At 50.0% G+C, this 57671-nt stretch carries 56 protein-coding genes and 2 tRNA genes (1 of these 58 running past the window's edge); 21 read left to right on the top strand and 37 right to left on the bottom strand.

What is annotated here, in order from left to right:
- The 5 genes in view from HYT79_00930 to HYT79_00910 are tightly spaced (at most 52 nt apart) and all read left to right on the top strand, a layout consistent with a single transcriptional unit that may run on beyond the window.
- Positions 1-466, top strand: partial view of a diguanylate cyclase gene (locus tag HYT79_00930; protein ID MBI2069139.1) — the final stretch only. It extends 866 nt beyond the left edge of the window; only the last 466 of its 1332 coding nucleotides appear in the window; the start codon falls outside the window, past its left edge; it ends in the stop codon at positions 464-466.
- A gap of 28 nt (positions 467-494) precedes the next feature.
- Positions 495-1343 (top strand): SDR family oxidoreductase, encoded by an 849-nt coding sequence (locus tag HYT79_00925; protein MBI2069138.1) that lies wholly within the window; start codon positions 495-497, stop codon positions 1341-1343.
- A gap of 52 nt (positions 1344-1395) precedes the next feature.
- The gene (locus HYT79_00920) at positions 1396-1914 is read left to right on the top strand and encodes a Rieske 2Fe-2S domain-containing protein (GenBank protein MBI2069137.1); all 519 of its coding nucleotides are present in this window, start codon (positions 1396-1398) and stop codon (positions 1912-1914) included.
- On the top strand, positions 1914-3731 hold the full coding sequence (locus tag HYT79_00915) for a cytochrome bc complex cytochrome b subunit (GenBank protein MBI2069136.1): 1818 nt from the start codon (positions 1914-1916) through the stop codon (positions 3729-3731). Before HYT79_00920 ends, HYT79_00915 begins: the two co-directional genes overlap by 1 nt.
- 1 nt (position 3732) lies before the next feature.
- Positions 3733-5058: a c-type cytochrome gene (locus HYT79_00910; GenBank protein ID MBI2069135.1), complete on the top strand. Its 1326-nt coding sequence runs from the start codon at positions 3733-3735 to the stop codon at positions 5056-5058.
- Positions 5059-5072: 14 nt separating this feature from the next.
- On the opposite strand, the gene HYT79_00905 is transcribed toward HYT79_00910, so the two are convergent.
- The 3 genes from HYT79_00905 to HYT79_00895 form a co-directional block, all read right to left on the bottom strand.
- Complete coding sequence (locus tag HYT79_00905; protein ID MBI2069134.1) at positions 5073-5636, bottom strand: hypothetical protein; 564 nt, start codon at positions 5634-5636, stop codon at positions 5073-5075.
- Positions 5637-5718: 82 nt separating this feature from the next.
- Entirely contained in the window at positions 5719-6231 is a 513-nt protein-coding gene (locus tag HYT79_00900; protein MBI2069133.1) for a DoxX family membrane protein, read from the bottom strand.
- Positions 6200-6862, bottom strand: a complete 663-nt coding sequence (locus tag HYT79_00895; GenBank protein MBI2069132.1) for a thioredoxin domain-containing protein — start codon at positions 6860-6862, stop codon at positions 6200-6202. Before HYT79_00895 ends, HYT79_00900 begins: the two co-directional genes overlap by 32 nt.
- A 30-nt stretch (positions 6863-6892) precedes the next feature.
- Here HYT79_00895 and HYT79_00890 point away from each other — a divergent pair, with 30 nt between their 5' ends.
- The gene (locus tag HYT79_00890) at positions 6893-7363 is read left to right on the top strand and encodes an acyl-CoA thioesterase (GenBank protein ID MBI2069131.1); all 471 of its coding nucleotides are present in this window, start codon (positions 6893-6895) and stop codon (positions 7361-7363) included.
- A complete protein-coding gene (locus HYT79_00885; protein ID MBI2069130.1) occupies positions 7363-8259 on the top strand; it encodes an amidinotransferase in 897 nt (298 codons plus the stop codon). The genes HYT79_00890 and HYT79_00885 overlap by 1 nt, the downstream gene beginning before the upstream one ends.
- Here HYT79_00885 and HYT79_00880 read toward each other — a convergent pair.
- Genes HYT79_00880 through HYT79_00870 form a run of 3 tightly spaced genes read right to left on the bottom strand, consistent with a single transcriptional unit; the run spans position 8256 to position 10278 of the window.
- A complete protein-coding gene (locus HYT79_00880) occupies positions 8256-8750 on the bottom strand; it encodes a 23S rRNA (pseudouridine(1915)-N(3))-methyltransferase RlmH (GenBank protein MBI2069129.1) in 495 nt (164 codons plus the stop codon). The genes HYT79_00885 and HYT79_00880 overlap by 4 nt on opposite strands.
- Positions 8751-9374, bottom strand: coding sequence for an NAD(P)H-dependent oxidoreductase (locus HYT79_00875; GenBank protein ID MBI2069128.1), 624 nt, complete (start codon positions 9372-9374; stop codon positions 8751-8753).
- A 1-nt stretch (position 9375) separates the two neighbouring features.
- The gene (locus HYT79_00870; GenBank protein MBI2069127.1) at positions 9376-10278 is read right to left on the bottom strand and encodes a glycosyltransferase family 2 protein; all 903 of its coding nucleotides are present in this window, start codon (positions 10276-10278) and stop codon (positions 9376-9378) included.
- Between the two features lie 66 nt (positions 10279-10344).
- Between HYT79_00870 and HYT79_00865 the strand changes: the two genes are divergently transcribed.
- Positions 10345-10416, top strand: a tRNA-Met gene (locus HYT79_00865).
- Between the two features lie 38 nt (positions 10417-10454).
- Entirely contained in the window at positions 10455-12167 is a 1713-nt protein-coding gene (locus HYT79_00860; GenBank protein ID MBI2069126.1) for a tetratricopeptide repeat protein, read from the top strand.
- Here HYT79_00860 and HYT79_00855 read toward each other — a convergent pair.
- Complete coding sequence (locus tag HYT79_00855; protein MBI2069125.1) at positions 12139-13500, bottom strand: tryptophanase; 1362 nt, start codon at positions 13498-13500, stop codon at positions 12139-12141. The two genes, HYT79_00860 and HYT79_00855, sit on opposite strands and share 29 nt — an antisense overlap.
- Positions 13501-13528: 28 nt before the next feature.
- Here HYT79_00855 and HYT79_00850 point away from each other — a divergent pair, with 28 nt between their 5' ends.
- The gene (locus HYT79_00850) at positions 13529-14713 is read left to right on the top strand and encodes a DNA recombination protein RmuC (protein ID MBI2069124.1); all 1185 of its coding nucleotides are present in this window, start codon (positions 13529-13531) and stop codon (positions 14711-14713) included.
- 50 nt (positions 14714-14763) lie between these two features.
- On the opposite strand, the gene HYT79_00845 is transcribed toward HYT79_00850, so the two are convergent.
- The 4 genes from HYT79_00845 to HYT79_00830 form a co-directional block, all read right to left on the bottom strand.
- Positions 14764-15768 carry an AI-2E family transporter gene (locus HYT79_00845; protein MBI2069123.1) on the bottom strand — a complete coding sequence of 335 codons (1005 nt, stop codon included), beginning with the start codon at positions 15766-15768 and terminating at the stop codon, positions 14764-14766.
- A 6-nt stretch (positions 15769-15774) separates the two neighbouring features.
- Positions 15775-16278, bottom strand: a complete 504-nt coding sequence (locus HYT79_00840; GenBank protein ID MBI2069122.1) for a cyclic nucleotide-binding domain-containing protein — start codon at positions 16276-16278, stop codon at positions 15775-15777.
- Positions 16279-16336: 58 nt separating this feature from the next.
- Positions 16337-16582 carry a YtxH domain-containing protein gene (locus HYT79_00835; protein ID MBI2069121.1) on the bottom strand — a complete coding sequence of 82 codons (246 nt, stop codon included), beginning with the start codon at positions 16580-16582 and terminating at the stop codon, positions 16337-16339.
- 62 nt (positions 16583-16644) lie between these two features.
- A complete protein-coding gene (locus tag HYT79_00830) occupies positions 16645-16971 on the bottom strand; it encodes a hypothetical protein (protein ID MBI2069120.1) in 327 nt (108 codons plus the stop codon).
- A gap of 123 nt (positions 16972-17094) precedes the next feature.
- On the opposite strand from HYT79_00830, the gene HYT79_00825 reads away from it, so the two are divergent.
- A tRNA-Gln gene (locus HYT79_00825) sits at positions 17095-17166 on the top strand.
- Between the two features lie 161 nt (positions 17167-17327).
- Here HYT79_00825 and HYT79_00820 read toward each other — a convergent pair.
- A complete protein-coding gene (locus HYT79_00820) occupies positions 17328-17744 on the bottom strand; it encodes a recombinase family protein (protein MBI2069119.1) in 417 nt (138 codons plus the stop codon).
- A gap of 90 nt (positions 17745-17834) precedes the next feature.
- Here HYT79_00820 and HYT79_00815 point away from each other — a divergent pair, with 90 nt between their 5' ends.
- Positions 17835-19037: a hypothetical protein gene (locus tag HYT79_00815; protein ID MBI2069118.1), complete on the top strand. Its 1203-nt coding sequence runs from the start codon at positions 17835-17837 to the stop codon at positions 19035-19037.
- Positions 19038-19767: 730 nt separating this feature from the next.
- On the opposite strand, the gene HYT79_00810 is transcribed toward HYT79_00815, so the two are convergent.
- The 3 genes from HYT79_00810 to HYT79_00800 are packed head-to-tail and all read right to left on the bottom strand — an operon-like array spanning position 19768 to position 21058.
- The gene (locus tag HYT79_00810; protein MBI2069117.1) at positions 19768-20070 is read right to left on the bottom strand and encodes a helix-turn-helix domain-containing protein; all 303 of its coding nucleotides are present in this window, start codon (positions 20068-20070) and stop codon (positions 19768-19770) included.
- Entirely contained in the window at positions 20063-20443 is a 381-nt protein-coding gene (locus tag HYT79_00805; GenBank protein ID MBI2069116.1) for a type II toxin-antitoxin system RelE/ParE family toxin, read from the bottom strand. The genes HYT79_00810 and HYT79_00805 overlap by 8 nt, the downstream gene beginning before the upstream one ends.
- Positions 20444-20452: 9 nt before the next feature.
- Entirely contained in the window at positions 20453-21058 is a 606-nt protein-coding gene (locus tag HYT79_00800; protein MBI2069115.1) for a hypothetical protein, read from the bottom strand.
- A 9-nt stretch (positions 21059-21067) separates the two neighbouring features.
- Between HYT79_00800 and HYT79_00795 the strand changes: the two genes are divergently transcribed.
- A complete protein-coding gene (locus HYT79_00795; protein ID MBI2069114.1) occupies positions 21068-22522 on the top strand; it encodes a hypothetical protein in 1455 nt (484 codons plus the stop codon).
- Between the two features lie 27 nt (positions 22523-22549).
- Positions 22550-24553, top strand: coding sequence for a SpoIID/LytB domain-containing protein (locus tag HYT79_00790; GenBank protein MBI2069113.1), 2004 nt, complete (start codon positions 22550-22552; stop codon positions 24551-24553).
- Here HYT79_00790 and HYT79_00785 read toward each other — a convergent pair.
- Positions 24550-25266: a hypothetical protein gene (locus tag HYT79_00785; GenBank protein MBI2069112.1), complete on the bottom strand. Its 717-nt coding sequence runs from the start codon at positions 25264-25266 to the stop codon at positions 24550-24552. The two genes, HYT79_00790 and HYT79_00785, sit on opposite strands and share 4 nt — an antisense overlap.
- Positions 25267-25294: 28 nt before the next feature.
- On the bottom strand, positions 25295-26077 hold the full coding sequence (locus HYT79_00780) for a WecB/TagA/CpsF family glycosyltransferase (protein ID MBI2069111.1): 783 nt from the start codon (positions 26075-26077) through the stop codon (positions 25295-25297).
- A gap of 38 nt (positions 26078-26115) precedes the next feature.
- On the opposite strand from HYT79_00780, the gene mgtE reads away from it, so the two are divergent.
- The 7 genes from mgtE to HYT79_00745 all read left to right on the top strand — a co-directional run bounded on the left by mgtE (position 26116) and on the right by HYT79_00745 (position 33227).
- The gene (gene mgtE / locus HYT79_00775) at positions 26116-27486 is read left to right on the top strand and encodes a magnesium transporter (GenBank protein ID MBI2069110.1); all 1371 of its coding nucleotides are present in this window, start codon (positions 26116-26118) and stop codon (positions 27484-27486) included.
- A 32-nt stretch (positions 27487-27518) separates the two neighbouring features.
- Positions 27519-28643 carry a lipopolysaccharide heptosyltransferase II gene (gene waaF, locus HYT79_00770; GenBank protein MBI2069109.1) on the top strand — a complete coding sequence of 375 codons (1125 nt, stop codon included), beginning with the start codon at positions 27519-27521 and terminating at the stop codon, positions 28641-28643.
- A 4-nt stretch (positions 28644-28647) separates the two neighbouring features.
- Positions 28648-29112 carry a tRNA (adenosine(37)-N6)-threonylcarbamoyltransferase complex ATPase subunit type 1 TsaE gene (tsaE, locus tag HYT79_00765; protein MBI2069108.1) on the top strand — a complete coding sequence of 155 codons (465 nt, stop codon included), beginning with the start codon at positions 28648-28650 and terminating at the stop codon, positions 29110-29112.
- 172 nt (positions 29113-29284) lie between these two features.
- Positions 29285-29806 carry a hypothetical protein gene (locus tag HYT79_00760; GenBank protein ID MBI2069107.1) on the top strand — a complete coding sequence of 174 codons (522 nt, stop codon included), beginning with the start codon at positions 29285-29287 and terminating at the stop codon, positions 29804-29806.
- Positions 29807-29814: 8 nt separating this feature from the next.
- Positions 29815-30639, top strand: a complete 825-nt coding sequence (locus HYT79_00755) for a nucleotidyl transferase AbiEii/AbiGii toxin family protein (protein ID MBI2069106.1) — start codon at positions 29815-29817, stop codon at positions 30637-30639.
- A gap of 7 nt (positions 30640-30646) precedes the next feature.
- Complete coding sequence (locus HYT79_00750; protein MBI2069105.1) at positions 30647-31840, top strand: glycosyltransferase; 1194 nt, start codon at positions 30647-30649, stop codon at positions 31838-31840.
- Positions 31841-31847: 7 nt separating this feature from the next.
- Positions 31848-33227 carry a hypothetical protein gene (locus tag HYT79_00745; protein MBI2069104.1) on the top strand — a complete coding sequence of 460 codons (1380 nt, stop codon included), beginning with the start codon at positions 31848-31850 and terminating at the stop codon, positions 33225-33227.
- On the opposite strand, the gene HYT79_00740 is transcribed toward HYT79_00745, so the two are convergent.
- The 20 genes from HYT79_00740 to HYT79_00645 all read right to left on the bottom strand — a co-directional run bounded on the left by HYT79_00740 (position 33189) and on the right by HYT79_00645 (position 57553).
- A complete protein-coding gene (locus HYT79_00740) occupies positions 33189-35132 on the bottom strand; it encodes a polysaccharide biosynthesis protein (protein ID MBI2069103.1) in 1944 nt (647 codons plus the stop codon). The two genes, HYT79_00745 and HYT79_00740, sit on opposite strands and share 39 nt — an antisense overlap.
- Positions 35133-35194: 62 nt before the next feature.
- On the bottom strand, positions 35195-36370 hold the full coding sequence (locus HYT79_00735; protein MBI2069102.1) for a glycosyltransferase: 1176 nt from the start codon (positions 36368-36370) through the stop codon (positions 35195-35197).
- Positions 36367-37413: a glycosyltransferase family 4 protein gene (locus HYT79_00730; GenBank protein ID MBI2069101.1), complete on the bottom strand. Its 1047-nt coding sequence runs from the start codon at positions 37411-37413 to the stop codon at positions 36367-36369. The genes HYT79_00735 and HYT79_00730 overlap by 4 nt, the downstream gene beginning before the upstream one ends.
- Entirely contained in the window at positions 37388-38380 is a 993-nt protein-coding gene (locus HYT79_00725; protein ID MBI2069100.1) for an NAD-dependent epimerase/dehydratase family protein, read from the bottom strand. Before HYT79_00725 ends, HYT79_00730 begins: the two co-directional genes overlap by 26 nt.
- A 104-nt stretch (positions 38381-38484) precedes the next feature.
- Positions 38485-39414: a class I SAM-dependent methyltransferase gene (locus HYT79_00720; protein ID MBI2069099.1), complete on the bottom strand. Its 930-nt coding sequence runs from the start codon at positions 39412-39414 to the stop codon at positions 38485-38487.
- 29 nt (positions 39415-39443) lie between these two features.
- The gene (locus HYT79_00715; GenBank protein MBI2069098.1) at positions 39444-40331 is read right to left on the bottom strand and encodes a glycosyltransferase family 4 protein; all 888 of its coding nucleotides are present in this window, start codon (positions 40329-40331) and stop codon (positions 39444-39446) included.
- Between the two features lie 288 nt (positions 40332-40619).
- On the bottom strand, positions 40620-41471 hold the full coding sequence (locus HYT79_00710; GenBank protein MBI2069097.1) for a methyltransferase domain-containing protein: 852 nt from the start codon (positions 41469-41471) through the stop codon (positions 40620-40622).
- Positions 41472-41480: 9 nt separating this feature from the next.
- Positions 41481-43442: an asparagine synthase (glutamine-hydrolyzing) gene (gene asnB / locus HYT79_00705; GenBank protein ID MBI2069096.1), complete on the bottom strand. Its 1962-nt coding sequence runs from the start codon at positions 43440-43442 to the stop codon at positions 41481-41483.
- Positions 43430-44413, bottom strand: coding sequence for an O-antigen ligase family protein (locus HYT79_00700; GenBank protein ID MBI2069095.1), 984 nt, complete (start codon positions 44411-44413; stop codon positions 43430-43432). The genes asnB and HYT79_00700 overlap by 13 nt, the downstream gene beginning before the upstream one ends.
- A 256-nt stretch (positions 44414-44669) precedes the next feature.
- On the bottom strand, positions 44670-45842 hold the full coding sequence (locus HYT79_00695) for a glycosyltransferase (GenBank protein MBI2069094.1): 1173 nt from the start codon (positions 45840-45842) through the stop codon (positions 44670-44672).
- Positions 45820-46650: a class I SAM-dependent methyltransferase gene (locus HYT79_00690; GenBank protein MBI2069093.1), complete on the bottom strand. Its 831-nt coding sequence runs from the start codon at positions 46648-46650 to the stop codon at positions 45820-45822. Before HYT79_00690 ends, HYT79_00695 begins: the two co-directional genes overlap by 23 nt.
- Positions 46637-47773: a glycosyltransferase family 1 protein gene (locus HYT79_00685; GenBank protein ID MBI2069092.1), complete on the bottom strand. Its 1137-nt coding sequence runs from the start codon at positions 47771-47773 to the stop codon at positions 46637-46639. Before HYT79_00685 ends, HYT79_00690 begins: the two co-directional genes overlap by 14 nt.
- A complete protein-coding gene (locus HYT79_00680; protein ID MBI2069091.1) occupies positions 47767-48597 on the bottom strand; it encodes a methyltransferase domain-containing protein in 831 nt (276 codons plus the stop codon). Before HYT79_00680 ends, HYT79_00685 begins: the two co-directional genes overlap by 7 nt.
- 313 nt (positions 48598-48910) lie before the next feature.
- Positions 48911-50671, bottom strand: coding sequence for an ABC transporter ATP-binding protein (locus HYT79_00675; protein MBI2069090.1), 1761 nt, complete (start codon positions 50669-50671; stop codon positions 48911-48913).
- 142 nt (positions 50672-50813) lie between these two features.
- The gene (locus tag HYT79_00670; GenBank protein MBI2069089.1) at positions 50814-52082 is read right to left on the bottom strand and encodes a glycosyltransferase family 4 protein; all 1269 of its coding nucleotides are present in this window, start codon (positions 52080-52082) and stop codon (positions 50814-50816) included.
- A gap of 16 nt (positions 52083-52098) precedes the next feature.
- Positions 52099-52719, bottom strand: a complete 621-nt coding sequence (locus tag HYT79_00665; protein ID MBI2069088.1) for a hypothetical protein — start codon at positions 52717-52719, stop codon at positions 52099-52101.
- Between the two features lie 193 nt (positions 52720-52912).
- Positions 52913-53833 (bottom strand): UDP-3-O-(3-hydroxymyristoyl)glucosamine N-acyltransferase, encoded by a 921-nt coding sequence (locus HYT79_00660; GenBank protein MBI2069087.1) that lies wholly within the window; start codon positions 53831-53833, stop codon positions 52913-52915.
- Positions 53824-54990 (bottom strand): DegT/DnrJ/EryC1/StrS aminotransferase family protein, encoded by a 1167-nt coding sequence (locus HYT79_00655; protein ID MBI2069086.1) that lies wholly within the window; start codon positions 54988-54990, stop codon positions 53824-53826. Before HYT79_00655 ends, HYT79_00660 begins: the two co-directional genes overlap by 10 nt.
- Before the next feature lie 128 nt (positions 54991-55118).
- Positions 55119-55973, bottom strand: a complete 855-nt coding sequence (locus tag HYT79_00650; protein MBI2069085.1) for a phytanoyl-CoA dioxygenase family protein — start codon at positions 55971-55973, stop codon at positions 55119-55121.
- The gene (locus HYT79_00645) at positions 55970-57553 is read right to left on the bottom strand and encodes a Gfo/Idh/MocA family oxidoreductase (GenBank protein MBI2069084.1); all 1584 of its coding nucleotides are present in this window, start codon (positions 57551-57553) and stop codon (positions 55970-55972) included. The genes HYT79_00650 and HYT79_00645 overlap by 4 nt, the downstream gene beginning before the upstream one ends.
- Between the last annotated feature and the right edge of the window lie 118 nt (positions 57554-57671).

Below are 57671 nucleotides of genomic sequence, written 5' to 3'. Positions count from 1 at the left end.
TAACTTCCGCTATTTCCAGGAAGTGATCCGCAGGGAAGTGGAACGCGCCCGGCGCTATGCCCGGCCGCTGTCCATTCTCATCATTGATATCGATCATTTCAAACACTACAACGACAACCAAGGCCATGAAATGGGCAATGTCATTTTAAAAATGACCGCCCAGATGTTAAGGGAAACGTTACGCACCGAAGACACCCTGGCGCGTTACGGCGGCGAGGAATTCGTGGCTCTGTTGGCGGACACCGATAAAGAACAAGCCCTGGTGGTTGCCGAACGCCTAAGGCAGGCCGTAGAAACAGCTCCCTATCCGGGCGCGGACAAACAGCCCTTGGGCAAAGTGACCGTATCCATGGGCGGATCAGCCTATCCCGCGGACGCCCGCACCGCCCAATCCTTACTTGAGCGCGCCGACCGGGCGCTTTATCGCGCCAAAGCGGACGGCCGCAACCGCATCGCCTGGTCCTAAGCCGCAAATCATGCTTTAATGGCGCTTCATGAGCAAAAGCTATTTCGTCAAGGACTTGCTCAAGGACCAAGTCGCTCTGATCACAGGCGCGGGCACAGGCATCGGAAAAATCATCGGTCTTGAGTTGGCCCGCCATGGTGCCCATATTATCCTGGTCTCCAGAAACGCCGAACGCCTAGAAGCCGCGGCCCAAGAGATTCGGGCGCTGGGCCCAAAAGCCCTGGTTATCCCCACCGATATCTCGGATATCAAGCAGGTCAAAACCATGTCCGCCAAAGCCGTTGAGGAATTCGGGCATGTCGACTGCCTCATTAATAATGCCGCCGCGAATTTCGTGCGCCCGACCGAGGCCATTACCTCGGTGCGCTGGGAAAAGGTGGTGGACATCGTTTTAAACGGCACGTTTTTCTGCACAAATGAGATCGGCCGAAAAATGCTCCAGCGTGGGTCGGGAAAAATCATCAATATGGTGGCCACCTATGCCTGGACCGGAGGGCCGGGTTTCGCGCCTTCGGTGTCAGCCAAGGCCGGTGTCGTGGCCTTGACGCAAACGTTGGGAGCGGAATGGGCCGGCCGCGGGGTTTTGGTTAACGCCATTGCTCCGGGCGCGATCAATACGCCGCAAACTGAGGAAAAGCTGTGGCCGCTTCCGGAAATCCAACAAAAACTTTTAAAAAGTATTCCGCTCGGACGTTTCGGTACGGAACATGATGTCGCCAACTTGATTCTTTATTTAGCATCCCCCATGGGCAATTACATCGCGGGTGAAATCATCGTCGTGGACGGAGGCTGGTGGCTGGGCAAAGGCGCCATGGAAATGATGGGCGGCGCCATTCCCGAACGCATCGAAAAACAAGCGGCCAGAACCAACTCATGAATTTTGCGGATGTTGACTAGCGGCCACAGACTTAAATAAACTTCCTATCCTTATGACAGCGCCGACACCGCAGTCAACACCGCAAGCTGAATCCGAAATTTCACGGAGATCGTTCATGAAACTCGCCTGGGGCGGACTCATCGCTTTCCTGGGCGGCACTGCGGCCAGCACTTTGCGCTTTCTCTTCCCCAACGTGGTTTACGAGCCCTCTCAAAAATTCAACGCGGGCCCGGCGGCAGAGTACCCTTTGGGCGTTTCCTTGAAATGGATGCGCGAGCAACGGGTATGGATCATCAAAAAAGAAGAAGGCATGGTGGCTATCTGGGGCCGCTGCACGCATTTGGGCTGCACGCCCAATTGGTTTGAAGGAGAAAAACGATTCCGTTGTCCCTGCCATGGCTCCAATTTCAGCCCGGACGGCGACGTGATCGCCGGACCCGCGCCCAAGCCCCTGTGGCATTGCAAAATCGAAATGGCGTCCAATGGGGATTTAATCATCGATAAAGCGGTTCTGGAGAACCGTCCCGGATTCCGGGATAACGCTCCCTATTACGTGGAATTTAAAGCCTAATGGCCAACGATCAACCGACGCAAACGCCGCCCAAGCCGGAAAATCCGCTCAAAGGCCTCCTGGCCAAACTAACGGGCAACGGGGTCAATATCCCCACCAACCCCGAAGACATCAAAAAAGCGGTGATCAACAGCCAGATTTGGCGCAGCGTATTTCGCGGTGGGGTTTGGAAAAACACGCCCAGGGACCGGGCCGCGCATATTATCGGCAATGTTTGGCTTCATCTGCATCCGGTCAGAATTCGGCCGCGCGCCCTTAAATTTATCTATTCCTGGGGCATGGGCGGCATTTCCTTCTGGCTGTTTCTGCTGTTAACCCTCTCCGGCATTTTGCTCATGTTTTATTACCGTCCCTCCCCGGAGCTTGCGTACCGGGACATGAAAGATTTGGAATTCGCGGTTTCCTACGGTTGGTTCTGGCGCAATATGCACCGCTGGTGCGCCCATGCCATGGTCATTACCGTGATCGTTCATATGGTCCGCGTGTTTTTAACCGGCGCCTACAAGACGCCCAGAGAATTCAATTGGGTGCTGGGCGTGGTTCTCTTGACCCTAACCCTGTTTCTCTCCTTCACCGGTTATCTTTTGCCTTGGGATCAACTGGCCCTTTGGGCGGTGACCGTGGGCACGAATATGGCCGCGGCCACCCCGTTGCTGGGCAATGAAGGACCGTTCTCATCGCTGTTGGGCATGAAAATCAACAACGACATACGCTTCGGCCTTTTAGGCGGAACAGCGGTGGGTGAAGCGACCTTGATCCGCTTTTACGTTTTGCATTGCATTTTCGTTCCGTTCGTGGTCGGCGCCATGATCATGCTGCATTTCTGGAGAATCAGGAAAGACTCGTTCTCCGCCGCGCCATTGGCGCCCAATGAAGAAAAAGTCGAAGTCTGGCCGAATCTGGTGGCCAGGGAATATGTGGCCGCGGCCCTGACCACGGTGGCTATTTTGCTTTGGACATTGCTGATGAACGCCCCGCTGGAGGAGGCGGCCAACCCAACGGTCACGCCGAACCCCTCCAAAGCCCCCTGGTACTTCCTGGGCCTGCAGGAACTGCTGGTTTATTTCGATCCCTGGATCGCGGGCGTGCTGTTGCCCAATATGATTATCGTGGGCTTGTGCGCCATCCCCTATCTCGACACTAATCCCAAAGGCGTGGGCTATTACACCTGGAAAGAGCGGCCGTTCGCCAATTCCATGTTCATGCTGGGCCTTATCATGTGGTTCGTTCTGATTTTCATCGGGCAATATTGCCGGGGACCGAGTTGGGCCTGGTACTGGCCGTGGGAAGATTGGTCGGTGCATAAGCCCCTGCCGCCCAAAACCTGGGATGTGCCTAACATGATCGGCGGGCCGCTGATGCTTTTTTACTTCGGCCTGGGCATGGGTTTGCCGCGGCTCATTAAAAAAGACATCGACTGGAAAATAGCCGTACCGACAGCCGGTCTTCTGTCTTTGGTCACGGGAATCTCCATGAAAATTGCCCACGCTTTGCTCCTCGGCGCCGCCGGCAATGTGGTTGTCCTCGACGATCCTGCTCAATATTCGCTTCTCGATCGCCTCCTATTGTTTGTCCAAACGAATATCCCTCATTTCGGCATAGGCAGCTTTTTGTTGATCAGCATTTTTCTTTTCCTTTTCATTATCTTCGGATTTCTACTGCCCCAGCGCTATATACGCAATCTAGCCATCCCCAATTACGCGACAACCATGGTTTTCGTGCTGTTAACATTGGGCGTTTTGCTTAAAATGGGGGGGCGCCTGGGATTTAACATCAAATACGTTTTTTCCATACCGCATCTGAATTTCAACATCTAATATGCCCAAAATCGTCAGACAGCTCTTTATCTGGGGCAATCTGCTTCTCGTCCTGCTTCTGGCCGCTTCCGTCATGCGCGATGAGAGCAGGGAATGGAAAAAATACCAAAAGAAATTCTACGAACTGGAAGCTAAGGATCTGGAAGGCAAACTGGCTCAAACCCAGGAACCTGAAGCGCGCAGATCCATCGAAAAACAAATTCAGGCCAAACAACACGCCGGGCTTGAGGTCAAACAAATGATCCTCAACGATATCGACCGCATCGACCGCTGCATTACTTGCCATGTCGGCATGGACCCGCTTTATAACCCGTCGCTTCAAACGCCGTTTACGGAGAATCCCTACAAAGGCCACCCGGGGGATATCCTGAAGACTCATTCGCCCAATAAATACGGTTGCACGATTTGCCATCAAGGCCAAGGCTTGGCCACGACCGTGGAAGCCGCTCACGGCAAGGTCAAGCATTGGGAGGAACCGCTCCTTCAACCGCCCTTTATTCAGGCAGCCTGCGTCAAATGCCACGCGAATTTCGAAGATATCCCCTACGCCCAAACCGCAAAAACCGGCAAAGAGCTGTTCACAAAGCATGGTTGCTACGGCTGCCACGCCATCAAGGGCTCAGGCGGCGTGGTTTCCGAGGATTTAGGCGAAGTCGCCTCAAAACCTCTTTCCAGGATCGACTTTTACCCTTCCGGCCTTCCCCGGAAAGAATGGAATGCTCAAAATTGGATTCTCCTTCACTTGACCCAAGACCCAATGAAAAATGTACCGGGTGATCCTGAAGGACATTTGGGCTCGCCGATTTCACCGTCGGGCATGCCGCCGTTCTTCAAGGACATGAAGGAAGATGAGGCCAAGGCCATTGCGACTTATCTCATGTCCATGACCAGCGAAAAAATTCTCCATGATTACTACGTCTATGCCGCGCCCAAGCCCGAACCAAAATACGCGTCCGCGATCGAACGAGGCCGCTATGTCTACAATAAATTCGGCTGCGCAGGCTGCCATGGAATCGACGCCATGGGTGGACGCAGGAACTTCAATGCCCAGGGACCGGGACAGGATCCCGAAGCCGCGGATCAAGTGGCGGAAATGGCCAAAGGCAAAGAGCCTGATTTAAAAGAGACCATGGGCACGTTTACGCGCGAGGAGTTAAAACACAAAATTCAAAAGGGGGTCCCTTCAACGGACATCGTTCGGTTCAAAGCGGACGGCCCCACTCCCCCTCTTTACATGCCTGCCTGGAAAGAAAAGATCAAAGGGCAGGACTTGGAAGATTTGGTTACTTATCTGCTCTCCATCGCCAAGAAAGGCGAAGAGTGGTAATTTAGCCCGATTTCCTAAAGCCGCGACGCCAATCGAATAACAGGCAAAACAACTCTGGAAGAAAAACCGTTTCCCGGCGCGCGAAGTCCCCAAAACGTGCGCGCCAGGATTGTTGGTCCCAATTCGCCGACACTCACCCCCAATAACGACCGGTTAGCCGAAACCCCCCGGTAACGGATAAACGGGGTCGATTCCCATGACCCCAAAATATGATTGCTGGGCCTGATTAATTGATGCCCACGCGCCTCAAAAATCCGCATACGCACCGGGCCTTGAAGCTGGGGCGATCGAACCACCATGCGCGTGGGGATGATCTCCGACCGGTAAAGGCCCTTATTCCTCCAACGGCCGACAACATCGACTTCAACGACTTCGCGTCCCCCGAACGACTCATTAACTCGGCGCGCGACGCTCATCTCCTGGACATCAAAAATCAAATCATGGTTTTGCTCGATGACAACGCGGCCGTCCAGGCGCTCCAAGGGCACGCGGACAAGATCCCTGATATTCGGAGTCTCCGCCCCTGAAACAGCCAAAGGCAGCAGCGCCAATAAGCCGGCGCAAGTCAATTTCATCATGAAACTTCCTTGCCCATTGTGACCCCGGATCGAATTTTTGCCCAGGGTCTTTCGACCTAGCGAAAATTAGGCCGAAAGTTTTTTAGTAACTGCTGCCCCTGGCGATCCAACGATCCAGGCTGAAAGGATTGATTTGGCGGCGACGGGAAATAAGGACAGCGGACAAGGTAATCAACACGGCATCCAAAATCATGACCTGCCAAGGCTCCAGGTGCGGCCCGGCGCTGCCGAAGCACCCGCATTCGCCCACGGCAATGCCCCGGATTTTAAGCGAAGCCAGGGCCAGGAAAAAAGCCGAATTCAATGATCCCGCCGCAACGGCGCTCAACGTCGTCAGGTACCCGGCTGCAAGAAAACCGCCGATAAACAGCTCGGCCCAGGGGATCGTTTTAGCCGCCCATGGCACCAAGGCCAACGGCAGGACTTGGAACGCCTCGATGGCTGCGGCGAATTCCTCCACCGGGCTCAACAGCTTGAGATACCCGGAAATGAAAAGAACAAGGCCGACGATCAACCGGGCTGCGGGCGCCGCATAATCCAGGCCGGAGACAGCCGGCACGATATTAAGGCCTTCGTTTTCCCTTAGTTTTTTCACTTTTCATAACCTCGATCAATCTGGCCCCGTGCTGCTTCAACTGCCCGCCGCCCACCAAACGGACGCCTTCGAGAAAAAACGTGGGCGTTGACTCGACCTGCCGCGATTGAGCCTCGGCGGCGTCCGCGCTGACCGCAAGATTGATTTTGGCATCATCAAGGCAGCCGTTGAATTCTGCTTCGTTTAAGGCAAGTTCCTTGGCGTAAACCAAAAAATCGTCGCGGACATTCTGGGATTTCGACCAGACTTCCTGGCGCTCGAAGAGCGTGTCGTGGTATTCCCAAAACTTATTTTTTCGGCGCGCGCACTCCGTGGCTTTGGCCGCCAGCCGGGCCGAGGCGTGCATCATCTCCAAGGGAAAATGTTTGAACACCAATTTAACGTCATTGGGGTAAAGCGACATCAGCTCATGCAAAACAGGCTGGGCTCTTTTGCAGCTCGGGCACTGAAAATCGGAAAACTCTTCAATGGTGATGGGTGCGCCGATGGGTCCGCGGACGCGGCCTTCAGGCAACGCCATGGCTGCGGCCCATTCGGTCTTCCTGCCGAGCTTGACGCAGGCGATAAAAAAAACCGAAAGGACCAGCCCGGAGGCGATTAGGCGGACATTTTTCTTTTCCAACAAACGCATTCCCGTTTATTTTGCTAAAAAACGAAGGCGATGCAAAAACCACTGCCGGGGCGGCCGCCTAAAATATCAAAAACAACGCTGGCCAATCTGATGCTGCCCGAGGACGCCAACCCCAGGGGCAAGGTCTTCGGCGGCAGCGTCTTAAAATTAATCGACAACGCGGCCTATGTCGCGGCCTGCCGCCACGCAGGCACGGCCAATTGCGTCACGGTATCCATGGATAAAGTCGATTTTAAAGTGCCGATCGAGATCGGCGAATTGGTAATTTTGGAGTCCCAGGTTCATTATACCGGCCGCACCTCGATTCAAGTCGGGGTCAATGTCTTCGCCGAAAATTTAAATAGCGGCCGGCGCCGGCTGACCAATTCATGCCTGGTTACGTTCGTGGCCGTCGATGCCCAGGGCCGGCCGGCCCCGGTCCCTGCGGTCAAGCCGCAAACAGCCCAGGAGAAAAAACTCTATCACGAAGCTCATCAGCGCCGGCTGCAACAAAATCAATAATGCCCGAAACCCTCTGCCACGAAGACGCCGCTCAATTAGCGGGGCCTCTTGAGAACCTTCGTCCGATGCCTCAGCCCAGCGGCGTTCTGATGTGCCCGCCGGATTATTTTGACGTGCTGGAAGCCCAAAATCCTTTCATGGCCGGCCAACTCGGCAAAGTCGACAAAGACAAAGCCAAAAGCCAATGGCATGAGATGAAAACGATCTTAGAGAAACTGGGCAAATCCGTTCACGTCATGCCCGCAGCCCCAAATTTAGAAGATATGGTGTTTTGCGCCAATCAGGCCCTCCCAGGGCTTGGCGCCGACGGCCAAAAAATCGCCCTGATGGGGCGCATGAAATACCCCTCGCGCCGGCGGGAAACGCCGTTCGTCAAAAGCCGGCTTGATCAAGAAGGTTATCGGACCCTGACCCTGACCAAGGACATTTGCTTTGAAGGCACGGGAGACGCGCTCTGGCATAGCGGGAAACGGCTGATTTGGGGCGGCTGGGGTCAGCGCACCCGCAAAGAGGCTTACGCAGAGGTCGCCCAAGTCATGGGAGCATCGGTTTGCCTGCTGGAGATGCCCAACCCCCGGTTTTATCATCTGGATACCTGTTTAGCTGTTTTAAGCCGGGAGGCGGCCTTGATTCATCCCCCCGCCTTCACCGAACAAGGGCTCAAGCTTCTTAGCGCTGTTTTCCCGGCATTAATCGAAGTGGACGCGGGTGAAGCCGTCGGGCAAATGGCCTGCAATGCCCTGGCTATCGACGAACGCTGGGTGATTATTCAACGGGGAGCCGTGAAAACGGTCAGGGAATTGAAAAAACTCGGTTTTGAAATCATTGAAACCGAAACATCGGAATTCATGAAATCAGGCGGCAGCGTTTTCTGCATGAAACTGCTGCTCTTTTAGCCTTCGTTGTGGTATGGATGCCCTTTAAGAATGGCGGCGGCGCGGTAGATTTGCTCCATGAGCACCACCCGGGCCAACTCATGAGGCATGGTCTGAGGCCCCAGGCTTAAAACAGCCTTCGCTTTCTCCTTCAAGGAAGCGGAAAAACCCAAACTGCTGCCCAAACAAAGGCCGACGGCTTTCAACCCGGAGCGTTCCCAGTCGTCCATCAATTCCGACCACTGACGGGAATTCAAAGCCCGGCCGCGCTCGTCAATAAGAAAAAAAGGCGCCTTCTCCGGAAGCTTGTTCGTAATTTCGCTCAATAAGCGCCGGGCTTCCTCGTCTTGAATCAAACGCCTGGAGGCCGGCGACTTTTCCGCAACAGGGAGGGGCTTTATCTCAATTTCTTCGAGGGTCACCCAGGGCCGCGACAGCCTCAAATAATAATCCGCCGCATCCCGCAGCCCGGATGTTTTCAGGCGTCCGAAGGAAAGAATAAAAATTTTCAGCTATCGGCCCTCGCCGCCCGGATTGGCGACGCAGCCTTCCCAAAGGCGAAGGAAATCGTTGGATTTGCCCTGTTTATGCAAAAGCGCAAATTTGGCCACCTCAACGCCCAAATTTTTCAGGCGCCGGCCCAATTTAGGGTCAAGCAAACGGCCGTTTCGATCGAACGCATGGTGGGACCTGGCGATGGAAACTTGGCCCGGCACAACCCAGGCATGCACCTGACGAAAAATCGTCCTCAAATGACTAAGCGCGTTAAAGGCGCCCATCTCCCCGCCGGCCAAACCCACCAAGCCCGCCATCTTCCCCTCGAATTCCTCGAAACCCATCCAATCGAGGGCGTTTTTCAAAGCGCCGGAGCAACTGCCGTGGTATTCCGGCGTGGCCACGATAATACCGTCGGCTTTTTTACAAATATTCTTGAGCTTAGCCACATGCTGGGCGCCTTTGGCATGACGGAAAGGAGAATTCAACAACGGCAAATCGTAATCCCGCAATTCAACGGCTTGGATATCCGCGCCCGATAAGCGCGCGCCTTCCAAGGCCAGCCTTAACGCCTGCATGGTATTGCCCTTGGCTTCAAGGCTTCCGCAGATTCCGACGATGTTTAACCGTGATTGAGGCATATCAGCTTTTAACAAAATTTTGATCCGCCGTTTGCAGCGCATCGCTTCTTAATAATCTAGCCGCCGATAAAACGACTTCCAACGCATCCCATCGCGCCGACAAAAGCCGCTTGGCCAGCTTGCCCGTTAAAAAGGCCGTGCGTGTCCAAGGAAAAAACTGCCCGGCGTGCTTGTCGAAAAACAGCAACCCGCTCAAAGCATGATGATAGTCGGCCAATAAATTGCCCCGATTCACGGTGCGGCCGACTTTGTGCCGGACGCGCGCTTGGGGAACCCAGGCCAAGGCCCATCCGGCCTGCCTTGCCCGCAGCGACCAATCCGCATCCTCCCAATAAATAAAAAACCGCTCATCCAGCAAGCCGATTTGCCGGATCATGGATGCGCGGGCCAAAATCGAAGCGCCGTTGATGTAATCCAATTGCTTGCCGCCGGTTTTGGTTTCATGGCGGCTGGTTCCAAACCATGGATTGATAAAGCCCCCGCCCAAGGCCTGGGGTTTTTTGGGCTGATCGTGATGATAAAGCGCGGCCCCGGCCAAACCGATCGCAGGATTTTCTTGCGCCGCGGCGACCAGCGCGCTCAGCGTATTGCCTTCGACGACCGTATCATTGTTTAAAACCCACACATAATCCGCTCCGCGCTCAAGGGCCCGGCGAATCCCGATATTATTGCCCCCGGCATAGCCCTTGTTCGCGGTGGACTCAAGTAAAACAGCGGCCGGAGCGCCGAAGGGTTGGGCCGCCGCCCATGATGACAGGGTTGCCCGGGAATCATCAATCGAAGCATTATCCACGATCAGAATTTCGAAGTCCGGATAATCCGATTTTTTCAATGATTCCAGGCAATCGATGGTGTCCTGGGAGCCGTTGTAGTTTAAAACGATGACGGCGACTTTAGGCGGCATTGGGAAATTCTATCAATCGCCGAGCCTCTATAGGGGACCGGGGCAAACTGTTAAAATTACACGAGAGGCGACGTAGCTCAGTGGTAGAGCGAGCGTCTCATAAGCGCTATGTCGAAGGTTCGATTCCTTCCGTCGCCAAATGCGCTCGTCAATCGGGAAATGGGAAGGGAGAACAGTTGTCAAAAAAGAAACACCGGCATTTAGCTCCCGTTCAACCGACAGCCCCGCCCCCTCCTGCGTCCCCGATCTCCCCCGCTTTTCCCTTGCCCTATGCTCTGTGCATCATCCTGGCTGCCTTCATTCTTTACGCCAATACATTAGGCCATCAATTTATCTACGGCGATGACGAACACATGTTCGTCAAAAATGTTTATTTGAGCGATTGGCGTTTTTTCCCTAATCTGCTCACTGAAAACGTCAAAGCCGGGTTCGGGCAAATGACCAATCATTACCGCCCCGTGCAAATGGGCCTTTACGGGATCATCGCCCACACCGCCGGCATCACCCCCTGGCCGTTTCATTTCTTGAATATTCTCTGCCATGCGGCTTCGGGTTTGTTTCTCTTCCTTCTCCTCAAGGACCTTTTCCCGGAACTCAAGCTTTGGCAAATCGCGGGCATGGCGCTGTTGTGGGTTGCGCATCCCATCCAAGTGGAAGACATTGCCATGGCCAACGGCACGGCCACGCCCCTGCATGGAGCCTGGCTTTTGGCTTCGCTATGGGCGTTCGCCCGCTCCCTGGACCGGCAGCAGCAGCGCCCGCGGCTTTTTTGGTTCTGCGCCTTGGGGGCCTTTGCCGGGGCTTTGCTGTCGAAAGAAAGCGCCATTGTGTTGCCGGCTTTGATTTTGGGGCTGCACTGGACGTTGGCGCGGCTAAACCGAGCCGAAGCCTTGACGATTGCTAAAGCGCTTTCTTTTCACCTTCCCTTTTGGGCGTTAGCCGGCTTGTACATGCTGTTGCGCCTGACCGTGTTTAATTTCGCCGACACCCTAAATTTTTATCAGGGAACTTCCAATGTTTTTACGGAAAATTTGATTTATCGTTTCTATACGCTGATGACCGTTCTTGCCCACGGCCTGAAAATTCTAATTTTGCCGATAGGGCTTCACCCTGAGCGCAATTGGCCGGTGTTTGCGTCGTTGTTGTCCGCTCCGGTGCTGGCATCGGCCGCCGGCCTGGGCGCCCTCTTGATCCTGGCCGCATGGGCCGTCAACAAAGAACCCAGGATCAGCTTCGGCGTATTCTGGTTTTTCGCAGCCTACGCGCCCATGAGCAATCTGCTCGCCAAAATCAACGCGCTGTTTTGGGAACACTGGTTTTATTTCCCCTCCCTCGGCATGTTCATCGCCTTGGCGGCCGCAACCGTCGCTTGGCCGCGCGCCAAAACTACGTTGATGGCCTTAACCCTCAGCGCCATCCCGGTCCTGAGCGCGGCCACGATTTACCGAAACCGTTTTTGGCGGAACTCGGAAACTTATTTCAGCTATTGCCTGCGCTATGAACCCGAAACAGCCAAACTTTGGAACAATCTGGCCATGGCCGTCTCGGAGAAAGGCGATGAACGCAGGGCCATCGAGTACTATAAAGAAGCCGTTCGCTTAAATGACGCCCATCCGGAAACCCATCACAACCTGGCCAACGCCTACTCAAGCCTGGGAGAAATCGCCTTAGCCGAAGAAGAATTCAAAAAAGCCATTGCCATGGCCCCGCAGTTTTATCATTCCCATTTGTCCTTGGCCGGCATCGAAATTTATCGCAAGAACTACAAGAGAGCGATCGTTTATTTGGAAACGGCCGTCGGCATTAATCCTCATCTTGATCAGGCCAAACAGGTTCTAGAAGCGCTTAAAAGCGGACAATTTAAGCCGCGGGAGCCAACTGCGCGGTGAAATGCCTGAGTTCTTTGGGCTCGACAACGATCCGGTAGCCGCTGAATTGTTTGCGCTTGCTCCGAATCCGGTCGAAGACCTCGATCACCCAATCGACATGGCTTTGAGTATAGACGCGGCGCGGGATGGCCAAGCGCACCAGCTCCATTTTCGCGGCTTTGCCGAACATCAGCGAGCCTAATTCGCAGGAGCGTATGCCCGCCTCAAGGTAAAGCTGGACAACCAAAGATTGTCCGGGAAATTGATCCCTGGGGATATGCGGCAAAAACTTCCGGGCGTCAATATAAACCGCATGGCCGCCCACCGGACGCATGATGGGAATGCCCAGCTTCATCAGGCCCTCGCCCAAATAAGCGGTTGAACGCAGGCGGTACTTTAAATAATCTTCTTCCAAGACTTCCAGCAATCCCTGGGCCATGGCCTCCAAATCGCGTCCAGCCAAGCCCCCATAGGTCGGGAAGCCCTCGGTTAAAATCAGCAAATTCCTGGATTGCTGGGCCCAGGCCTCGTTGTTTAAGGCCAAAAATCCGCCGATATTGGCGAACGCGTCTTTTTTGGCGCTCATCAAGCAGCCGTCCGCCAACGCAAAAATCCCCCTGGCGATTTCCTCCACGGATGTGCCCTCCCAGCCGGATTCCCGCGTCTTGATGAAATAAGAATTCTCGGAAAAGCGCGCGGCATCAATAAACAAAGGGACGCCGTATTTTTTGGTTAATTCCCGGACTCTGCGCAAATTATCCATGGACACCGGCTGCCCGCCCAAAGCGTTATTGGTCAAGGTCATCAACACCAAGGGAATGCGCCGGCGCTTGGTTTTCAACAGTTTCTCCAACGCCTTCAAATCGATATTGCCTTTAAACGGATACTCGCTTTGCGCGTCCTTGGCCTGGGCGCAGGGCAAATCCACGGCCAGGGCTCCGGTGGCCTCGATATTGGCGCGGGTCGTGTCAAAATGAGTGTTGCCCGGAATGATTTTGCCCTTGCCGCCGGCGACGGAAAATAAAATGCGCTCAGCCGCGCGTCCCTGATGCGTAGGGATGATATGCTCAAATCCCGTAATCCGCTTGACCACCGCCTGGAAAACAAAAAAGCTTCTGGCCCCGGCATAGGATTCATCCCCCTTCATCAGGGCCGACCACTGAAGCGCGCTCATGGCGCTGGTTCCGGAATCCGTCAATAAATCAACGGTGACTTTATCCGCCGGGATGCGGAACAAATTGTAACCCGCGCCTTCAAGCAATTTTTGCCGCTCAGCCCGGTTGGTAAAGGCGATGGGCTCCACCATTTTGATTTTAAAGGGCTCGATAATAGTTCGGTAATTCCACTCGGACATCGGGCAAGAATTATCGCATAATTGTTTTATGGCCCTTGAAATCCTCATCCTCGTCGGAGTTTTACTGGCCTTGGGCGTTTCCATCGCGCTTTTTTTAAGAAAACAGGAACGCGCCGATATCGCCCCTCTTCAAGACGGGCTCGTCAAGCTTCAAAGCGATATGGCCGGACGCATCGTCCAGGCTTCCGGGGAAACCAAACAGCTTGTCGCCGAAAAATTCGCGGATGAATTTCAAAAAATATCGGAACGCTTAAATACTCAACTGGATCGCGGCCGCCAGGACCAGGAAGCCCGGCTCTTGAAAATGGCCGACGGCATGGAAAAACGCCTTGAAGAAATCCGAGAAAAAGTCGATCGCCGCCTGCTGGCCATCGGCGATCTGGTCCAGGAAAAACTCGATAAAACCATTCAGGACGGGCATCAGCAATCGGAAAAAGTCGTGGAGCATCTGCGCAAAGCCGAGCTGCAACTGCAAAATTTAAATACGGTCGGAACATCGATCAACGAACTGAATTCCCTCTTGAAACTGCCGCATTTGCGCGGGAGCTTCGGGGAAATGACCTTGGAGAGCCTGCTGGCTGATTTTCTGCCGGCCGGGACCTATGAAGTTCAAACAGGCGCCACCGGCGACCGGCGTCCCGATGCCATCGTCAAATTCCCCAAATCCTATCTGCCCATCGACAGCAAATTCCCCAGGGAGCAGGTTCTGCCGCTCTTCGAATCCAATGATCCGGCCCAAATCGAATCAGCGCGACAGGAATTGGCCCGTGTGGTCAAGGAACAAGCCAAACAGATTCACGACAAATACGTGCATCCTGAGGAAGGATCCATGGACATGGCCTTGATGTTCTTGCCGAGCGAGACCCTGTATTTTGAAGTAATCAGAAATATCAAACTTTGGGAACAGCTCTCCAAACTTAAAGTTTTCCCGGTTTCCCCCAACACCTTGGCCGTGACGCTCAAAAGCATCGCCATTGCCCACGATTACTATGAAATGGCCCAGGGGGTCCAGCAAACCATCGAAGATATCCGAAAGGCGCGGAACCATTTTGAACATTTCGAAAACCGATTCGATGAGGTGGGCGAACGCCTCAGAAAAGCTCAGGAAGCCTTTGATACGGCCCAGACCAATTTAAGCCGCTATACGAGCTCCGTTACGCGCCTGACCGGCGAGACCCCGGCCGCCCTACCGTTAAGCGACGGCAAAAACTAAGAACACCTCAAAAAAATCCGCAACGAAGCCCGCGCGCGTCGCGTCCCTTCTTAAACAATCACGATTTCTTCGTGAATAATGCTGGGCGATTTTTTTAAGCCTGATTCCGTCAAATACCACTCAACCAAGGCCCCGAACACCACCCTTAACACGCAGGCCGCCGGGGCCGCCAGAATCAACCCCAACAGCCCGAAAAAATGCCCTCCGAACATCAACGCGAAAATGAGCAGCGCAGGATGCAGATGAACGGCCCGGGCCATAATATAAGGCTGAATGAACCAGTCGTCAAAAAACCGCAACCCGGCGAACAGCAAAATCACGTTTAACGCCGGGCCCAAAGACTCAAACTGAATCGCGGTCAAAGCCGCGGCCAAGGCGCCCACAATAATAGGTCCGATGTAAGGAATCAACCCGCTGATGCCCGTCAATACCCCCAACGTCAACGCGTAATCCATGCCCAAGACATAAAGGCCGACGGTCGCCAAAGCCCCGATAATCGAGGCCTCGATGAAAATCGCCCTCAAATAATTGCCGATGGATTCGCTGATCGCGCAAAACACATGCAGCGCCTTCTCCACATGGCGGCCGGGGCAGGCGGCCAGGACTTTCTCAAGAATATGCGGCCCGTCTGAAAGAAAAAAGAACGCGATAAACGGCACGAGGAAAAGCAAAGAGAAAAACCCAAGAAGCCCGGAAGCCACGTTCGGCAAGGATTCGGCGGTATGCGCCGCGAAGGCCTGCGCCTTTTCTTCGATCATAGGAACCACTTCGCGGGCCGCCGGCCAGCGCTTAAGCGCATAATCAAGGGCATTGTCGCTCATTTTTTTCAAACCCGCGGCCTTCTCCGGCCAATGGGTTTGCAATTCCTCGATTTCAACGGCCGCCTGCGGAATCAGCGCCGCGGCCAAAATGCCCACCGCCAATCCGACGCACGCATAAAACGCCACGACCACCACGCGCCGCCGGACGCCCTTATGTTCAAACATGGCGATTAAAGGATTGACTAAATAAGCGGCCAAGAGCGCAAGCAGAAACGGCGTTAATACCGATTGCACTGTTCGTTATTTAAGATCAGCTTTGGCGATCTGCGATGAGATATTTCTCAACCGCGCGGAAAGCAGCTTGGCCAAAGCCGATAAAATCGAAGCGCCGATATCCGGGCGCTGCACGATGAAACCATCGAGGCTGCTTTTATAAAGAAAAAACAAACTTGAAGGCTCCACGGCCACGGCCCTGGCTGAACGCGGCATCTCTTCAAGTAAAGCCATCTCCCCGAAAAAATCTCCGGGCTCCAAGACAGCCAATTCTTGTTCATGGCCTTTTTTATCCTTTCGATAAAGACCCACCTTTCCCGAACCGATAATGAAAAGGGCGCGCCCGATATCCCCCTCTTTAAAAATCACTTCCCCCTCCTGGTAATTTCTATGGTAAAGCATGGTCAGCACGCGAGTCAGTTGATTGGATGTCAAACTGCGGAAAATCGGAATTTTCTCCAACGCCTCGCGGCGGCGGATCAATTCCGGATCCAGCAAATAACTTTTTAAAAAACCCTTAATTAACCGCACTCAACACCCGCTTAAGGCAACAACCGATCCATATTGCCCGCGATTTACCGATCTTATGCTATTCCTCGTAAGCCTTCTTAGGGGATTGCCCGGCAGGGCTCATTCTTCTTGCTTTTTCAAGAATGGTGTCCCGGCCGTCTTCATAAAGGTCCGCGCCTTCTTCCAGCCAACGCTTAATCCAACCGGCCAGATCTCGCCTCGTTTTTTTTCCGGCCGCCGGCGCCAGCATCACGCCCATGGCTCCGCCCACAATACCGCCCAACAAAAAGGCGAGAAACAGTTCTCCGCTGCTTCGCTCGCTCATAGCCCACCTCCCCTTGCTTACCCGTCATTTAATCCGCACGAACGCCAGGCGGATCACGGGCGTCAGTCGCCTTTGCCGCTTTTCGCCTTCGTCTCCCGCTCCTCGGTTCCGTTGCCCTCTTTCGAAAATTTCTTGAAGGCCCAGGCCAGTCCCGCGATAAAAGGAACCGCCTTGCCCAAGCCGCTATCTAACTGATGCACCCAATCGGCGAACGTTCTCGACGAGTCATTGACGCGAATAACCGTCTCATCCGCGTGCAGCAGGATTTGCTCCATGGCCCGCGCGGAGCGCTCCACCTGCCGCAAGGTCCGGATCAAATACACGACGCCCGCGACCACGGCCGCAGTCACAACGATTGCGCAAAAAACAAATACCCATATCGGCATCATTAGAGTGTATAGCTCTCCATCAATGATTGCAAGGGGTTCATGTCTTGATACAATCTTTTGACAAAATGGCCCAAGTCGCATGACCGGGCCAAACGGCAAGTTCTCAACAAACTTCCCAATCGTTGCGGGGTGGTGTAATGGTAGTCACAGGCGCCTTTGAAGCGTCTAGTGCAGGTTCGACTCCTGCCCCCGCAGATTTTTTCGAAAGATGCTGATTTGTAACGGATTTCGAATGAGCAAGTTTAACGGTAATAGAAACTCCCTCGAGAAATGGGAAAAAAGGAGCGCGTTAGAACATTGAAGCCAAAAGCAAGAATGTCATTTGGGCAAGGCCAAAAAGGGCGGACGTTACAAAACTATTCTGCAACGCCTTTTTGTTTAAGTTTTTTCAAAATCCGCCAAACTGCCGTCCTGGACCACCTGCCAGCGCGATTACTCTCATGATCCTCTTTGTTCAACTGTTTGGCAATTTTTTCAGACGACCAACCTTGCGCGGCCAGTTCCTGGATTCGTTTAATCCAAACAAGCTCAGCCTGATTGAACACCCGGCCCATCTTACCCATCTCTTGCCCAAAAGGAACGCGCCCTTTTGCGGACGGCGCATTGGCAATCTCAGGTTGAGAGGGAGAGATTAAAGTGGGCGGTTTCGTTTCCTCTTTTCCCTCGCCCCTTATCATCCTCGCGACTGCCGTTGCCAACAGCTCGATAACGCGTTCCAGTCTCTCTTCGGGTGTCATGTCTTCAGGATCAAGATACTTTCTCCAATTTTCCATAGGTACCTCCATTGCCCGGCCTAAGGCCGAGCCAGAGGTGGTACCTTCTTTCCCTGGAGCCATGCAAGGTTCCTGTTACTGGGTGTAGCCGTGGCACTGCTTATTCTTCTGATCGTGGTCGCTCTCTTTGTGATAGCAGTTGCTGTTGCCGCCTCGGACAATGCCAAGCGTCGTCCTAAGCCGTCACTTGAAATTCGAGTGGAATCGGGAGGCTCGGACGGGGGCAAGGTAAATACAGGTCCAGTTACCCAGACATCCGATGGTGGCTGGATCATCAATCCCCAAAGCACCTTCCCCTTGACACTGCAGGGGATCGAAAGGGAAACGGCCGGCAAGATTAAAGATCTGCTTGCAGATGACGGCGGACAGAATCCCTATAGGCACAGGCTCGAGTTGGAACGTATTGTCGCGCGCTCGAATCTCCGTTGCAAGGAGATCGACGAATACACGAATAAATTTCGGCCGGCCTATCTTCAGAAGATCGAAGAACTGAAAAAGGCATCTCCAGAATGGCAAACAGCTTCCGGCAAGGATAAAGAAGACCTACTGTTCGAATTCCGCCAGCAGGCCGCGAGTACGCTGGAGGTGGTTCCCCACAGTGGTGTTGAGATCCTGTTTGAAAGCGAGCCAGAAGATGCCGCGCTGGATGATCAGCTCATCGATAAGTACGGCTACGATAACATTCAGGTCTACATGCGATGCGCGACGAAGTTGGATAAGGTATGGGTTATGCCCGCCGAGCACAGGGATCGCAAAGAGTTTGAAGCCCTAGCTGCATCGGGACTGGCACTCCGCGGCGAGCAAATTCCCACAGACTCCATTTTAGAAGTTCTTTCCCTAAAAGACCTGAATCGCCTTGCTGCTCCGCTCTCTCAATCGGAGTTTAAGCGGAAAGCCAAGGCCATAGAGGTCCTTGCCAAGGCTCCTGACCTGACCAAGCGTCTTGGCGAGGTCATTGCGTTCCGAGAATTGTTCAAACTCCAACCACTGCCACCTGAGTTTGCAAGCATCGAACTGACAAAGGTGGCCAAAGCCTGGGAATACGCTGGGGAAATCGCAAGCCTGATCGAGCACACCTATTCGATGGGGAAATATTCCCTGGCCCACATCAGCGGATTTTCCGATGCCTCCTCCTTCATTCGCGGCTGGGAGTTGTCAGCCATCGGCGATGACCGCACTTGTAGCCATTGCAAACGCGTGGCCGCAAAGAAGTTCTCGAAGCAGAACTACCCAAAGACACCGCTGCATATTGGCTGTAGGTGCACCGTGTTGCCCGTCACGAAGTACGAGTGAAGGCCGTGCCCGGCTTATCCCAATTCACGGCGCAAACTCTGGAAGCCTTCTATGGCAATCCCCAATTCATCGCGTTCGGTTCGGGATCGTGGGGTCCTTTTTTTAGAGTTTCAAGATATGACCTCGGCGACGGCAAGAATCTGGCGGCCGTATTCAGGCGCCACACAAAGTATTCACGCACGAACTTCCTCAGACGAGCATACGCTCCGAAACTTCACGGCTTGAAACGGCGGTGCTTCGCCGTGTTCTTAGAGAGTCACCGGGAAGAAATCGAGATGGACCCACATTTCCGACTGCTCCCCTTTCTTAAGAAGCTGCTGCCGAGCCGCCTTCATAGCCAAATCGACAAAGACTTCAAGAGGACATCAGTCGAGCGATACGTTGGTATCATTCGGCCCTCAACATGGCGGGATGCCGATAGCCTTTACAATCTCGAGCCATACTATCGAGGGATCAAGATGGTTTTTCTCTACGAACTGCGACTTCGAATAAGGCGCGGGGCTGGAAAAGCTGGGGCCTTTTTTGGGAGGGTGGCAGGAGGCAATTCAGTTCAACTTAAGCTGAACAATTACGCCGTCGATGCCATATCATCTGTAACAAAAATAGCCCGTTGGGACATTTATACGCACTGAGGAAGCTGAACTTTTCCGTCAGATATTCGGCTGCTGGCCTGGACAAAAAAGGAGTGGGAAGACTGAGTCAGGAATTCCGAAAATGACTCGATCCGAAGTTATCTCATCGAGACAAATAAATGGGCATCCAAAGCGTGGGCGATTCTTTGAAGCGTTCCTATGGTGAAATTTTCCCCTAGTTTCTCGATGCGGGAAACCACTTGCTGTTTGGTCCCAATCTTTTTAGCAAGTTCCTGTTGAGTTAGCCCTTTTTTCTCTCTTAGCCTCGCAATCTCGATAGCCAAGCGAATGGGGAGATCGGCTTCGTCGTACGCCTTATTGACTTTGGGGTTTTTGAGGGCTTCTTTGAGATGCTCATCAAAAAAGCGCCGGCCCTTAAAGACTCTTTTCACGTTATTCATCACCCCCTTGTTTGTGGCTCCAGCAGTGAATCCAGTCGGCCATGTAGCGCTTGGCCCGCTCGATTTCTGTTTGAGGCACCTTATCCGTCTTTTTTAAGAATCCGTGGGTAATCACAATGGTCTTCCCATGAAAGAAATAGAGAAAGCGGTACTGATGATGGCTAATGGCAATTCTGAGTTCCCGTATTTTGCCCTCCAGGACATCGGCATAAGGTCTTGGCAGATTTGGCCCCTGTTCCTTGAGGTAGCCAAACCACCTGAGAATTTTGCCTTGGTGCGTTTCATTGATTCCCTCAAAAAACTCATCAACCAAACTTTCGCCCTCTGGCGTAACGTAGTATTCAATCCGGTAAGGTTTTCCATGTGCCTCCATTGACATAGCTTACAGCATATAGGCTGTATTGTCAATGGCCCGTTTTGAGAGGACTTGCGGGCGGTCTCCGTTTAAGCTTAGGAGGCGCTCAAACTCTTTGATCTGAAGGTTATGATTTTGAATCCTGGCTAAATGTTTTATACGGCATTCCGTGATCGGTCCCTGTTTTGCGGAAGGCGGCATGGCTACGATGCGCCGCTGGATTTTCGGAGCCAGATTGAGAAGGTTAAGAATGCGGGTCAGGTAAGAGGGATTGATCCCGATTTCTTTGGCCAAGGCGTTTCGGGTCAAACCGGGGGTGCCGTCTAAGCGGCCATTGAAACGGCAGGCCTGCTTTAGGAGAACCTGAATCCGTAGCGGCCGCGGCTCCCGATAGCGGCGCTGACGATTCTTGGCGGCTTGGGCTTCATCGGAGGCCAGTATCCTCTTTTTGCCGTTCTTGCCGTTGACCGCGCCGAATTCTGCCTCATCCTCCATGCACCAAAAGTCGCTTTTATTCGTTATTTCTCCCAAAACCGCCCTGATTTGATCCAGGGATGTTCGATTACCGTTGGACTCGGGCAGAATCCTTGGATCTTTTAAGCTCTGATTGACTTTACGCCGTCTTACCCTCAAACTATGATTATGCGCTTCTTCGTCATCATGGGTCTGGCATGGCCCCTCTGCCTTAAAACAGCGCCGGTTTCCGCCGGAACATGCGAACAAGACATTGCCGTGTCCATCAATCAAGCGCCGGTCAATCGGATTTTAAGAAGCGTGCTCTTTGATGCAGATATCAACGATGACTGCAAGGGAACATACCTAAGAAAATTGGGGCAATACGCCCACGCTCAATTGTCGCTCGGTCTGTGCTCCGGGGGGGATTGTGAGGCCCTGACTGCGGCTCTAGCCCCGCTTCTTGAGCGCCGGGCTGAAGGTGAAATTTTCTGTGAGGCGCCGGCAACGCCGGGCGCCTGCAGGCCCAACAGTCGCTACAACCGATTAATCGAGCCCGTAGAACGGATCGCCAGCCGCATCATCCCCAGGTCCATGCCCGCCATCCAAACCAAAATCGCCGGCAGCGCCTCAGGCGCCGCCGGCCCATCCATTGTCCCGGCTTGTCTGCTGCCCACGGCCTGCGTCGGCGCTCATGGCTCGACTGCCTGCCGTCAAGCGCTTCAAAAATTATGGTGGTCGGATGCCGCTCATTTTGCCAAAGGCAAAGACAATGAGCTTTGGGTTAACGAAGGAGGCTTCGCGCATCTTTATTTAGGCAGCGCTTTCACCTGCACGGCCGGACAACAACGCGGCGACACCTGCGCTCTATATTCCGGTTTTAATCTCATGGCCCACTATTGTGTAAGCCCGCACCGCAATCCTAATATTACCAGCACTTGCCCCGAACAAGGTCCGGGCTTTGAGTGCAATTTCAACCCGGATACTCTGTTAATTCAAGCTTATCGCGCGGGCCTTTGGGAAGCTGAATTCTGTCATGAAGACGCCGAGTCGCACGCCACTCGCTGCGATCCGGCCCGGGTCAATCCCATCGCCGAAGAGGAAGCTCCGTTCGTGGAACTGTACGAGGAAAATAACTGCGCCGATGATTCCACAAGCGAGGCTTGCCGCATCGTTGAAGACAATCTTTTTGATATCCGCACCAGGCGCGCGCGTGAACGCATGGAAGAGCTCTATCCCGGCATCACCGCGCAATACCCCAATCTCATGCTTCAGGGAGAATCTGGATTGAGTTTGCTTAAATTAATCGAAATTTTGAAAGAGCGCGGTTTTGACACCGCCTATTATGAACCCACCAATGCCGGCTGGTCCGAGGCCATGGATGCTTTAGATGCCGGCCATCCGATACAAATTTCCATCGATCCCTCATCCTGGGCCCGATATGGCGTGGGCGGCAGCCATGCGGTGACGCTCTTTGGCCGGCACTCGGCCCCAGGACAATCCTGGGTTATTGTCCAGGATTCAAACCACGAAGACATTGTTAAACTGATCGCTGAAAATAAAGTTCTATCAAGTTTCAAAGAAATCGGCTCCGGAGGCCTTGGCCTTTGCGCCGAGGGTAACGACCCGCGCTGCGCCCAATAAACCTGAAGGTAAAATACTGATGAACTCATGATTCTATTCGCGCTGCTCGCTTGGTTTTCATGCGTTGACGCTCATGGCAACGGCCTCGAAGAGGCGCATTCCCTTTATTATCAAGGCCGTTTAGACGACGCGGAGCGCGCTTATTACTCGGCTTCAAAAAATCCGGCGCTTCGGGCCGAGGCCTATAAAAATCTTGCCGTCATCTACCGGGACCAAGGGTTGCACAAAAAGGCCCTGGCTTTATTGAAAAAAGCCCGGCGCCTGAACCCCCGCGACCCCAGGGTGGCCGAACAATTGGCTTGGTCTTACTGGCTGAGAGGGAAAAGCCAGGCCGCTCAAAACGAAGCCGAATATGCGCTTCGATTATCCTCGAGCACCTTGGCTCAATTCACTTTGGGTCTGGGCCGGCTTGAGCAAGGGAAAATCCGCGAAGCCAAAATGATTCTGGAATCCTTAAATAAACGGGCCTCTTATTTTCTGCCGGCTTATTTCGAACTGGGCAGGCTTTACGAAAACGAAAAAAATTGGAACCGGGCCAAGCAACTCTATCGCTCCCTCGCCAAGCTCGACTACACTTATCTTGAGGCTAAACGCCCGCTGGAGCGCGTCACGAGCGAGCTGAATATCCGAACCGGGCATCGTCCTCAAGCTTCCCTGATCCGTTCCAACGGCGCGCGAGAGGCAACCCCGGAAAAACCCAACGGCCGGGACGAAAATCCCGATCAGGAACGCCGCATCCCGCTGGCCCATCAACGCTATATAACCCCGCGCCTGCGCATCGGTCTTGGGACTTCTTCGGGCGGAAATTCTCTGACGAATTCGGGCATTATGTTTCGCGCTAAAGGGCCTTTCCGCATGTATCGAAAAGACGGCGGACGATTAATCGCCGAAGGCCAAAGCGGCCAAATCTGGCAAGTGCGCGCTTCAACGCCGGAAGGCTCGCTCACCGTCATTAAGCCCGATGGCCGCAAGCTGGGGCCGTTTGCCAAAACAATCATCATCGAAACCGACAAATCCATTTTCCCCATCCTGATTCACAACGTTTCCTACGGGCACGGTTTTGCCTGGGCCGGGTCGCAAGACAGGCAATACCGCGGGCGCATCGAATTGACCCCCGATGAAAAAGCGGGCGTGATTGTGGTCAATGACATTATCCTCGAAGAATACCTCTACAGCGTTTTGCCCGGAGAAATGCCTCCGGGCATCCCTCAAGAGACCTTAAAAGCCCAAGCCGTGATCGCCCGGAGCAATGCGCTTTATCGCCATGAAACCGAAACCGCGCACCCCAATCAACCCTATGATCTTTGCGACGGACAGCACTGCCAAGTTTACGTGGGTCTCTCCGGCGAACGCCCCGGCGAACGCCGCGCGGTCAATCAAACGCGGGGCATTATTTTGACGCATAAAGGCCGCGTCATTCACGCGCTTTTTCACGCCAATTGCGGCGGCCACACCCAGACGGCCGCGGATATACCGGACTGGCTTGGGGAACCTTATTTGCAGGCCGTGGCCGACACGCGCTCAGAGCCGCCTCAGTCCCCGTGGGCGACTGATTTATGGCTTAAAAGCCTGCCCGAGGCTTTTTGCGAGATCTCGGACCATGTCCATCCCTTATCTTTTCGATGGCTTTGGGTGATTAATTCCAGCGAGCTCGAGGAACGCCTCAACCGCATTCAAAAAATCGGCCGGCTTAAAAATATTCTCCAGTTAAAACGCGGCCCGGCCGGCTACCTGCATAATCTTCGCTTTATCGGCACCGACGGCGCGCTGACGATACGCAAAGAGCATGAAATCCGGCGCGTCTTGGCGATGGGCCTGGTGCGAAGCACCATGCTCGCCATGGATATGCGCCGCGACAAAAAAGGACGGCCTCAAGAGATTTATTTGTTCGGCGGAGGCTGGGGCCACGGCGTGGGTTTATGCCAGGGCGGAGCCGCCAATTTGGCGGAAACGGAAAACTACAATTACGAAAAGATTTTAAGGCACTACTACGCGGATGTCCGGCTGGAAACGCTTAAATGGGGGCGTTAAGGACAAGGCGCGGCATGCACGCCTATATTAACGGCGCCGCTATTGAGCACAAAGCACCCATCTAAGAGCGCAGTTCCGGTGGCATGACCCGAGCCGCGCACGCGGCTGTGCCCGCCGGCCTGGGCCTGGCCTGTGACATGGCCGTTATCATAAACCTGGGCATCGCCAAACACCAAAGCGTTTCCGGAAATCACCGCTTGCCCATAAACCGTAGCCCCGCCAGCAACCTGAGCCTTTCCTGAAACCTGCGCCTGACCACTAACGGCAGCCTGATCATAAACCTGCGCCTCGCCGCTAATCCAGGCATGTTCCAAAATCATGGCATTGCCAGCAACCATGCTCATGCCGCCGACTGCCGCCTCGCCTGCAACCTGTGCATTTTCATGAACCCAAGCAGCGCTTGAGACCTGGGCGTTTCCAAAAACAGCGGCATGATTGGAAACTTTAGCATCCCCAAAAACTCGGGCCAAACCAAAAATCCTGGCATGACCCCAAACCCAAGCCCGTCCGTAAACCACAGCTCCCGTACCCACATATGCTGTTGGAGCCACCAAGGTTGTATCCTCCACCCAGCCGCCGCCGTTGGAATGCTGATGAGCAGGCACAGGCCCGCGGCCGTCATTGAAATTATAGATGGTGGTTTGGGCGGCAATGGGCAAACGAGTGCTGGCAAGAATAAAAACTGTTGCGATAGAAATTCGGTGGAATTTCACGGAAACCTCCTCATGGCGCGAATTGGTTTTATTTTACCATGCGCCGGCTCAACAATTGAGCGCCGAGCCAAAACGTGGCCCGATACATGGGCCCAAATCGGCGCCAAGGCTCCTGCAAAAACCGGTGCAGCCACTCCAGTTTCCTTTGTCGCCAGGCCAAAGGCGCGCGCCGGCGAAGCCCGGCCCAAACCTCAAAAGCGCCCCCAATCCCCATGCTTAAGGGCGCGCCCAGAATATGCCGGTGACGCCAAAGCCAAATTTCCTGCTGGGGCATGGGCAAACCCGCCAATAAAATACGGATATTTTCCCCGCGAATGCGCTCCCCTAATTGCTCCGCAAAACCCGCTCCATCGCGCCATTGTTCGATCAAAACAGGCAAGCCCGGGTAACGCTGACGAACGATGTGCCGAAGCCGCTCAAGCGCAGGCGCCCTGCGTCCGACAAAACAAACCCCCCATCGGCGGAATCGGCAAACAGACAGCAGGCTCTCCGCCAGTTCGATGCCCGCAATTTTTTGCGCGACGGGAAAACCCAGCCGCTTCCCCATCAATAAAATCGAATCTCCGTCCGGCGTAACTAAATCCGCTTCGCGCAAGGCCTGCCGAAACAAGGCGTCATGATGCGCCCAATAAAGCGCGTTGGCGTTGAGCGACGCATGAAAACGCGGACGCGGTCCCTGAGCCCATTCAATCAGCAAATCACGCGCTTCATTCATTCGCCCATAAAAAAACTTCGTCGATTCGCAGCGATCCAATCGAAGCGGACGCACGGACAAAATGTTGTTCTCAACAAGCGCTGTTCTAACGGACATTGGCCCGATTCTCGAAAAACGCTAGAATTTGCTCAATCATGGACAGCCTCAAACTTTATACCCTTTTTGTCCCGGAAATCAAGTCTTATCTTCACAGCAAGGATTATTGGACGCTCAAAAAAGTTTTAAGCGAAATCTCCCCCTTTGAATTGGCCGAGGGCTGGCATGAATTCGCCGATGAGGAAAAAGTTCTTCTTTTTAAAATCTTGACCTCAAACCGGGCCCTTCAACTCTTTGAAGAATTAGACACCAAAGAACAAGAATTTCTTCTGCATAACACCCGGGGCGCGGACACCACGAAATGGATCAATTCCATCGCCCTGGAAGAGCAGCTGCGGCTTTTCGGCTCGCGCGGCGAACGCTTTTACAGACAGCTTCAGGCGCAAGCCAGAAAGCAACGCCTCCCCGCCCATTCGCCGGATCGCGCTCCTTGGCCGGCCGGCTCGACCGGGGCCCTCATGCAGCATGAATACTTTTGCGTTGATCCCAATTGGAAAGCCAACCTGACGCTGGAGCGCCTGCAAGCCACGGCCAGGTTAAAAAACGTGGGCGAGCTCTACACGCTGTATGTGTCGGACAAGGACAATCATTTGCTCGGCATTCTTTCCCTGCGCACGTTGATCGCCGCGCCGCAGGACAGTAAAATCGGCGACATCATGTGGCCCGCCGGGCTTCTCAGGGTGCAGCCTGAAACCGATCAAGAAGAAGTCGCCAAAATGTTTACCAAATACAATTTAAAAAGCATCCCGGTTGTCGATCGTGACAACAAACTTTTAGGAACCGTGGTCATCGATGATGTTTTAAACGTGGTGCAGCAGGAAGCCACGGAAGACATCGCAAAAATGGCCGGTACCCAGGCCGACGAGTTAACGCGCATGAAAATCTGGCAAGTGGCGCTTTTGCGCATGCCCTGGCTCATCATCACCTGCGGCGGACAATTCGTCGTGGCCCATGTGGTCAAATCATTCGAAGACACTTTGTCCAAATTCATCGCGTTGGCGAGCTTTATGCCCTTTATCGCGGCCATGGGCGGCAATATCGGCACGCAATCATCCACCATCGCGGTCCGGGCTTTGGCCACCGGCGAATGGAAAGCCACGGATTTTCGCCGCTCGGTTTCCAGGGAAGGATTTGTCGGGCTGAGCCTGGGCTTAACCTATGCTGTTTTGGGCGGCCTTCTGGCTTTTGCCTTATATGGAAACCGACTGGGCGGCCTGTTTCCCCTGACTGTAGCCTTAGGCATGCTGACTTCCATGACCATCGCAGCCATGTTGGGCGGGCTTTGGCCCTTTGTTTTAAACCGCTTTAAAATCGATCCGGCCACAGCTACCGGCCCTCTGGTCACCACGTTGACTGATTTAATCAGCGTCGGCACGTATCTTTTTGTAGCCAGTCTTTTTCTGCGTTAAAAAATAGTGACAGACACCATTGTCCCTGCCAAATGTCCATATCTGACCCCAAAAACATCCGTCGCATTTTAATCGTCAAACTCTGTTGCATTGGCGATATTGTCCAAATGACCCCGGCATTGCGCGCATTAAAAATGCGTTTTCCCCAGGCTCAAATGGATTTTCTCTGCGCCTCCTGGGTTCAAAACATCGCCCAGCGCGTCCCGGGCATTAACGAAGTCATCCTGTGGGATGAGCCGTATAAAACGATTTCCTGGGCCGAAGGCCTGTTCTCGTTTCTGCGCTTGGCCCGAGAATTGTCCCGGCGACGTTATGATTTGGCTTTTATCGGGCACCGCTCCCCGGTATTTGGCGCGCTGGCGTTTTTTAGCCGAATCCCCCTGCGCGCAGGCTTTAAAAGCGGAATCAACCTATTCCTGAACCATCCTGTCCTATTTAACCCGCAAATCCATGAAACACAACGCTATTTGGCCATTGCCCAGGCTTTAAACATCCCGTCAACCGGACAAGAATACTCCCTCGATCTTAAAGGCGATGAGCAAGCGTCAGCTCAAAAAATCGCTGAGCAGGCAGGCCTTGATCTTTCCCTGCGTCCCATCGCCATATTCCCCGGCGGCGGGCAGAACCCGGGCACATCCATGAAAATCAAACGCTGGGAAAAAGAAAAATATGCGGAGCTGATCAAACAATTGCCCCCTCAAATTCTTCTTCTCGGCAATCAATCCGATCATGAACTCTGCTCATGGCTAAAAAACGCAACTGATCCCACCGGAAATTCCGTTTTTAACCTAGCCGGTCAAACCACCATCACCGAGCTATTGGGCCTTTTGAAAAACTGCCGCCTGGTTATCGGCGGCGATTCCGGGCCTCTTTATCTGGCCGCAGCCCTAGGCACGCCGACCTTGATGCTGTTCGGGCCGTCATCCCCCAATCTCGTGGCCCCGCCGGGCCCTAATCACCGCCAGCTATGGAAACAAGTAAGTTGCAGCCCCTGCTACACGCCCGATACTGTTTACGACCGCTCTCGCTTTAAAAGCAATGAATTCATTTGCTGGACACAAACCCATGATTGCTTAAAAACCCTGAGCGTGAATGAAGTTTCCCAAGCCGTCCGCGAAATCCTCAGCGCCCGAGATCCAATCTCAACGCAACGTTAATCAAATGCCCCCCCGCCGATTTACTTCCCGCTCCGAACAAAAAACCATGGCCTTGGCCAAAAAAATTCTCGATATTTGCATGACAAAAAATATACGCTTAATCCTACTCTCCGGCAATTTGGGCTCCGGTAAAACCGTTTTTGTCCGTGGCCTGGCCAAGGCCATGGGCGTCAAACGCCCGGTTAAAAGCCCCAGCTTTGTTCTGATTCAGGAATACCAAGGCGCAAAAGCCAATTTAGTCCATGCTGATCTTTACCGCCTAGATAAAGCCCCGGACCTTGAAGGCATCGGTCTATCCGAATACCTGGAAAACCCTAAGAACATCGTGGCCATTGAATGGGCGGAAAAACTACCCCCCGCCTGGCCCATCCCCGCCAAAACCCTTACCCTGTCGTTTCATCCCGGCCGAACAAACAACCGGCGCGTCATCCACATTAAAACGTTTCCACTACTTATATCAAAAGTATAATTAACGGAATTGATACTTTTATATTTCTAATATTCACTATATAATGTGAATAACAGAAATATAATTTATGCGCTACGAAGACTTCGTGAACTACGCTAAACCCTTTCCTATTATTGACTCCACTGTTATCAATGCGATCCCGGGAAACAGCCGAACTTTGTCTAATTTATTAATGCTTTGGGTCAAAAAAGAAAAACTTATGCGGCTTAGAAGAGGACTTTATGCGCTGCCCCCGCAAATGTCCGCTCAACCGCTCAGCGGCGAAGCCGCCGCCTCCTTACTTTATTTCCCTTCTTATCTCTCGTTGGAATCGGCTTTAAGCCACTATGAATTGATCCCGGAACGAGTCGCCGAATGGACATCAATAACCACGCGAAAAACCATGCGTTTTGTCAACTCCCTGGGCCGCTTCAGCTATTGCCATGTAACACCAAAAAGATTCTTCGGTTTCGACCGGCTTGAAGGCCAAGGGTCAATCACCTATTTAGCCCGGCCGGAAAAAGCGCTTCTTGATTGGATTTACCTGGATGACCGCAAGGTTGCCGACCCCGGAGATTACATTGATATCCTTCGCCTTCAAAACACGGAATCGCTTTCCCGAAAAAAATTGATGGAAACAGCCGGGCGATTCGAATCCAAAAAAATTGCCGTCGCCGCAGCGGCATTATCCCGCGCGCTAAAGATGACTTCCTGAGTATTTTGATGAAAGATCAGATCATCGAGGAACTTCAACGAGAAAAAAACCCTGCTCGCCGCTTACGGGCTTTGCGCGAAGAACTTCAGTACCTTACCCTACGGATTCTCTCGCAAGCAGGGTTTTTTTCGGACTTCGCTTTTATGGGAGGTACGGCGCTTAGAATCCTCTACGATCTGAAGCGATTTTCCGAAGATCTCGACTTTTCCGCAGCTCCGGGCAAAGAACAAAAGGTTTCTTTTGAAAACTATGGCGACTCCCTGCCCAAGACTCTCGAGCAACTCGGCTTTTCCGTAACCGCCAAAACAAAAACTATCGGCGCCGTGCGGTCGAGTTTTTTGAGATTCTCCGACCTCTGGTGGCGCCTGGATCCGGCTGTGCCCAAAAATCAAATTTTAGCGGTCAAAGTGGAGGCGGACTCAAATCCCCCCCTTCATGCCAAAGCGATCGTCACTCCTGTTCAACGAAAATTTCTATTCAATATTCTCCAGCATGATCTGCCCTCGCTGTTCTCCGGCAAGCTGTGCGCGCTTCTGCTGCGTAAATACACAAAGGGGAGAGATTGGTACGATTTTATCTGGTACCGAACGCGCAAAACTCCGGTCAACGGCAAACACTTGGCCGCGGGGTACCGCCAGGCGACAGAAGTGCAGGTTGAGGCCAACCCCGCCTGGCTGGCGGAACGCCTCAAACACCGTATCGCAGGCCTGGATATTGAAATCGTCAAAAGAGACCTGCGGCCCTTCCTGGAGGATGTTGCCGAACTCGATGTTTTTTCCAAAGAAAGCTTAATGCGGCTGGCTGATAATATCGACGTCATTAATTCAGCATAAACCCTCCATGCCTCAAAAACCAAAACTCCTCCTCGTCACCAAACTCTATCACCCCTGGATCGGCGGCGTGGAAAAGCACGTTCAGGACTTAGCCGAAGGCCTGGCTAAGGATTTCGCTGATGACTTCGGCGTCAAAGTTCTCTGCTGCGATGAACGCCCTTCTTTTTCTTCTTTATTTGAAATCTCAAATCTCAAATTTGAAATGATCGGCGGTATTCCCGTTTACAAAGCCCCCAGCCTCGGCCGCCTCTGGTCCATGCCCATCAGCCCGGCTTTCCCCTTCTGGCTCAAAAAACTGTCCAAAGAAGCTGATATCGTCCACTTTCACCTCCCCTTCCCCCTCGCTGTCTTCTCTTACTGGCTCCTCCGTGTTTTTAATCTGAAATCTCAAATATCAAATTTTAAATTGGTCGCTACCTGGCACTCCGACATTGTCCGCCAAAAACTAGCCGCCCTCCTGCTTGCTCCCTGGACCCGCTGGTTCCTAAAACAAACCGACCGCATTATCGTCACATCCAATAATCTGCTCAAGAACTCGCCCTCATTGCGCGATTTCAAAGACAAATGCTCGGTTATTTACCTGGGCATTAAAATCGAAGATTTTGCCGCAACGCCGGAGGTTGTGAGCAAAGCCGAAACCATACGCAAAACCCACGGCAATAAGCCCATTCTGCTCTTTGTGGGCCGCCTGGTGCCCTACAAGGGCCTTAAATACCTTTTAGAAGCCATGAGCATGCTCGAATCCGAAGCCAAACTGCTTATTATCGGCGAAGGCCCGCTCAGGGCCAGACTTGAACAACAAGCAAAAAAATTGGGTTTAAACGGCAAAGTATCCTTCCTGGGAGCCCTGAAAGGCCAAAACCTGGTTCCCTATTACCATGCCTGCGACGTCTTCGTCCTACCCTCCATAACCAATAACGAAGCCTTCGGCCTGGTGCAACTGGAAGCCATGGCCTGCGGAAAACCGGTGATCAACACCAATTTGCCGACCGGGGTATCAGAAGCTAGTTTAGATAGTCAATCAGGCCTAACAATTCCATTCATCGACGCTGAATCTCTAAACAAGGCTATAGAAAAAATCATCACTAATGAAATGCTGAAAACAAAATTTGGACAAACGGCCAGGCAACGGGCTGAAAAATTCTTTTCCATTAAACAGATGTTTACGACAACTACCCTGCTTTACCACCAGGTGCTATAATTAAATTATGCCGGATGATCTTGAAACATTGACCACAGGACGCCCTCGCGCAATGAGAACCGAAAGGCAAGTCCCCCCTGCGCCAGAATCGCTTCAACATCAACCCAATGCACCCTACCCACAATATTACGGCCAACCATGGGCTTATCTTCAGCCGAATGAAGAAGTTATCGATCTAGTCAAAATCTTTAAGGCTGTTTCTCGCTACTTGCCAGGCATTATGGCCGGCGCTCTCTTGGGAGGATTGCTGGGCCTTATCTTTGCCACACTCTCACCTAAAACATACAAAAGCGCTGTTTTGGTTGAATTCATCGCTTCCCCCATGGCTAAAATTCTAAATCCTTTGGAGGAAATTAGACAACAGCAACAGCAGCAGCAGCAAGGAACATTAGAGGCCAAGGAACAATATAAAGTCCTAGCCAAAAGCGCGGGGGTGATAAATCTCGCAAAACAAAAATTGGAAAACCAAGGCCTTCCTTACGGTCAAATCAGTTTCGCGATAACCGACATCCCAAAAACAAATATTCTGGCTTTCGAAGCCCACTCCCAGGATCAAACTCTTGTTTCACCAGCGGCCTCTACCTGGCAAGAAGCAACCTTGGAATTTTTGGCTAAATTAAACTCAGAAAACTCTCTTACCGGCTACTCAGCGCTGAGCAAACAATATCAGGATAATAAGAAAATCATCAACGATCTCCAGGCAAAAGTTGAACTAATCAAACCTACGTTGACACTTCAAGAGGCTGAGCTCAATATAAAGAATGGCAAGCTTCTGGAATACATGGCTCAATTAGAAAGAATAAAAACCGACCTGGCTGATGCTGAAATCGCCCTGCCCGTATTAAAAGAAGAAATTCAGAAATACCAAGAAGATTCTAGGGCTAATAAACAGAATTCTACCGGCAAGACGCTTGTCATGCTTGCTAATGCTCCCAATTCAACCGGCGAGAACGAATCGAACGTAAGGCTTGGAGCTTTTAACTCCCTCCATGACGAACTCCAAAGACAAATCAGCTCTTACGATGTGGCCAGTCAAACATTAAAACCAAAAAAAGAACACCTGGAAACTCTAAGCCAACAAAATCTCCGGGATATTTCCAGGCTTCAGCAATCAATCGCCACGCAACGCATTGAACTGGCCGCATTGCAACGCGATCTCCAAATTGCCCAGAAAGAGTTTGAAACGATCTACAGTAGAATCACGGATAGTAAGCTGGCCAGTTCGCTCTCGCCTACCGCTCTTCGTCCTTTAAGCCCAGCTTCTCCTCCTAGCCAAATTAAAAATATTAAAATTTTATTGGCTAAAGGGATCGTCTTGGGTATGTTAGCGGGTCTAGTTGCGAGTCTTTTATTTTACCATCGGAAACAATTGATCCCCGCCATTTAATCCCGTGGACCTGAATTGGGGCGGGGTCAACGATTGCTGATTAGAACTCGAAAATTCACGATCCGATGATTCACCGTTTGCTACACTCGCCAGTATCTTTCCGGCTTCATCTTCACTGCCGTTATTAACAACGGCGATAAATTTTTGCATTATCGACTGGATGGACGTTCTATCCAGTCGAACCTTGGAACAAACCCTCAAAACTCCTTCACGCGATGTTTGGCTCAAAGTTTCTCTTGCTGAATCATAGAGCTCTTCATACATCTTTTCTCCAGACCTAAGCCCTATAAAAAGAATCTTAATCTCCTCATCTGGGATATGCCCCATAAACCGTATTAAGTTTCTGGCCATATCTGCAACTCGAATCTGCTCTCCCATTTCTAACACAAACATATCACCCTTGTCCCCTAAAGAAGCGGATTGCAACACAAGATGTACCGCCTCAGGGATAAGCATAAAATATCTTCTTACTTCAGGATGGGTTACAGTAACCGGCCCCCCGTTTTTAATCTGCCGCTCGAATAAAGGGATAACGCTCCCGTTGCTGCCCAAAACATTGCCAAATCGAACAATCACAAATTTAGTTCTACTTGTTCCATTAAACCCGGAAACATACAATTCAGCAACTTTTTTGGTCATTCCCATGACGCTAAGCGGACGTACAGCCTTATCTGTTGAAATCAATACAAAACTATCGACGCCGAAACGATTGGCTGAATCGGCGACGTTCTTGGTGCCCAATATATTGTTTTTGATTGCCTCAAGAGGATTGTCTTCCATCAAAGAAACATGCTTATGGGCCGCAGCGTGAAATACAACTTGAGGCCTATATCTTTCAAAAATTTCATCTATACGCTGACTATCCACGACATCGCCGATAAGGCACTCGGTGACAAGCTCTGGAAATTGCGTTTTAATATCCTGCGACAGCCAAAAAATATTATTTTCATAACGATCTAAGATCAACAGCCTGCCTGGTTTATAAGACGCAATCTGTCGGGACAATTCTGAACCTATGGAACCGCCGGCGCCGGTGACTAAAACAACTTTACCCTTAAGATATTTTTTCAAGCCCTCGTCATCCTTCATCATAACCGGCTGTCGAGACAATAAATCTTCAACAACAATATCTCTGGCTTGATTAAACAATACCCGTCCCTCAAGGACCGCTCTTAAGCCCGGCAATATTTTTATTCGAATACTATAGGGCTGCAAAGTTTTAACAATAGAGCGTAACTGCTGAGGAGAGACCGAAGGCATGGCAATAAGAATTTCTACGGGTTTACAGTCTTCTAAAATTTTCTCCAAATCTGCCCGTGTTCCCAAGATCGGCACCCCGCGAATATGCGCGCCTCTTTTAACCGCATTGTCATCAATGAACCCAATAGGATCGTAAACGGAAGAAGGATCATTATGGATGTCTCTTACCACCGCTTCGCCGGCGTCTCCCGCCCCATAAATCAACAATGGTTTTTGTCCTTTGCGGCCGACAGCATATCGATAAACTTTTTTAGTCAAACGCAGGGTTCCGACAAGAATCGTCAAAACCAAGGAATCCATAATAAAAATAGAGATGGGGTAGCCTTCCAGTCCAAGTAAAAACTTAACCGCAAGAAAAAAAACAAGGGTGGAAGCGCTAACAGCCGTGATGATGCTTAAAAAATCCTGAACGCTGGGATACTGCCAAATGCCGCCATAAAGTCGGAAAAGGAAAAAAATAAAACCCCTTATTAGAATCAAATAAGGCAGACTGGAAACGAAAAGCTCCCAATAATGGTTTGGTAAATTACCATCAAAACGCAAATAGAAGGCAAACAAGTTGGATATAACGACAACCGAAAGGTGGCTTAAAATAATAATCGTTCTTCTTAAAAGGAAGGCCCTGTTGCTTAATAAAAATTGCATACCCGACTCAAAGCTGTAATCGATGGATTAACCATTATTATAAATATTTTGGCGACGAAAAATTACCCGCCGACTGGCGAAAGCATCGTACTATCGTAATGCAAACCTCGAAGAGCAGCATCCGTATCATTGACCATGCGGCCAATGGAAAAATGCTCGACAATGCGTGATCTCGCTCTCAGGCCCAATAAACACTTTTCATCCGGGGATAAGCTCGACAACTCTAACAAAGCATCCGCCAATGCTCTGGGTTCTCCGGGAGGAACGACCCTTCCCGCATCGCCGACAATGACAGCAGAATCGCCCACGTCTGTAACAACACAAGGAATTTCACAGGCCATAACTTCACCGACAGCGTTGGAGAAACCCTCCCCGAAAGAAGATGCCGAACAAGAAAAATCTAAGGCATTGATCCAAGAAACTATATCCTGCTGATGCCCCGCCCAATAGATCTGATCGGCAATTTTCAGCTTAGAAGCCAATCTTTGCAATTTCTCGAAATAACCCGGAAATCGTTGAGTTTGACCGCCGATGCAAATAAATTTGGCGTTTTTTTTGCGTTTGGCCAACAGCGCCGCCGCCCTCAAAAAAGTTTCATGATCTTTCATAGGATCGATGCGTGCGACAATCCCAATTAAAGAGGCCTCGGCAGGAATGCCCAACATGGTTCTAATCCTCAAACCATCGGCCTTTGTTTTTACATAGGTCTCAGTGTCGATACCGTTCGCAATATAAAACAATTTATCCGCAGGAAATCCTGAATTGCGGCATATGTCCAAACCCTTCTGAGAGTTGACGATAATACGATCGGCGCCAGGCGCCAGGCATCTTTCAGTCCATTCCAACAAGATATCCAGTAATCCGTATCGACCATAGTCCATTTTTGACACTCGTATTCCCCACGCAACTTTTGGCCGCTTGGAAGAATAGAATCGTTTCGCAAGCGAGGCGATCAGGTTGCCTGATGGCAAAAAACCATAAACGACGTCAAAGTCATATACCTGTATCAATTTCTTAAAACTCCAGATGAACGACAATACATCCCATCTGCCGCGTTTTTCCAAACAATGAAAATGAATTTTGGAGTTAGCCTTGACCAAGCTGTCCCATGTCCCGTCCTGATAAAAAACGGCGACGTGTACTTCATAACCCAGATCTTTCAGGCCCCGGGCCAGATAGATCAATTGTTTTTCCGTGCCGCCAGCATTTAAAGAGCGAATAAGAAGAAGAATTTTCATCGTCCAGCCACGCTGACCTTATTGAAATTGTTACCGTCATTTTTGAATCTTTCGATTTGTTCAATACGCCAGGCTAACAAGGCATACCCCGCTCCGAAAGCCATCATAATCATATGCCGCAGACGATCTATGCTTAATTCATAAAACAAAGCACCGATGCCGCAGACAATCATCAAACCATACTCCATAAGGACGGCATCTCTGGGGCTATAACCGGCTAAAACCAACCGTTGATAATAATGGCTGCGATGTGAAATCCAAATTTTCTCCCTCGCAAGCAACCTTCTCACCAATGTCACGATAGAATCAACCAGAAAAGGAGAAAAAACAATGGCGGCGGCGCCGGCAGAGAAAGCGCCGATCAGAGTTCCCGTTAATACGATTGTTCCGGTTAAAAAACCCAAAGAAGCCGAACCCACGTCTCCCATAAAGATTCTTCCAGGGGGAAAATTAAATACTAAAAAACCCCCGCAAGAACAAGCTAAGACGCAACACAAAGAAGCCAAGTCTCCAAAGCCGGACAAATGACTTAAAATCGCCAGGCTCCCGAAACCGCAGACGGTCATGCCGGCTGCCAATCCGTCTAAACCATCCATAAAATTGTAAATGTTAAGCATCGTCACGATAAATACAATGAAGAACGCTATCGAAAACCAACCATGATTAAGCATCGGCTTGTCCCAAAAAACGAAAAGGCCGGCTGCGCTGGTGTGAATTAAAAGCCTTTTCATCACAGAAACTCCGCCAAGATCGTCCCATAGGGAAACAATCGTTACCGGCAATAAACATAGGAGAAGCCTTGGCAAAAATCGAACACCCCCCCGGTGAAGTAAAACTAAAAAGGTCGCACCTAAAATAAACGCCGCCAGAATAGCTAATCCGCCCAATCGAGGAACCGGATGAGTATGCAAAGAACGCTCATTAGGCCGATCAAGCGCCCTTTCCCAGGCACAGAAACGAACAACCATCCATGTGCCGATCGCGGCAATCAGCCATGCCGCGGCTAAAACTGCCCCTTCAATCATATGAACGGCCGGAACCATGGGAGATGATTTCAGGAAGACATCCTTGCAACCGAAATTTCGGCTGATAGCCAAGTTCGCGCTTAATTTTATCGCAGCTATACCAAGCAGAGCCAAAAAGCCTTGACAAGGAAATTTCATCCATTGGGAAAAGACGCCTTCTGAAAATAATATTGGTTCCTTCGCCCAATCTGGCAATCTTTTGAAAAACGCCGAAAGGAACGGTCCAGCTTGGGACTTTTTTCCCCAAGGCATCACACAAATAAATATAGAGATCCCTGGTGGACGGGGCTTCGTCTCCCGAAACAATATAAGTCTGCCGATTAGATGCGGGGTTTTTCATAACCAAATGAGCCGCCTGGACGACATCGTGAACAGCGACAAAAGAACGCTTATTCCCGACATCCGGCAACGGCGGAAAAATTCCCAATTTAATCAAACGAAGCATGCGCATCAAATTGCCCCCGCAGCCCGGGCCATAAACAGGCGTCAATCTTAAAACACTCACGTGCGGCAGACGCGTATTCGCCAGGATCAACTTTTCACTTTCCCACCTGGAAACCGCATAAGGTGTTTGGGATTGGGGGCTTATATTCTCATTAAGGCATTGCCCACTTGCTTCCCCCATTACTTTAACTGAGCTGAAATAAATAAACGATTGGACGCCTTTTACGGAAGCAGCTTCCGACAAAATCCGGCTAAAGCCGGTGTGTTCCCGATGATCGCCGGTATTTTTACGATCCACTTCCGCATCCGATTTTCCGGCCAAATGAAAAATAACATCCGCTCCTTCGCATGCTCTTTTAACACCAGTCAAATCAGCCAAGTTGCTCTCCAATATTTCAATTCCGCGATCATTGAACCAAGAAAGAGGGATCCTGGTTCTATTCCTAATCAACAGGCGCGTCTTCACCCCTTCTTGCCGAAGCGAGGCGACAAGATGCCGGCCAACAAATCCTGTAGCGCCTGTAATCAGCGCTAAAGCCATGACTGCTGAGGGATTAACATGAAAAATATCGATTCATAATTGATCTATTCGTTCTCATGGCTCCATATGAATTAAGAGGCGAAAGTTATTACGGAAAACGAATATTAAAACCGGCCCCGAACCTTTTTTTCGCAAAATAGAGTAACGCTTGAGACGTACTTAAACGCCATAACACAAAGCCAATCATACAACGCGTTGCCTTGCATCTGGTAATTAGAACGGGCCGGCAATCCTAAAATTTTACGGACTTTTCTCTCATAAAATTCCTTGGTATACCGATAGGAAGCTCGCATTTTGTATCGTTTCCCAAGCTCAAGCGCATCTCGATGGCTCAAATAGTTTGTGAAAAACATGATGTAGTCGGCGGTTCGTTTGCTGAAATCGTCAAGCGATATTCCGGAATGCCGTTGTTGGCTTTTGAAATTCCCCAACCCCAACCAGCTCATGGCCTTAATGCAACCTCTCAAAAATTCATAGTTTTTCATGCGATGAACAAACGGCAGGTTCACATGGCTCTCGTAAATACAATGCGCTAAAGGAAAAACTTGGGCACAGTAGCCGCCGTCGCGTAAAGTTCGTCGTAGTTGGGAAAAAAAATGGTCGTAATCCATGACATGCTCTAGGACTTGATTTGAGAGAATTACATCGAAGAAATCATCTGGATAGGGCCATGATTCATTCACCGAAATCCCGCGAATTCGCTCGCTCCAGGTGACATCGGGTCGCAATATTGAGAGATTTTTAATCGTCTCCAGTAAATAACCATCGCTATGAACGCCGTCATCGGTAACGTCAAAACCATAAAATTCGAATTTCTTTGAAGTCAAATCAGATAGATTGCCGCTAAGATACGCCAACAAGTCGCCTCGGCCGCAACCCACGTCAAGAATTCTGACCGTTGAATGATCCGGGAACCGCGCTGCCTCCGTCCGCACAATGGCGAGCAAGTGTTCATGGGTGAGACTTTTTGCTTTAATGAATCCTAGTAAGGCTGGGTTGTTTATCCGCGATTGCGGTGCCAGATCAATCATCATTTAGATAAATTTTTATTTTTACTAAAAAATTATACTAGAAACGGCTGGCTATTAACGGTTGAGGGTCGGTCTAACAAATTTTTATAAACAGCCAACGTTTCCTCAACTATTTTGGCCGATGAAAATTCCTGCACGACGATCTCCCTGCCTTGATTTCCGAATAAAGCGCGCAAAGAGGGATCGCCAACCAACATTTCAATAGCATGGGCTAAAGCCGGCGGGTCTTTGGGAGGCACCAAAAAACCATTCTTTTCAGGTCGAACGATTTCCAAACACCCTCGAACCGCGGTGGCCACCAACGGCCTTCCGCAAGCAGCCGCTTCCAGTAAAATTTTAGGCAACCCCTCGCCGTAATAAGTGGGTAATACCACGACATGAGAATTGTTAATCACATTGTCCATGTCTTTTCTTTCGCCCCACCATTCAATAATTCCCTGCCGGTCCCACTCTAAAAGGGTTTCCTCAGGAACGCCGTCCGGATTCTCTTTATCCAGGATGCCGACTAATACGCAACGTAGACTCCGGCGATTCTTCAACAATTTTGCCGCTTCCACGAAATCCCCCACTCCCTTGCTCCATAACATGCGCGAGGCCATCAAAACGACAGGCTGGCCATCGGGCTCAGGGCGAGGGAAAAAACGCTCTATATCAACCCCGCTTCCCCGAATAACGGCAGCCCTGGCGCGCGCAACAACGTCTGCGTCGCACAGCTCGTCATAATCCTGCTTGTTTTGAAAAATAACATAGGAATTGGTCGCCCGGAAAAGCCTTTTAAGCACCGGCATCAGCGCCCAACGAACAATTTTTGACCACGCGCTCTGGGAAGAAAAAATAAAACCCAAGCCGGTGATCATATTGATCGTAGCCGGCAAATCATTCCACCATGCGGCAATCGAACCATAAAGAATAGGCTTCATCGATGTATGATGAACCAGAGAAGGCCTGACGGTACGATATACCCGTATTATGCTGCGTAAAGTTTGCAGTTCATGAATAACATTCCTTAAACCTCGATAGAAATCTATATGGATCGGAAAAAATCCTTCATCGATTAAAAGCTGTTTATGCCGATCTAGGCGAGTAACGACGAAAACCTCCATGCCTTGATCGCGCGCCTGGCGCGCCAAGGGCAACCGATGGCTCCAAAAGTACCAATCCGCTGCCGCTAAAAAAAGAATTCTCGGCTTCGACTGGTTTTTCATAATTTATGCAGGCCTTAAAAGAACATCGAAACCCTGGACGCACAGTTCTTCTTCGGTCAAATTTCTGAATTTTTGGTCTAATTTTTTCTTAGAAATCGGCAACGCATCCCTGCGATCCAACGAAACTATCTCAACGCCAAAACCGGCCGTCTTAAAACAAGACAACATCTCAGAATAAGGCATGCGATTTGTGTAAAAACCGGAACAAGAGATAAAATCAGACTCCCAAATTTTTTCTGAAAATCGCAAATGATTAATACCTCCGCCCAAATGGTCCCTTAAGTCAATGCGATGCGAACACAGGCCGTCTTGGCGAATAATGCGCCTAAGCTCTTTCATTAATCCCGAAAAATCGGCACGCTTAACGTGTTCCAATACCGCCTGCGACCATATAAAATCCACTGAATTGGTCGGAATCTCCCTGAGCGACTCCAATCCGGCCGTTTTATAAGTAGCCCCGCAAGAATCCAAAATTTCTTCCAGACCGCTTGTATTTTGCAAATCAGGCGTTTTCATGCCTTTCTCTTTAAGATATTGCGCCATCCGCAAATAGGCTCGGGGTTGCTGTTGCGCATAATACGCCATATCAACCAGATAATAAGAGGTCGATCCTGTAGCGGAAGCAATCAAAGCGGAAAAGAGAGAATCCCCGGGACCCAACTCTAAACCGACAAATTCCGGGCGGCCAAACCTTTTGAAATGCCTCATAAATATTTCATAAGCATAGGCCGGTCGTTCCATGGCTCCATGCTGGAATAAACGCAGCGCCTTCCAAAACCGATAACCGAATGGGACTCGCGATAAAATAACCTTAGCGGCAATTTTCCCCCACCAAGGAATCTTATTGATAGTCATTAAGCTGGCCTATCCATAAACTTCCAGCCAACCCTGGAACATCAGCACGGGCCAAAGCTGATGTTGCCAGTTGCGCGCTCCGGAGCAATGTTCTTGCCATTTCCGGCGTATAGGTTCCGGCTCAAAAAATCCTTCGCGAACAAGACGATGTTCATCGAGCAATGAATCGGCCCATCCCCTCAAAGGACCGCGTAACCAAGAAGCAAGGGGAACGCCGAACCCCATTTTAGGGCGATCAACAATGCTTTTGGGGACATATTCATAAAGAATTTGCCTTAGGATCCATTTCCTTTGTCCGTTTCTAATCTTAACTTCCAAAGGTAAACGCCACGCCAGCTCAACAAGACGATGGTCCAAAAACGGCACTCTCGATTCTAAGCCGACGGCCATGCCGGCTCTATCCACCTTGACAAGAATGTCATCAGGCAAATAATTGACCAAATCCAGATACATCATCTTTTGAATAAACTCAGTCCGGGTCGGCTTCTGGTCCCAATCGGCCGTGCCATTGGAGAGCGAGGGGGCGCCTTTGACAACAGGCGAAAATTTAGGCCAATGAGAAAGCAGGCTTTGATACATGTCCTCAGGTTTCTCCAAAGAAATAATAGGGGCCAATTTATGAATTTTGTCTCCCACGTCAGTCCAATGCAATTTTTTTGGCAATAATGGCATCAAATTTTGGCTCAGCTTATCCCAAAAATGAGGAGGGCAAGCGGTGAGACCACGGGCCAGAGCCCTCCTTAAAAATTTAGGCACAGCGCTCAACGATCTCCCATAAAGACCGAGTTTATAGCGATTGTAGCCGCCGAACAATTCATCCCCCCCGTCTCCGGAAAGACTAACTGTAACGTAACGCCGCGTCAGTTTCGCCAAGAGATAGGTCGGTACTTGAGATGAATCAGCAAACGGTTCGTCATAAATATGAGGCAATTGAGGAATAACATCCAGAGCATCTTGGGGGTTAACAAAAATCTCCGTATGGTCGGTTTTAAGGCAATGAGCCACCTCTCTGGCATGCCCGGATTCATCGTGGCTGGTTTCTTTAAAGCCGATGGTGAACGTTTTGATGGGACGATCGCTCGCCGCCTGCATGAACGCTGAGACAACCGACGAATCAATCCCCCCTGAAAGAAAAGCTCCTAAAGGAACATCCGATCTCATTTGAAGGCCGATAGCGTCCTTAAGAAGCGCTTTGACCCGATCCTTTAGATCGGCTTCATGACCGGAGATCGGTTCGCGCTTGGCTTGCTCAACCATTCCTTGAGCCGACCAATAACAAAACATTTTAGGTTCAGAGGGAACCGAAATTTCTATCTCCAAAAAAGACCCCGCGGGGAGCTTGCGGACGCCGCGAAAAATAGAATGGGGTGCGGGAACATAAGCATAACGCAGATAAAGATCCAGGGCATAACGATCGATTTCGGCCGAAAAATCAGGATGCGCCTTTAAGGCTTTTAGTTCTGATCCGAATAAAACAAATCCGGGAGTCCATAAATAATAAAGCGGCTTTTCCCCCATCCGGTCCCTTGCTAAATAAAGGCTCCGCTGCTGCTGATCCCAAAGAGCGAAAGCGAACATGCCGATAAAATTATTCAGGGCTTCTTTCAAGCCATAACGGCAAATGCTTTCCAACAGGACTTCCGTATCCGAGCTGCCCCGCCAATGCACGGACGGCGATCCGCCGTCTTCGTCTAATTTTTTTCTCAGCTCACGGTAGTTATAAATCTCGCCGTTTAACACAACAACGTACCGGCCGCACGAACAGCTCATGGGCTGTCGCCCCTCGGGTGATAAATCTAAAATGGCTAAGCGTCGATGCCCTAAAGCGATATTGCCCCTCGGGTCAACCCACGTCCCATCACCATCCGGACCGCGATGCCTCAATGTATCCGCCATTGAAGCCGCAAACGTGCGTAGCCGAGACGGCGGATGCCGCCCCTTGTAATCAAGATGACCGGCTATGCCGCACATTGTTGAATTTCGCTCTCTTTTTGCACAGCCCGCGCTGTCAATAAAACCAACAACAAGGCCGGAAAAGCATCCCGCGTATGTTCTTCAAACATTTGGAAAAACAAAAAGGCCCATAAAGGCCAAAATTCCATGTTCAGAAACCGGCGGGATAAAGGCTTAAACAAATGAAGTGCAAATATCAAAAAAGCCGCAAGCCCTATAAGGCCGGTTTCGCAGAGTACCCTTAAAAACAAATTATGAGGATGCTGTTGCCTGTCGTTTAACCAATAGGGTAAATAAGAGGGTAAAAAATGTTTAGAGTTGCCGGGACCGACGCCCAACACTTTATGATCGGACCAAACTTTCAACGATCCCGTCCATATGCTTACGCGTCCGGTCAACGCTAAATTCACCCTATAGTTAAATTCTACAGGCAAGGACATAATCGTATGCATCCATTTTATTCTGGGCATCCTGGAAACCAGGAATAATCCCGAACACATGATCAAAGCAAAAACCAATCGGCCCCATCGAAACTTCTTCAAGCGTATATAACTGTGAATAGTAAAAATAAATGAAATCATCGCTAAAGCAATGCGCGACTGAGAAAAAACGACGGCTGTAATAAAAATAATCTCTAACAGTAAAAAAAGGCCGGTAGGAATGTTCCGCGTCACGGTTAAACCCAAGATATAACCGATAACCATAAAAGCCCCGAACGTGCCGGGGTTCTGGAATGACACCATGGACTGTCTACGTAAAGACTCGTGGGTCATAGGGTGAAAAAGTTGTTTCAGCAAATCCGCGAATCCATCAAAACAATGCTCAACAATAGCCAAACAAGCCAAACACAAACTTAATACGAATAAGGCTTTGGATATCTTGTCCCATGCCAAACCCCCGGGATGGCTCAAAAGAAATAACAAAACAAAGAAAAACGACAGATAAAATAACGTCTGCTCAAACGCCGCGCCCTTATAAAGATTGACCAAAGAAGAAAAAAAGCAGACGGCAAAAAAACCGCCACCCCAAACCAAAATATTTCTATGGCGCCGCCACAGCACCGGAAGGTTTGTGAAAATAAAGCCGGGTAAAAAATATAGGCAAAACAAAAGAATAGCGGCTCTTGCCGTCGTCGCGTAAAAAGACAAGCCGGCAATTTCCCACCTTGGCCCGCGCACATCAAAACAGACGGCTACGGCCAAAATAAAAATAAAGAATTCCACCCTTTTATTCAACGAAATATGCTCAGGCCGTAGCCTGGATATCGAATTCAGACCGGTAAATATCGGAATAGACCTTTTCATGCCCGGCCACGCAGCTTTGCCAGGAAAATTGCTCATGGATGCGGAGGCGGCCGGTTTGGCCCATTTGAACCCTTAAGGCCGGATTTTTAATAAGCTGCTCAAGATGCAAGGCCAGCTGACGGAAATCTTTAACGGGAACCAAAAACCCTGTCTCTCCATCGACTACCAGTTCATTGCTGCCGCTAACATCCGTAGCGACAACGGGCAATCCTGCGGCCATAGCCTCCATGATACTGCGCGGCAATCCCTCCCAAAGCGACGGTAAAACAAAAATGTCCGCCCGCCCAAGAGCTTCCTGCACCTGAAACGGCTGCAATGAGCCGCGGAACTCGACCATATCCGTTAGACCGCGATCTTGAACCATTTTTTTAATATTTGATTTATACGTTCCGTCGCCTACCAATAAACATCGCACCTGAAAGCCGGCATCTCTTAATAAAGAGACGGCCATTATCAAGTCAACATGGCGTTTTACGGGATGAAAATTAGAGACACAAATAATCTTAGGGATATCATCAGTCTTTTGGTTGCTGTTGGATAAAGGATCGACGTCAACGCCGCTGGGAATAACCGTAAATTTTTTAGACGAAAGGCCGCGGCTTTGGAGGAAATCGGCTGCGCCCCGGCTATTGGCAATATAATGATCAATTAGAGGCGACGCCCATCTTTCAAGGATAATCGCCAAGCGGGTCTTAAGCTTGCCCACCTCTTCCCCTTGGGTTACATGCAAACCCCGTATTCCATGGATAATCCCGGGGCGGGGCGAACAACAATGCGCCGCGATCCGACCCAGAAGGCTCATCCGAAATCCGTAAAGATGAATAATGTGGTAACGGCGGCTGGAGAGAAGCCGCCAAAAAAAACTCCCCGCCGAAAGCAAACCGAATCGTCCCCGTAGATCGTGGACAGGAAAACCTGCCTGTGCCCAATGCTCACAAATAGGCCCAAGGCCGTCCAGAAAACTTGTTTCGCAGGCAAATCGTTCCGGATTCAGCCGTCGAACCAGCTCAAAAATTGCCAGATTAGTGCCGCCAAGGACTCCTGTTGAAAACGCATGGAGGATTCGAATCCTTTCTCCGTTCCCAGTGGAATTATTTTGTTTTTCTATAACCAAGAGCGCACCAATAAGGTGGAGCGGAAAACTCTATCCGTTCCAACCCGGCTGCCGTCATCATCTGTTCGATCTGATTTCTGGTAAAGCGTTTCTCCATCGGAGTTCCAAAACGGTCGCGAGAATCCGTCCGCATAACATAAAAATTACGGTTTCTGTAAAAAGAAAGCGGCATGGCATCCACATCAACTCCAAATTTTTCCACCAAATACGCCAATCGCGCTAAAGGAAAATAAACAAAAAGAGCGATGGCGAACGTGACGGGCTGTTTTACCCGCTCGGGTAAATAACAGAAAAATCTCCTAAAAAAATCGCTTATTCTCCACAGCCCGCGAAACCATAAAGGCCGGTTTTCCAGAGCGTAATATAGATACAGAAGGAATGGGGCGCCTTCTTTCAATTTGGCTACGCAGGACTTTAAACCGGACAATGTGTCCGGAATATGATGCAGGACGCCGAGAGAATAACCAAAATCCATGGATTTATCAGGGAAAGGCATATCATCGACGCTGGCTGCAATGAATTCACAATTAGAAAACCCATTTAAATTAGCCTGAGCAACGGCCAAGGCCCCCGGACTGGCATCAACTAAATAAAGTTTCCCTACCCTTGGAGCCACGCTTTTGGCCCAACGCCCGGTTCCGCAGCCCAAATCAAATCCCGTAGATTCTGAAGGAAGTTTTCCCCATGGAAAAAGGCGAAAATAGAGATTAAACATTGCCTCCTGATCAAAGGGTTGCAGAGCCGCCTGATTAAGCAAGGTCCACTGACAGCCGAAGCTGGAGACTGTTTTCTGATCAATGTTCGACATAAGAACCACCGCTGATTTGATTCCCGGATAGACAGGCGTTGGTCGTATCTGCCCGGGTCGGTCGAGAATCATTCAATAAACCCAGAAGCATCTCTAGAAAAACATCCTCTCGAAAGCTGTGTTGATAACGTTCTTGGGCAACGCGGGCTATCGTGAGATGCTCCGCATAAGATACCAAAGCGTTCTCAACAACTTCTAAAACATCGCGACAAGACCAATCATGGGTCAAAATCGTAACACCAGCCTCGAATATATTAGGCCATGCTTCCAAGTGAGAGATGTCGGGCTTAATGAGAAGACAGCCGCATACAATGGCTTCAAAATCTCTCAAATTAATCTCTCCCCACCCAAACGGAGAAAGAACGATCTTGCTTTGGCGCAATTCGGAAAAATAAGAATAACGGTTAACCCGATCTGTCTCTTTATGCCGAAATAATTTTTGAATCGAAGCGCGTTGAAAACGGATCGTGGCTTTCGGGTAGCTTGCCGAAAAACGGCAATTAAAATCCAGCGGACGGCTCGCAGAAGGCGCATCCCACCTTGCAGGCGTACGTAAAAAAACAGGCCACCCCAACCATTGATATAAAGAAGAGAACGCAGGTCCCTCCAAAGAAAGATTCGCCAGTCCATAATTCCAAGACAGGGAAAGCTTGGATAAATCATCTTTTGAAAGAATGGGATTTAAATAGGTCGGACTTTCATCGTGAACATTGAGTTCATGATGCAAATAATGAGTGAACAGCCGCCCTCCATACAAGGCCTGTTGATACAAAGAGCGGTCTTTAAGCAGCTGCCCCTTGAAATACCGATCAACGTAGGGCAAAACGCCGGTCTGAAGCGTGCCCGCGCTGTCGCTGGTATCGAACCAAAAAATTCGTTGAGCGCCCTTGCGCAACTGGGACAACTGCTCAACAACACGCTCGAGATTTGTCCTTAACCAAGGCCGATAGAATTTACTGTCAATCATCAATACATCGCAATCAGCAGCGTCAGCTTGCGCCTGCCGATAAACCCTAAGCTTCACCCCAGCTTCTTTCAGGGCATCTCGATGCCGCAATAGGGGAAGCAAAAAACCCTGGCTATTCGGAGTTGTAAAACCAGGCGTTAGGATATGTATCAACATGCGTCACAAATGATGGCCGTCTTTAAAAAAAGCTCGTCTTGAGAATAGCGCTGGGACCAATAAGGATTGATGACGCCTGAATAGAACTCCCGATAATGATAATAAGGCACTGCCTCCGCGAAAAACCCTGCCTGGCGAAACAGCCTTAACATGTCCGGAGCCCTATGGAGATTGATATGGCGGCCATGGCGTTTAAAATATTCGTCAGGGGTGGCCGAATAAATTCCGTCAAAAGGATTGATCGTACTCCTGTGATTGCCAAAATCAACGAGATGCAAGAATCTCCCCGCTGGCGCGGAAATAGCCTTGAGCTTTTTAAGCGATCCCTCCAAATCAGATACATGCTCCAAGGTTGAATTCGATAAGCTGATCTGATACGGGCCCGCGCAAGGAGCGGCTTCAAATTCGCATCTAAAAATTTCGCTTTTTTCGACGACCGCCCGCATAAACTCGTCAAAAGACTCATACCGCTCCCCGAAAATGGCGCTTAGATCCTTAAATAAAGGCAAGAAGAAGTTCTTGCGAACTGCATCGGATTCAATGATCGCGTGGTTATAAAATGGTTCGATACAGGTGTAGCGCCGGGATCCCAAAAAAATAGCCAGCGGTCCCCACCCCAGCATCGGACCGCTTCCCAATTCAAGGACGTCCGCGCCTTCAAAAACAAATTCCTTCCAGCCCGCGCGTTTTTTCAGCAAAATCTGGTAACGATTCATGAAATCAAAAACACGCTGTGGCCGCATGTATTTGGGAGACTCGATGACATCTTCCAAATCGTATAAATCGCGTGCGCGCCCCAGTAAACGCCTCTTAATCTTACGCACGAGAAGTTTTGGCGGTAACTCGTAAAGTTTCTTCAAGGTAGATGGCATTTAATTAACCGACCGAAATCGCCTGAAATTCCGCCGTCTGCCTAAAAAGAGCGCAATTGGCGTTAAGATCGTTAAATTTTCCATCGGCGACGATTCGGCCTCCATCCAAAACATAAATCCAATCCGCATGACGAATGATCGATAATCTATATGAAATCACTATAAAAGTCCGCCGCCTTTTTTTGAAGCAAAAACTTTCTACAACAAGCGGGACGTGGCCTTGGGCGGCAACTCATAAAGTCTTTTCAAAATATGCACCATTGAATTAACCTGTAGTGATGGCTTGAAATTCCGCCATCTGCCGGAAAATGGAACAATTTGCTTTAAGCTCATCAAACTTGCCTTCGGCCACAATACGACCCATGTCGAAGACATAAATCCAATCCGCATGACGAATAGTTGAGAGCCTATGGGAAATGACAACAAAAGTCCGCCGACCCTTCTCTTGAAGCAAGAACTCTTCCATCTGACTCTCGGAAATGCTGTCAAGGGACGCCATGGCTTCATCCATAATCAGCCACTCTGTATCCCTATAAATTTCACGAGCGATAGCCAAGCGTTGCCGCTGACCTCCTGAAAGCTGGTTTCCATCGTCGCCAACTTTTCCGGAACTGCCTTGGCCCAGACGACCAGGCACCGCAAGAAGACCCGACTCTTCAAGCACATAATTAAGCCTTCGAGCATCACCATTGTCCGCAAATAATGTGATGTTGTTGGCAATACTATCGTTAAAAATTGTTGGTTCTTGAGTGATATAGCCTATCCGGCTTCTTAACTTCTGGAAGTCAATGTCCGCGTAAGAGGTCGGTCCCAAATAAACTTCGCCACAAACCGGTCTTAATATTCCAGTCAAGAGATTAACAATGGTTGATTTCCCTGCTCCGGAAGGACCCACTAAAGCGACGGTCCGGCGGCAGGGAATGCGCAGATTAATATTTGACAAAATATCGGGCAAATCTTGACCATAGCCAAATGATACGTCGCGAAAGATGATATCTTGGCCGGTTACTGGTGTTTCGCCACCGACGCGTTCTCTATTATTCCTTAACCCATCTCGAAGTTTATGATAAACAGCCAAACTGCCGGCGGTAGATAGGAACTTTCTATAAGTCGGCTGAATACTGAGACCCTGGGTAATGGCGTTTTTAAAAATAAAAAGCAAGAACAAAATATCGGCTATAGGACGGCCCTGAAAACTCACATAATAAAACACAACTCCAGAAAGTAAAATAACGGCCAAAGGCTGAAAACTATATTGGGAAGCCGCACTCAAAAAAATCATCCGGTAATAAATTTGGCCAAGTCTTTCTATTTCCTGCTTAAGTTTAAGCATCAGCGGTTTGGCTGTTGAGGTGGCCTTCAAATATTTAAAGTGGCGAATACTTTGAATAAAAAAAGACTGCAGGCGCGCTGAATGCTGACTACGCTCTAGAGAAACGTCCATTGTCCAATGATTAAGCACTCTCATCACTAAAACTATAGGGATGCTGACTACACATAGCACAATAGTTACCTTGGGATCGAAAAGAAGAGGCAAGGCAATGAATACAGCGGAAGAAACGCAAAAAACCATAAGGCTGACCAACTGCTGGAGACTAAAATTAACCCTATCTATTTCCGTTGATATGGCATTACTTAAAAAACCGGTACTTTGTTTCAAAAAATATCCGTACTTGGCATCGAATAGATCCTGTACGGTCCCGCTACGCATCTCGACGAGATGGCCGGCCAGAATTTTAGCCGAGTAATTTTCTTGGATAAAAAGCAAAAGACTGTGCAAAATAAAAAACAAGACTAAAATAATAATCCAATTTAAAAGGACCGGTTCCAGATTTAAAAATCCGAATAAAGCAACAGTGAAACGTGAAATAACATCTTGGCCTAAATTAGCGCCTCCCTGCAAAATAGGCAAAACCATCGTTATTCCGATGCCTTGCGCCATGGTTGCGGCAAAAGCCAAAAAAACCAACATGGCCAATCTTTTTGGACCGATCTCTCTATAGAATAACTTAAAGTAGACAAGCATGGGTGTAATTAAAAAATTTAGCAAGTTCCGCAAGTCCCATTAGGGGTCCACTTGCAAGACATTAATACTGATTTTAGCATCTTGCTGGTCTCTCAGATTTGTCTTAAAACCTATGCTAGCTCAACTTGCAGAACAGCTACGGCTAAGCGTTAATTGAAGTTTCTGTAGAAAATATTGAATCCCAATGAGGAAAACCCATATCCGGCATCTTGCCTGCGGCTACCTGGGAAATCATTCGGATTTCAAGATTTATACGCTCATCCCACGTCATTAGTTTAGCGGCGCATTTCTTAGATGCCAATTTCATTCGTTCAACACGCGCGGGATCATCAATCAATTCGCAAATAGCCCGCTGAATTCCCTCGCACAAATTATTGTTGTCGACTCGAATAGCCATATCAGTGGAAATAATCTCATGCGTTTCCATATCCGCATGAGCTACCGGATTTGCTTCCGGAATGATAAAAGCGAGGCCTGCTTGCATGGCTTCCAAATTTGCGTTACTTAAATTTCCGACCTTGTTCATTGATATGTAAATATCCGAATTAAATAAGAAAGATCCAATTTCATCATGCGCGATGGCTCCATGAAAAATAATTCGATTTAATAATCCAGCGTCGGATACCATGTTAAAAAGCGCTTCTCTCAAATCACCGTCTCCCACGACATTAATTTCACAACGACTTAAATATTTAGAAGGCAAATTGAGAATGGCTCTTATGATCAGATCGGTCCGCTTATATTCATCCAATCTTCCTAAAATCAATATGTGGATTTTTTCATCACTTCGCACTTTAATATTTTGATGATACGGTTCCACGCCATTCAATAATGCTATACGTGGTACCAGTGGACTTAAACCCTCCCTAAACCACTGTTTGATCGAGGTGCCATCCATTGAACCAATGACCAAAGCGTACTTTGCGCGATAGGCCCATCTATACAGACGGCAATAAATCGATTTTTTGTTTCGAACGACATCCCGCAAGGACGACGGCGCGCCCAAAATACGGACAACGATTGGAATTTTAGTCAGGCGGGCGATACAAGAAGCGATCAGGATATTGGAACGGTCGACATAAATGACATCGGGCTTGAAACGCGCAATGTTGATCAATACCCAAAATAAGTGGACTATTTCATTGATATAAAATCCAATTCTGTCCCCCAAAAAACCGGCCCACCCATGATAATTCAGAAGGATAGTTTTTAATCTTAAATTGGAAAAACCGTTATGGCGGCGCGCCCTTTGCGCCGATTTGGCGCTAAAAACGATGCGCGCTTCAACGTTTGGTTGATCCAACGCTTCAATCAGCTTTGCTATAGCCGGCGCGCCCATCGGACTCCAAACGCCGCTTTCAAAGGATTTGATGAATCCCGACATTAAGCGGCACAAGACGAAAATTCGCATCAAATTAATTTTCTATTTAAGCGGCCGGTTTCGCCAATTCGACATTGGCGTAGCCGCGGCGTTGAATGGTCAAATGGCTAGCGAGAGCGGCGTCAAAGACTTTAGCGGCTTCCGGCTTTAGGCCTTTGATGCTCTTTTCAAAAAACTCCTCCAATCTATCTTCCGGTGCCACATGATGATCCGACCACCATATCGGGTGTATCAGCAGCTGGAGCAATTTTTTTTCCGGATTATTTAGCTTGGGCAACGGCTCGCCTTCCCGCCAATTTCCTCTGGAGTCCGAAAGATACCAATCCATCAACTCCTTAGAATAGGCATTGACCCTTCCCGCAACCGTCGAAGGTCCTCTTAAAAATCGCTCCAGGGGACGGTGAAATGAAACCGATTTTACCGACGCGCCTAAAATATCTTCGAGCCTTTGACAGGCCGAGTCAATCTTTTGTTCCGTGGCGTCCATTGAGGGCGCTTCCAGTCTGTGCGCGCCGTCAAAATCAAAATGTAATCCGATTTCATGCCCCCCGCATAAAAGGAGTTTAAGCGTTCCGCGCGATTGCCGGCTTTTTATGTCATACAAAGGAGAGTTAATCATTACCATGTACGTGGCGATGACGCCAGATTCGCTTTCGATGCCGGCCATTTGCAGTGCTCGATCCAAACTCAGATCAACATCATGACGCAAAAGTAGTCGGGGTCTCTGTTGTTTAACCGCATTAAGGATCGTGGGCGCTTGAGAAAACAAACTCAGTTGATAATTGGACTTTGCCGCTTGCAGTACTTTTTTGAAGTAGCCGTAAGTAAAATCAGCCGCCCATCCCATGCCTATTTCCAATTTACCACGAAGGCGCGTCTTTAAGCGCTTGTTTTTCCAAAAGACGTGCCGGATTCCCAACGACGGTCGCATTATCCGGAACATCTTTGACAACGACAGCGCCCATTCCTATCATAACGCCACTGCCGATTTTTTTCTGATTTTTTATGACGGCCGACAACCCAATATAAGAATTATCACCGATAACGACGCTGCCGCCTATACCCGCGAGACAAACGATAAGACAATTTCTGCCTATAACGACATTATGGGCGACATGCACCAAATTGTCGATCTTTGTTCCATATTTAATCAGGGTATCATCCAGTGCTCCCCTATCAATGCATACATTAGCCCCGATCTCAACGCCATCTTCAATAACGACTGCACCCATATGCGGAAATGGCATTTGATTCCCCTGTTCGTCGGCCATATAGCCGAAACCGTCCTGGCCCACGACAGTTCCTGATCCAATGATGACGTTATTGCCGATACGGCAATTGGAATGCACCGTCACGCGATCGCTTAATTTTGCTTGAGCTCCTATGGAGACGCCCTCTTTGATAATACAGTAAGGACCGATTGAAGCGGCCGGATCTATTTTAACTCCCGGGGCGATAATAGCGGTTGGGTCAATACCCGGATTAAACTTTCTCCAAGGAAAAAAATGATTGGCTGACTTTATAAACGCCAATCGCGCATCGGGGACCGGAATAAGAGTCTTATTCTTTAGCGCCGTTTCCGGCAAATCTTGGGGACAAATCACGACGGCGCAAACAGAGAGTTCAATAGAAGAAAAAAAATCCGCTTTATCCCATTTACAAAAAGACAGCGAACCCTTTTGGCCCGGTAAAAACTTGGCGATAAGAGTAACCTCGCGGCCCGGATCACCCCAAGTCGGAGCGCCCAAAAATTCAGCAATTTTTCCCGCTGTTACCGGCATCCACCACCTCCCACCGCGGCCCTCACCAAATCGGCGCAAACTTGGTTCACCGTTTGGCATATGGCATGCAAATGCTCCTCTAATAAATAAGGATGCATGGGCAAACTCACGACATGGCTGGACAAATATTCCGAATTCTCCAGACGCGCCGCCGCCCTCGGGCAGTGATCGTACGCTGGCTGCAAATGCAGAGGTTTAAGGTAATAAATCATGGTCGGTATCGATTTTTCCGATAGTTTTTTCATCAATGCGTCGCGGTCTATTCCATCCAAAACCACGGTGTATTGCGCCCAAGAAGAGCGGAAACCGCCGGAAATACCCGGCTTCACGCACGCGCCGGACAAATGCGCGTCGTAATAAGCCGCCACGTTTTGACGCTGCGCAAGTTCCGATTCGAAAATCTTCAATTTTTCAATCAATACGGCAGCCTGGATCGTATCCAAACGTGAATTCATACCGAGGCGGATGTTGTCGTATTTATGTGCCCCTTGGCCGTGGACACGAATACTTCTCATGGCGGCGGCAAGCCCGTCATCCATGGTCAATACGGCGCCGCCGTCGCCGTAACACCCGAGCGGCTTGGCCGGAAAGAAACTTACGGCCGTGGTTTTTGCCAATGTGCCGACCGGCCTGCCCTCATAGACCGAACCGAAACTCTGCGCGGCATCAGCGATCAGGATCAAGTTTTCCTCATCGCATATATTTTGCAATTCCCGATAAGGAGCCGGCCTGCCGAATAGATCGACCGCGATAACCCCCCTCACGGGTAAATTTAATTCTTTTGCGCGTCCAATCGCATCTTCCAAGCTCCGGCAAGATATATTGTAGGTCGCACTGTCGACATCCACAAAAAAAGGCACGGCGCCCAACATCGCCACGACTTCGGCGGTGGCGGCGAACGTAAAACTCGGCACGAAAATAACATCTCCGGGTTTAATACCGTAAGCCATAAGGATCAACAAAAGCGCGTCCGTGCCGTTGGCGCAGGAAATGGCGTGTTTCGCGCCTGAAAATTCACGCAAATCGTTCTCAAATTGAGCTACTTGCGGACCCATAATATAGCGGCCGTTTTTAATCACGATATTAACGGCGTCGGTGATTTTATCACCGATCACTTTTTGATGCGCTGTAAGATCCGTGAAAGAAATGTTAGACATACGATTGCCGATCGGAAGCGCCGCGCCGTAATTTCGACCTAAGAAATTTTTTCAACTTATTTTTAAAAAAATCAAATCTATAGCTATTCTCTACAAGATAACTGACAAGAGGATACAATGGCGCTTTTTTAAACCGTGTANNNNTCGACCATAGGCTCGGCGCCCAGGCCCAACACGCGCAATTGTTTTGCGTTATATTGATTTAAATCAATATCCGAAGTTCTAATCAAAAGCGGGGCGATTTGTTTAAAACCGAAAGTTTTAACGCGATAATAATCAAGCAGCAAAACCGAACGGTCTTTCGTAGTGGGATGATCCGGCCCATGAAATCCCCTGTCGTCGAATAAAACCATATCGCCTTTTTTTCCGTCGCATCTTACTTTGGTTTCAAGTATTTGTTTTTGTTCTTCCGGCGAATAGCGCCACAAATTTTGGCCCTTTTTGGCCCATAAATGCGTGCCCTCGCAAAAACAAAACGCGCCGCCTTCTTCGCAATCTTCCATGTAAACGGCCGCCCCGATTCCCAGGACCTGCCGCATATCATCTACGGAAAGCTCCAAGTCAGAAGCCGGGCTTTTTTTCCACCCGGCGTAGAAATCGGTATGCAACGGAAAATATTCAACATTAACTCCGCGATCATATTTAAAAAAAGCTTCCGCCAGCACGCATTCGCTGTCCATTAATTTTTCAATGATGGAAATAACCAAAGGATTCAACAATACGGGATAGACGGCCGGCCCGATTAATCCGGGCGGTAGTAATTTTTTAGGGAAATCCACTTTGTAATATCCGGCGACACCGGCGATCGCGGGGCGCTTATAATAATGATTCAAACGCGCCGATATTTCGTTAAGCAGGCCGGGGGGAAACAAATTCTGCAGTTTGCAGACACCTCTTTCTCGCAGCGTGTTAATGACCGCTGTTTCCGAAAAATTATTTGATTGCGTGTCAAAAGTGAGCTCGAGCAGCTTTGCTTTGTTCATTTTCCTAAAGTCGGCGATAATTCCGCTTCGGCTTTAAGAACAAGCCTGCCGTCTACGATCCGGTAAGACTCTCCCGTACGCGGACAAGTTAAGGCATCTTTCAAAACTTCGCCGCAACGGCTCACCCACCCGATTTGCCTGGCCGGCACGCCCGCCATCAAAGCGTGGGGGTTTACATCCTTAGTCACCACCGCCCCCGCGGCGATAAAAGCGTACTCGCCGATGTCCACGCCGCAAACGATTGTTGCATTGGCCCCAATAGTTACACCGCGTCCAACATACGTCAGCGAGAACTCATCTTTCCGCTCAACATTTGCGCGGGGATTATTGACATTAGTAAACACGCACGAAGGTCCGCAAAATACGTTCTCCTCTAAGGTAACGCCGTTGTAAACGCTTACATTATTCTGAATCTTGCATCCATTGCCGATAGATACGCCCTGTCCGACAAAAACGTTCTGTCCCAATACGCAATTCTCGCCTATCTTCGCATTCTTGGATATATGCGTGTAATGCCAAATTTTGCTGCCTGCACCAACTGTCGCACCCTCATCAACAATTACCGTTTCGTGACGATAAAAATCAATTTGTTGATTTAAATTTATTTTCTTATTGCCGTTGTCCATCGACAATTGCGCCGCATTTAAAACCTCAAGCACATTCTTTCCCTCTTCGCCATTTGTCAGCGGCGTTAAATCACAGCGGATGCAATCGATAAAATGTTGGCATTCCTTTCTAAGCGGCTCGCAATCCTCGGTAGGAATAAATTCACCGCTTCTGCTCTGAATTTCGGGGTCACTTCCATCCCAAATAACCGGATCTGAATAAAATTGGAGCTTCTGCTCATGCATCGCTTGGTCGTTAAAGACAATCATCCCCTTATCACCAACGACAACCAACCGTTGCTCTTTAAAAGGATGCAGCCAAGAAACAAAAATTCTGGCCTGCAAGTTGTTCGGGAAAAACATATGCATCGTCGTTACGTCGGCGACATCGTTTCGCAAATAGTTGCCTCCGATAGCAAGTACCGAATCCGGCTGAGAGCGCGCCAGCGATAAAATCATGGAAATATCATGGGGAGCGAAGCTCCACAAAGAATTCTCTTCGCGTCTTAATTTTCCCAGATTAAGTCGCGTTGAATAAATATATTGCAATCGACCGAGCTTGCCTGACTTAACGTATTGTTTAAGTTGAACAAAAGCGGGGTGATACTGCAGCAAGTGTCCCACCATGAGTTTTTTACCATGCTGGCTTGCAAGCCGGCGGCATTCTTGCGCGTCTTCCACGGAAAGCGCGATCGGTTTCTCGACAAACACATGCTTGCCGGATTTCAACGCTTCTTTGACCATTTTGGCATGGGATAGAGCTGGCGTTGCTATGACTACGCCGTCAATATGATTCGCCGCTAAGATTTCATCCCACGTTAGGGCAGGAACATTGTATTGTTTGGCAAATTGAGTTGAGGCGACTTCATTGTCGTCGCAGATAGCCGTCAATGCACCCAGCTCATGCATATTCCTGACAAGGTTCTTGCCCCAATAACCACAACCTGCGACGGCAATTCTTATTTGAATTTTCATGTTCTCCTAAATATTAAGCTTCATTGCGGGATTGGAGGAACTATTTTTTTATGTCTAAATTAAGCACATTAATTATAGTAAAAGCGAACAACATACTTTTCCCATAAAAGTCTTACGA

The organism is Elusimicrobiota bacterium, assembly GCA_016180815.1.
Classification (GTDB): Bacteria; Elusimicrobiota; Elusimicrobia; order JACQPE01; family JACQPE01; genus JACPAN01.
Note: the sequence above shows the minus strand (reverse complement) of the source record. Positions and strands in the feature narration are given on the sequence as shown.

What these genes read in the sequence shown, in the direction of transcription:
- HYT79_00645 (MBI2069084.1), bottom strand. Translation starts at nt 57,553, where the DNA reads ATGAAAATTCAAATAAGAATTGCCGTCGCAGGTTGTGGTTATTGGGGC.
- HYT79_00685 (MBI2069092.1), bottom strand. Translation starts at nt 47,773, where the DNA reads ATGTTGATACATATCCTAACGCCTGGTTTTACAACTCCGAATAGCCAG.
- HYT79_00675 (MBI2069090.1), bottom strand. Translation starts at nt 50,671, where the DNA reads ATGCTTGTCTACTTTAAGTTATTCTATAGAGAGATCGGTCCAAAAAGA.
- HYT79_00780 (MBI2069111.1), bottom strand. Translation starts at nt 26,077, where the DNA reads ATGTCCGTTAGAACAGCGCTTGTTGAGAACAACATTTTGTCCGTGCGT.
- waaF (MBI2069109.1), top strand. Translation starts at nt 27,519, where the DNA reads ATGTCCATATCTGACCCCAAAAACATCCGTCGCATTTTAATCGTCAAA.
- HYT79_00655 (MBI2069086.1), bottom strand. Translation starts at nt 54,990, where the DNA reads ATGTCTAACATTTCTTTCACGGATCTTACAGCGCATCAAAAAGTGATC.
- HYT79_00915 (MBI2069136.1), top strand. Translation starts at nt 1,914, where the DNA reads ATGGCCAACGATCAACCGACGCAAACGCCGCCCAAGCCGGAAAATCCG.
- HYT79_00730 (MBI2069101.1), bottom strand. Translation starts at nt 37,413, where the DNA reads ATGGTTCCGGCCGTTCATATGATTGAAGGGGCAGTTTTAGCCGCGGCA.
- HYT79_00690 (MBI2069093.1), bottom strand. Translation starts at nt 46,650, where the DNA reads ATGTCGAACATTGATCAGAAAACAGTCTCCAGCTTCGGCTGTCAGTGG.
- HYT79_00670 (MBI2069089.1), bottom strand. Translation starts at nt 52,082, where the DNA reads ATGCGAATTTTCGTCTTGTGCCGCTTAATGTCGGGATTCATCAAATCC.
- HYT79_00745 (MBI2069104.1), top strand. Translation starts at nt 31,848, where the DNA reads ATGCCGGATGATCTTGAAACATTGACCACAGGACGCCCTCGCGCAATG.
- HYT79_00895 (MBI2069132.1), bottom strand. Translation starts at nt 6,862, where the DNA reads ATGCGTTTGTTGGAAAAGAAAAATGTCCGCCTAATCGCCTCCGGGCTG.
- HYT79_00885 (MBI2069130.1), top strand. Translation starts at nt 7,363, where the DNA reads ATGCCCGAAACCCTCTGCCACGAAGACGCCGCTCAATTAGCGGGGCCT.
- HYT79_00820 (MBI2069119.1), bottom strand. Translation starts at nt 17,744, where the DNA reads ATGGAAAATTGGAGAAAGTATCTTGATCCTGAAGACATGACACCCGAA.
- mgtE (MBI2069110.1), top strand. Translation starts at nt 26,116, where the DNA reads ATGGACAGCCTCAAACTTTATACCCTTTTTGTCCCGGAAATCAAGTCT.
- HYT79_00875 (MBI2069128.1), bottom strand. Translation starts at nt 9,374, where the DNA reads ATGCCTCAATCACGGTTAAACATCGTCGGAATCTGCGGAAGCCTTGAA.
- HYT79_00735 (MBI2069102.1), bottom strand. Translation starts at nt 36,370, where the DNA reads ATGAAAATTCTTCTTCTTATTCGCTCTTTAAATGCTGGCGGCACGGAA.
- HYT79_00920 (MBI2069137.1), top strand. Translation starts at nt 1,396, where the DNA reads ATGACAGCGCCGACACCGCAGTCAACACCGCAAGCTGAATCCGAAATT.
- HYT79_00715 (MBI2069098.1), bottom strand. Translation starts at nt 40,331, where the DNA reads ATGAAGCCTATTCTTTATGGTTCGATTGCCGCATGGTGGAATGATTTG.
- HYT79_00760 (MBI2069107.1), top strand. Translation starts at nt 29,285, where the DNA reads ATGCTTTGGGTCAAAAAAGAAAAACTTATGCGGCTTAGAAGAGGACTT.
- HYT79_00790 (MBI2069113.1), top strand. Translation starts at nt 22,550, where the DNA reads ATGATTCTATTCGCGCTGCTCGCTTGGTTTTCATGCGTTGACGCTCAT.
- HYT79_00810 (MBI2069117.1), bottom strand. Translation starts at nt 20,070, where the DNA reads ATGAATAACGTGAAAAGAGTCTTTAAGGGCCGGCGCTTTTTTGATGAG.
- HYT79_00660 (MBI2069087.1), bottom strand. Translation starts at nt 53,833, where the DNA reads ATGCCGGTAACAGCGGGAAAAATTGCTGAATTTTTGGGCGCTCCGACT.
- HYT79_00750 (MBI2069105.1), top strand. Translation starts at nt 30,647, where the DNA reads ATGCCTCAAAAACCAAAACTCCTCCTCGTCACCAAACTCTATCACCCC.
- HYT79_00890 (MBI2069131.1), top strand. Translation starts at nt 6,893, where the DNA reads ATGCAAAAACCACTGCCGGGGCGGCCGCCTAAAATATCAAAAACAACG.
- HYT79_00910 (MBI2069135.1), top strand. Translation starts at nt 3,733, where the DNA reads ATGCCCAAAATCGTCAGACAGCTCTTTATCTGGGGCAATCTGCTTCTC.
- tsaE (MBI2069108.1), top strand. Translation starts at nt 28,648, where the DNA reads ATGCCCCCCCGCCGATTTACTTCCCGCTCCGAACAAAAAACCATGGCC.
- HYT79_00870 (MBI2069127.1), bottom strand. Translation starts at nt 10,278, where the DNA reads ATGCCGCCTAAAGTCGCCGTCATCGTTTTAAACTACAACGGCTCCCAG.
- HYT79_00795 (MBI2069114.1), top strand. Translation starts at nt 21,068, where the DNA reads ATGCGCTTCTTCGTCATCATGGGTCTGGCATGGCCCCTCTGCCTTAAA.
- HYT79_00720 (MBI2069099.1), bottom strand. Translation starts at nt 39,414, where the DNA reads ATGATGATTGATCTGGCACCGCAATCGCGGATAAACAACCCAGCCTTA.
- HYT79_00855 (MBI2069125.1), bottom strand. Translation starts at nt 13,500, where the DNA reads ATGTCCGAGTGGAATTACCGAACTATTATCGAGCCCTTTAAAATCAAA.
- HYT79_00805 (MBI2069116.1), bottom strand. Translation starts at nt 20,443, where the DNA reads ATGGAGGCACATGGAAAACCTTACCGGATTGAATACTACGTTACGCCA.
- HYT79_00830 (MBI2069120.1), bottom strand. Translation starts at nt 16,971, where the DNA reads ATGATGCCGATATGGGTATTTGTTTTTTGCGCAATCGTTGTGACTGCG.
- HYT79_00925 (MBI2069138.1), top strand. Translation starts at nt 495, where the DNA reads ATGAGCAAAAGCTATTTCGTCAAGGACTTGCTCAAGGACCAAGTCGCT.
- HYT79_00710 (MBI2069097.1), bottom strand. Translation starts at nt 41,471, where the DNA reads ATGACTATCAATAAGATTCCTTGGTGGGGGAAAATTGCCGCTAAGGTT.
- HYT79_00835 (MBI2069121.1), bottom strand. Translation starts at nt 16,582, where the DNA reads ATGAGCGAGCGAAGCAGCGGAGAACTGTTTCTCGCCTTTTTGTTGGGC.
- HYT79_00740 (MBI2069103.1), bottom strand. Translation starts at nt 35,132, where the DNA reads ATGCAATTTTTATTAAGCAACAGGGCCTTCCTTTTAAGAAGAACGATT.
- HYT79_00905 (MBI2069134.1), bottom strand. Translation starts at nt 5,636, where the DNA reads ATGATGAAATTGACTTGCGCCGGCTTATTGGCGCTGCTGCCTTTGGCT.
- asnB (MBI2069096.1), bottom strand. Translation starts at nt 43,442, where the DNA reads ATGTGCGGCATAGCCGGTCATCTTGATTACAAGGGGCGGCATCCGCCG.
- HYT79_00665 (MBI2069088.1), bottom strand. Translation starts at nt 52,719, where the DNA reads ATGGCCGGCATCGAAAGCGAATCTGGCGTCATCGCCACGTACATGGTA.
- HYT79_00850 (MBI2069124.1), top strand. Translation starts at nt 13,529, where the DNA reads ATGGCCCTTGAAATCCTCATCCTCGTCGGAGTTTTACTGGCCTTGGGC.
- HYT79_00755 (MBI2069106.1), top strand. Translation starts at nt 29,815, where the DNA reads ATGAAAGATCAGATCATCGAGGAACTTCAACGAGAAAAAAACCCTGCT.
- HYT79_00725 (MBI2069100.1), bottom strand. Translation starts at nt 38,380, where the DNA reads ATGGCTTTAGCGCTGATTACAGGCGCTACAGGATTTGTTGGCCGGCAT.